Source organism: Massilia timonae (genome assembly GCF_001866515.1).
GTDB classification, from domain to species: domain Bacteria; phylum Pseudomonadota; class Gammaproteobacteria; order Burkholderiales; family Burkholderiaceae_D; genus Telluria; species Telluria timonae.
Map to the genome: position 1 here is coordinate 5,235,201 of NZ_JRYB01000001.1, position 56,682 is coordinate 5,291,882.

Annotated in this window: 46 protein-coding genes, 5 tRNA genes and 1 pseudogene (1 of these 52 cut by a window edge); 36 read left to right on the plus strand and 16 right to left on the minus strand. The window is 67.7% G+C overall.

What is annotated here, in order from left to right; translation table 11 throughout:
• Positions 1-72 precede the first annotated feature (72 nt).
• Positions 73-3,198 (minus strand): penicillin-binding transpeptidase domain-containing protein, encoded by a 3,126-nt coding sequence (locus LO55_RS22210; RefSeq protein WP_083415508.1) that lies wholly within the window; start codon positions 3,196-3,198, stop codon positions 73-75.
• A gap of 224 nt (positions 3,199-3,422) precedes the next feature.
• On the opposite strand from LO55_RS22210, the gene LO55_RS22215 reads away from it, so the two are divergent.
• Both LO55_RS22215 and LO55_RS22220 read left to right on the plus strand, forming a co-directional pair.
• A complete protein-coding gene (locus tag LO55_RS22215; RefSeq protein ID WP_071363148.1) occupies positions 3,423-3,659 on the plus strand; it encodes a hypothetical protein in 237 nt (78 codons plus the stop codon).
• Positions 3,660-3,832: 173 nt separating this feature from the next.
• Positions 3,833-4,345 (plus strand): YXWGXW repeat-containing protein, encoded by a 513-nt coding sequence (locus LO55_RS22220; protein WP_071363149.1) that lies wholly within the window; start codon positions 3,833-3,835, stop codon positions 4,343-4,345.
• Between the two features lie 24 nt (positions 4,346-4,369).
• On the opposite strand, the gene LO55_RS22225 is transcribed toward LO55_RS22220, so the two are convergent.
• Positions 4,370-6,289 carry a S9 family peptidase gene (locus LO55_RS22225; protein WP_071363150.1) on the minus strand — a complete coding sequence of 640 codons (1,920 nt, stop codon included), beginning with the start codon at positions 6,287-6,289 and terminating at the stop codon, positions 4,370-4,372.
• 87 nt (positions 6,290-6,376) lie between these two features.
• Between LO55_RS22225 and LO55_RS22230 the strand changes: the two genes are divergently transcribed.
• The 5 genes from LO55_RS22230 to asd all read left to right on the plus strand — a co-directional run bounded on the left by LO55_RS22230 (position 6,377) and on the right by asd (position 10,875).
• Positions 6,377-7,042: a ribonuclease HI family protein gene (locus tag LO55_RS22230; RefSeq protein WP_071363151.1), complete on the plus strand. Its 666-nt coding sequence runs from the start codon at positions 6,377-6,379 to the stop codon at positions 7,040-7,042.
• The gene (locus tag LO55_RS22235) at positions 7,039-7,710 is read left to right on the plus strand and encodes an HD domain-containing protein (protein ID WP_071363152.1); all 672 of its coding nucleotides are present in this window, start codon (positions 7,039-7,041) and stop codon (positions 7,708-7,710) included. The genes LO55_RS22230 and LO55_RS22235 overlap by 4 nt, the downstream gene beginning before the upstream one ends.
• Positions 7,711-7,760: 50 nt before the next feature.
• Entirely contained in the window at positions 7,761-9,005 is a 1,245-nt protein-coding gene (locus LO55_RS22240) for an MFS transporter (RefSeq protein WP_071363929.1), read from the plus strand.
• A 3-nt stretch (positions 9,006-9,008) separates the two neighbouring features.
• On the plus strand, positions 9,009-9,851 hold the full coding sequence (locus tag LO55_RS22245; RefSeq protein WP_071363153.1) for an EamA family transporter: 843 nt from the start codon (positions 9,009-9,011) through the stop codon (positions 9,849-9,851).
• Positions 9,852-10,038: 187 nt separating this feature from the next.
• On the plus strand, positions 10,039-10,875 hold the full coding sequence (gene asd / locus LO55_RS22250) for an archaetidylserine decarboxylase (protein ID WP_502554288.1): 837 nt from the start codon (positions 10,039-10,041) through the stop codon (positions 10,873-10,875).
• On the opposite strand, the gene LO55_RS22255 is transcribed toward asd, so the two are convergent.
• The gene (locus LO55_RS22255) at positions 10,872-11,825 is read right to left on the minus strand and encodes a LysR family transcriptional regulator (protein ID WP_071363154.1); all 954 of its coding nucleotides are present in this window, start codon (positions 11,823-11,825) and stop codon (positions 10,872-10,874) included. The genes asd and LO55_RS22255 overlap by 4 nt on opposite strands.
• Before the next feature lie 110 nt (positions 11,826-11,935).
• Here LO55_RS22255 and LO55_RS22260 point away from each other — a divergent pair, with 110 nt between their 5' ends.
• The 3 genes from LO55_RS22260 to LO55_RS22270 all read left to right on the plus strand — a co-directional run bounded on the left by LO55_RS22260 (position 11,936) and on the right by LO55_RS22270 (position 14,016).
• Positions 11,936-12,532 carry an FMN-dependent NADH-azoreductase gene (locus tag LO55_RS22260; RefSeq protein ID WP_071363155.1) on the plus strand — a complete coding sequence of 199 codons (597 nt, stop codon included), beginning with the start codon at positions 11,936-11,938 and terminating at the stop codon, positions 12,530-12,532.
• 40 nt (positions 12,533-12,572) lie between these two features.
• Positions 12,573-13,442, plus strand: coding sequence for a pirin family protein (locus LO55_RS22265; protein ID WP_071363156.1), 870 nt, complete (start codon positions 12,573-12,575; stop codon positions 13,440-13,442).
• Positions 13,443-13,545: 103 nt separating this feature from the next.
• Positions 13,546-14,016 carry a hypothetical protein gene (locus LO55_RS22270; protein ID WP_005670010.1) on the plus strand — a complete coding sequence of 157 codons (471 nt, stop codon included), beginning with the start codon at positions 13,546-13,548 and terminating at the stop codon, positions 14,014-14,016.
• Here the strand turns inward: LO55_RS22270 and LO55_RS22275 are convergent.
• Both LO55_RS22275 and LO55_RS22280 read right to left on the minus strand, forming a co-directional pair.
• On the minus strand, positions 13,997-14,422 hold the full coding sequence (locus LO55_RS22275; protein WP_071363157.1) for a hypothetical protein: 426 nt from the start codon (positions 14,420-14,422) through the stop codon (positions 13,997-13,999). The two genes, LO55_RS22270 and LO55_RS22275, sit on opposite strands and share 20 nt — an antisense overlap.
• Positions 14,423-14,629 carry a hypothetical protein gene (locus LO55_RS22280; RefSeq protein WP_071363158.1) on the minus strand — a complete coding sequence of 69 codons (207 nt, stop codon included), beginning with the start codon at positions 14,627-14,629 and terminating at the stop codon, positions 14,423-14,425.
• 116 nt (positions 14,630-14,745) lie between these two features.
• Between LO55_RS22280 and LO55_RS22285 the strand changes: the two genes are divergently transcribed.
• From LO55_RS22285 to LO55_RS22315, 7 genes are all read left to right on the plus strand, one after another.
• Positions 14,746-15,714 (plus strand): succinylglutamate desuccinylase/aspartoacylase family protein, encoded by a 969-nt coding sequence (locus LO55_RS22285; RefSeq protein ID WP_071363159.1) that lies wholly within the window; start codon positions 14,746-14,748, stop codon positions 15,712-15,714.
• Between the two features lie 110 nt (positions 15,715-15,824).
• Positions 15,825-16,121, plus strand: coding sequence for an ArsR/SmtB family transcription factor (locus LO55_RS22290; protein ID WP_005670005.1), 297 nt, complete (start codon positions 15,825-15,827; stop codon positions 16,119-16,121).
• A 10-nt stretch (positions 16,122-16,131) separates the two neighbouring features.
• Entirely contained in the window at positions 16,132-17,196 is a 1,065-nt protein-coding gene (locus LO55_RS22295) for an alkene reductase (RefSeq protein ID WP_071363160.1), read from the plus strand.
• 226 nt (positions 17,197-17,422) lie between these two features.
• Complete coding sequence (gene pepN / locus LO55_RS22300) at positions 17,423-20,077, plus strand: aminopeptidase N (RefSeq protein WP_083415509.1); 2,655 nt, start codon at positions 17,423-17,425, stop codon at positions 20,075-20,077.
• Positions 20,078-20,084: 7 nt separating this feature from the next.
• Positions 20,085-20,810 (plus strand): hypothetical protein, encoded by a 726-nt coding sequence (locus LO55_RS22305; protein WP_071363162.1) that lies wholly within the window; start codon positions 20,085-20,087, stop codon positions 20,808-20,810.
• Positions 20,811-21,190: 380 nt separating this feature from the next.
• Positions 21,191-21,634, plus strand: coding sequence for an acyl-CoA thioesterase (locus LO55_RS22310; protein ID WP_005669997.1), 444 nt, complete (start codon positions 21,191-21,193; stop codon positions 21,632-21,634).
• 123 nt (positions 21,635-21,757) lie between these two features.
• A complete protein-coding gene (locus LO55_RS22315) occupies positions 21,758-23,041 on the plus strand; it encodes a DUF1565 domain-containing protein (RefSeq protein WP_071363164.1) in 1,284 nt (427 codons plus the stop codon).
• Positions 23,042-23,047: 6 nt separating this feature from the next.
• On the opposite strand, the pseudogene arsC reads toward LO55_RS22315, so the two are convergent.
• Positions 23,048-23,392 (minus strand): annotated as a pseudogene (arsC, locus tag LO55_RS22320) (arsenate reductase (glutaredoxin)); the annotation flags it as partial.
• A gap of 192 nt (positions 23,393-23,584) precedes the next feature.
• On the opposite strand from arsC, the gene LO55_RS22325 reads away from it, so the two are divergent.
• Complete coding sequence (locus LO55_RS22325; protein ID WP_071363166.1) at positions 23,585-24,214, plus strand: 1-acyl-sn-glycerol-3-phosphate acyltransferase; 630 nt, start codon at positions 23,585-23,587, stop codon at positions 24,212-24,214.
• A 2-nt stretch (positions 24,215-24,216) separates the two neighbouring features.
• On the opposite strand, the gene LO55_RS22330 is transcribed toward LO55_RS22325, so the two are convergent.
• Positions 24,217-25,905, minus strand: a complete 1,689-nt coding sequence (locus tag LO55_RS22330) for a SulP family inorganic anion transporter (RefSeq protein WP_071363167.1) — start codon at positions 25,903-25,905, stop codon at positions 24,217-24,219.
• A 121-nt stretch (positions 25,906-26,026) separates the two neighbouring features.
• Entirely contained in the window at positions 26,027-27,505 is a 1,479-nt protein-coding gene (locus LO55_RS22335; RefSeq protein ID WP_071363168.1) for a GGDEF domain-containing protein, read from the minus strand.
• 155 nt (positions 27,506-27,660) lie between these two features.
• Between LO55_RS22335 and LO55_RS22340 the strand changes: the two genes are divergently transcribed.
• The 4 genes from LO55_RS22340 to LO55_RS22355 all read left to right on the plus strand — a co-directional run bounded on the left by LO55_RS22340 (position 27,661) and on the right by LO55_RS22355 (position 31,579).
• On the plus strand, positions 27,661-28,626 hold the full coding sequence (locus LO55_RS22340; protein WP_071363169.1) for an SDR family oxidoreductase: 966 nt from the start codon (positions 27,661-27,663) through the stop codon (positions 28,624-28,626).
• Between the two features lie 33 nt (positions 28,627-28,659).
• A complete protein-coding gene (gene ku / locus LO55_RS22345; protein WP_071363170.1) occupies positions 28,660-29,730 on the plus strand; it encodes a non-homologous end joining protein Ku in 1,071 nt (356 codons plus the stop codon).
• A 2-nt stretch (positions 29,731-29,732) separates the two neighbouring features.
• Complete coding sequence (locus LO55_RS22350) at positions 29,733-29,966, plus strand: hypothetical protein (RefSeq protein ID WP_071363171.1); 234 nt, start codon at positions 29,733-29,735, stop codon at positions 29,964-29,966.
• Positions 29,967-30,115: 149 nt separating this feature from the next.
• Entirely contained in the window at positions 30,116-31,579 is a 1,464-nt protein-coding gene (locus tag LO55_RS22355; RefSeq protein ID WP_071363172.1) for a catalase, read from the plus strand.
• Positions 31,580-31,663: 84 nt separating this feature from the next.
• Here LO55_RS22355 and ligD read toward each other — a convergent pair whose 3' ends face one another.
• Complete coding sequence (gene ligD / locus LO55_RS22360; RefSeq protein WP_083415510.1) at positions 31,664-34,237, minus strand: DNA ligase D; 2,574 nt, start codon at positions 34,235-34,237, stop codon at positions 31,664-31,666.
• A gap of 235 nt (positions 34,238-34,472) precedes the next feature.
• Here ligD and LO55_RS22365 point away from each other — a divergent pair, with 235 nt between their 5' ends.
• Positions 34,473-34,757, plus strand: coding sequence for a hypothetical protein (locus LO55_RS22365; RefSeq protein WP_071363174.1), 285 nt, complete (start codon positions 34,473-34,475; stop codon positions 34,755-34,757).
• 150 nt (positions 34,758-34,907) lie between these two features.
• The gene (locus LO55_RS22370; protein ID WP_071363175.1) at positions 34,908-35,849 is read left to right on the plus strand and encodes a D-2-hydroxyacid dehydrogenase; all 942 of its coding nucleotides are present in this window, start codon (positions 34,908-34,910) and stop codon (positions 35,847-35,849) included.
• A gap of 3 nt (positions 35,850-35,852) precedes the next feature.
• Here LO55_RS22370 and LO55_RS22375 read toward each other — a convergent pair whose 3' ends face one another.
• Positions 35,853-39,680, minus strand: a complete 3,828-nt coding sequence (locus tag LO55_RS22375) for a two-component regulator propeller domain-containing protein (RefSeq protein WP_229410214.1) — start codon at positions 39,678-39,680, stop codon at positions 35,853-35,855.
• Positions 39,681-39,831: 151 nt separating this feature from the next.
• Between LO55_RS22375 and LO55_RS22380 the strand changes: the two genes are divergently transcribed.
• The 4 genes from LO55_RS22380 (at position 39,832) to LO55_RS22395 (ending at position 40,992) form a co-directional block, all read left to right on the plus strand.
• Positions 39,832-39,908 (plus strand) — tRNA-Arg (locus tag LO55_RS22380).
• A 144-nt stretch (positions 39,909-40,052) separates the two neighbouring features.
• Positions 40,053-40,129: transfer RNA gene (locus LO55_RS22385), tRNA-Arg, on the plus strand.
• 40 nt (positions 40,130-40,169) lie between these two features.
• Positions 40,170-40,859: an NUDIX hydrolase gene (locus LO55_RS22390; protein WP_143054601.1), complete on the plus strand. Its 690-nt coding sequence runs from the start codon at positions 40,170-40,172 to the stop codon at positions 40,857-40,859.
• A 56-nt stretch (positions 40,860-40,915) separates the two neighbouring features.
• Positions 40,916-40,992: transfer RNA gene (locus tag LO55_RS22395), tRNA-Arg, on the plus strand.
• A gap of 20 nt (positions 40,993-41,012) precedes the next feature.
• On the opposite strand, the gene LO55_RS22400 is transcribed toward LO55_RS22395, so the two are convergent.
• A complete protein-coding gene (locus LO55_RS22400) occupies positions 41,013-41,507 on the minus strand; it encodes a hypothetical protein (RefSeq protein ID WP_071363178.1) in 495 nt (164 codons plus the stop codon).
• A 177-nt stretch (positions 41,508-41,684) separates the two neighbouring features.
• On the opposite strand from LO55_RS22400, the gene LO55_RS22405 reads away from it, so the two are divergent.
• The 3 genes from LO55_RS22405 to LO55_RS22415 all read left to right on the plus strand — a co-directional run bounded on the left by LO55_RS22405 (position 41,685) and on the right by LO55_RS22415 (position 42,975).
• Positions 41,685-41,761 (plus strand) — tRNA-Arg (locus LO55_RS22405).
• Positions 41,762-41,884: 123 nt separating this feature from the next.
• Positions 41,885-41,961, plus strand: a tRNA-Arg gene (locus LO55_RS22410).
• A 465-nt stretch (positions 41,962-42,426) separates the two neighbouring features.
• A complete protein-coding gene (locus LO55_RS22415) occupies positions 42,427-42,975 on the plus strand; it encodes an FxDxF family PEP-CTERM protein (protein WP_005669967.1) in 549 nt (182 codons plus the stop codon).
• A gap of 54 nt (positions 42,976-43,029) precedes the next feature.
• On the opposite strand, the gene LO55_RS22420 is transcribed toward LO55_RS22415, so the two are convergent.
• From LO55_RS22420 to LO55_RS22430, 3 genes are read right to left on the minus strand one after another with little or no spacing between them, the layout of a single operon-like run.
• Positions 43,030-44,922 carry a sensor histidine kinase, YfiR-like protein-associated gene (locus LO55_RS22420; protein WP_071363179.1) on the minus strand — a complete coding sequence of 631 codons (1,893 nt, stop codon included), beginning with the start codon at positions 44,920-44,922 and terminating at the stop codon, positions 43,030-43,032.
• Positions 44,922-45,509, minus strand: coding sequence for a TOL_0243 family YfiR-like periplasmic protein (locus LO55_RS22425; RefSeq protein WP_071363180.1), 588 nt, complete (start codon positions 45,507-45,509; stop codon positions 44,922-44,924). The genes LO55_RS22420 and LO55_RS22425 overlap by 1 nt, the downstream gene beginning before the upstream one ends.
• A gap of 16 nt (positions 45,510-45,525) precedes the next feature.
• Positions 45,526-47,466: a TOL_0244 family TonB-dependent receptor gene (locus LO55_RS22430; RefSeq protein WP_083415512.1), complete on the minus strand. Its 1,941-nt coding sequence runs from the start codon at positions 47,464-47,466 to the stop codon at positions 45,526-45,528.
• Positions 47,467-47,843: 377 nt separating this feature from the next.
• Between LO55_RS22430 and LO55_RS22435 the strand changes: the two genes are divergently transcribed.
• The 3 genes from LO55_RS22435 (at position 47,844) to LO55_RS22445 (ending at position 53,130) form a co-directional block, all read left to right on the plus strand.
• On the plus strand, positions 47,844-48,680 hold the full coding sequence (locus tag LO55_RS22435) for a response regulator (RefSeq protein ID WP_005669959.1): 837 nt from the start codon (positions 47,844-47,846) through the stop codon (positions 48,678-48,680).
• 154 nt (positions 48,681-48,834) lie between these two features.
• Positions 48,835-51,912 carry an ATP-binding protein gene (locus LO55_RS22440; protein ID WP_083415513.1) on the plus strand — a complete coding sequence of 1,026 codons (3,078 nt, stop codon included), beginning with the start codon at positions 48,835-48,837 and terminating at the stop codon, positions 51,910-51,912.
• Between the two features lie 198 nt (positions 51,913-52,110).
• Entirely contained in the window at positions 52,111-53,130 is a 1,020-nt protein-coding gene (locus LO55_RS22445; protein WP_005669952.1) for a GGDEF domain-containing response regulator, read from the plus strand.
• Between the two features lie 171 nt (positions 53,131-53,301).
• Here the strand turns inward: LO55_RS22445 and LO55_RS22450 are convergent, their stop codons facing one another.
• Positions 53,302-53,721: a hypothetical protein gene (locus tag LO55_RS22450; RefSeq protein WP_005669950.1), complete on the minus strand. Its 420-nt coding sequence runs from the start codon at positions 53,719-53,721 to the stop codon at positions 53,302-53,304.
• 244 nt (positions 53,722-53,965) lie between these two features.
• On the opposite strand from LO55_RS22450, the gene LO55_RS22455 reads away from it, so the two are divergent.
• Positions 53,966-55,603, plus strand: a complete 1,638-nt coding sequence (locus LO55_RS22455; RefSeq protein ID WP_143054602.1) for an ATP-binding response regulator — start codon at positions 53,966-53,968, stop codon at positions 55,601-55,603.
• 31 nt (positions 55,604-55,634) lie between these two features.
• Here the strand turns inward: LO55_RS22455 and LO55_RS22460 are convergent, their stop codons facing one another.
• Positions 55,635-56,099: a hemerythrin domain-containing protein gene (locus tag LO55_RS22460; RefSeq protein WP_005669947.1), complete on the minus strand. Its 465-nt coding sequence runs from the start codon at positions 56,097-56,099 to the stop codon at positions 55,635-55,637.
• 193 nt (positions 56,100-56,292) lie between these two features.
• Here LO55_RS22460 and LO55_RS22465 point away from each other — a divergent pair, with 193 nt between their 5' ends.
• A protein-coding gene (locus LO55_RS22465) for a sensor histidine kinase (RefSeq protein WP_005669945.1) crosses the window boundary here: on the plus strand, positions 56,293-56,682 show its 5' portion. It continues 333 nt past the right edge of the window; the window shows 390 of its 723 coding nt (coding positions 1-390); the start codon lies at positions 56,293-56,295; its stop codon lies off the right edge, out of view.

Below are 56,682 nucleotides of genomic sequence, written 5' to 3' on the forward strand. Positions count from 1 at the left end.
TCGCCCCGCATTTTTTGCGGATTGAAATAGATGATGCCATACAAACACGGCCTTGAGGCGCGCAGAAGAACCTTATTTGTGCCTCTTTTCCAACGACTGCCCTTCTGTTGCCGATTGCATCGATTGCAACAGGGCCGCCACGACCGGGGCCGCATGGCCGCCGCCGGTGGCCGCCGAATGGCTCACGAATGCGGCGAAGGCCAGCCGCCCGGTCTGGCCCGGCAGGCTGCCCGGCTCGAGCCAGCCCATGAACCAGACGGTCGCCAGCTCGTCCTGGCCGGCCGGCGCCGTGCCGGTCTTGCCGTACAGGCCGGGGCGGAGCAGGTCGAAACCGGCGCCGCGAAACGCCCCGGCCGCGGTGCCGCCGTCGATCACGCCCTTCATCCCGGCGCGCACGCGGTCCAGGCGCACGCCCAGGGCCTGGCCCGGCGTCGCCTGCGCCGCGCGGCCGTCGAGCGACAGCAGCAGGCGCGGCGCCACGGTGCGGCCCTCCCCGACCGCCGCCGCCACCAGCGCCATCTGCAGCGGCGTGGCCTGCATGCGCAGGCCGATCGCCATCTGGCGCAGTTCGTGGCGGCTGTGGACCGGGTCGAGGCGCGAGGCGCTGGCCTGCAACGCGTCCCACTCGCCCCAGCGGTAGTCGGGCGGCAGCAGGCCGCCGTCGAGCCGCAGCGGCTGGCCGAAGCCGAGCCGCGCCGCCATCGCCGCCACCGGCCGCACCGTGTCGAGCGCGCCCGGCTCCAGTTCGCGCGCGCCCGGCATGCCGCCGTCCGGCTGTCCCATCAGCGTGCGGTCGCTCAGTTCGGCGCTCCAGGCGAACCAGGTATTGACGCTGTGCGCCATCGCCTGCGCCAGGCCCAGGCGGCCATCCTGGGCACGGGTGCTGGTGATCTGGTCGCGGAAATTGGTGATGCGGGCCCGGTTGCCATCGAAAGGATAACTCGGCGCGCCGGTGCGGAAATCGTAGCCGCCCGCCTGCGCCAGCCGGTCCACCTCGTGCAGGGACAAGCCCTGCAGCAGGCCGTCCAGGGGGGCGTCGCCGCGCGCCGCCCCTTCCAGGCCGAGGGCGGTGATCACCTTGAAAGTCGAGCCAGGTGCGCGGTGTGCGCCGCCGTCGTGCTGGAAGGCAGCGCTGCGCAGTGGGCTGCGCGCCGGATCGGCGCGGTCGAAGTCGCGCAATTCTGCCCAGCGGCTTGGCTCGGCCTGACCGCCGCCGCTGGAGGCCGCGGCCAGGATGTCGCCGCTGCCCGCATCCAGCAGCACCAGGCCGGCGCGCCGCTCCGGCTGGGCATCGACACCGCCGACGCAGGCCTGGCCGTCCCAGCGTCCGCCACGCAGGCCGATGCAGTCCAGGAGCTGCTGGGCCCTGGCCTGCAGGTCCAGGTCGAGGCTCAGCTGCGCCTCGTGGCCGGCGCCGCCAAGCCGCGCCAGCATGCCGGCCACGCTGCCGTCGTGCTGGCGGTGCACGCCCAGCAGCGGCGCCAGGCCGGCGCCCAGCGCCGCTCCGGCCGGCGCGCCGTCGGCCCACAACGCTTCGCCATGACGGTCGCGCAGGCGCACCGGCACGGCGGCGGGCCGTGTTCCACCGCTGCCGCCGGCCGGCAGCGCCTGCCAGGCCAGGCGGCCATCGACCATGGCCAGGTGGCGGTAGGCGGCGTCGGCGCTGCCCGACATCGCCGCCAGGTCGAGCGGCTCGACCTGCACCGCGATCGCGGCCGCCCCGGCCAGCGGCGCCAGCACCAGCCGCTGCACCGCCTCGCGGTCCGGGCAGGCGCGGCCGTCGCAGGCGCCCTGGGCCAGCACGCGTGCGCCGATCACGCCGCGTACCCGGCCCGCCACCAGCAGCTCGACCGGCCGGCCGGTTGCCGGTGTATTCAAAGTCACCAGCGATCCCTGGCGGCCGCCTTCCCAGCCGCCGACCCGCTGCCACGGTTCCCAGCCTTCCGGCAGGCGTGCGAACAGGCGCATCGCGGCCACCGGCAAGCCGGCTTCGCGCGGGGCCGGCGCGCCGCCGACCAGCGCATGCCAGACCGCGTCGGCGCCCGGCCGGGTGCGCCAGGCCACCAGCCGGCGCTCGCTGTTAAAGATGCGCACCTGTTCGCGCACATAGGCGCCGTCGGCGCGGTGATGCAGGCGTTCGAGCAGGCGGCGGTCGCCGACGTCCAGCACGTGATCTTCCCAGCCCGGCAGCGGCGCGCGCGCCTCCTGGCCGGCCTGCTGCCAGGCCAGCAGGTCGCGCGGCGCCAGCTCGACCAGGCCGTCGCGCCCCTGGCGCAGCAGGCCGCGCGCGCGCAGCGCCTCGAACAGCGCCTGGTCTTCCATGCCGGGGCCAGGCCGCAGCGGCACCTGCCACGCGCCCGGCGCCAGGCGCAACTCCACGCTCGCGCCGTGGGCCGGAAAGGCCTGCACGAGGGCCGCGCCGCCAGCGGCGCCTGGCTGATAGTGATGCAGCACCAGCTCGCCCGCCTGCGGGCAGGCGGCGCTGGGCCGGCGCGTGAAACGCAGGGCCTCGCTGCCCCACAGCAGCCAGCCGCTGTTGCCCAGCACGGCCTGGCCCTGGCGCGCGCGCGTCACGTTGCCGCCGCTTGCATCGCCGATCCAGCCCGCCGTTGCGGCGCCGGCGTTCCAGGCGAGCGTCAAGCCAGTCGCGCCGGCGCCGGCATTGCCGGCGATGTCGATGCGTGGCATCGTCGAGCCGGATCGGGCCAGCAGCACGCTGCGCGGCGGTGCATTGGCCGCGCCCGCGATGCGCGCCGCCTCGTCGAAGGGATAGCCGATCCGCAGCGGCAGCATGCGCGGCCGCGCCGGGTCGAGCATCTGGGTGCACAGGTCGACCCGCAGCGCCGGGCCGGCGCGCATGCCGCTCGCCACCAGCAGGGCCAGCCCCCCGTGCTGGGTGAGCGAGACGCCGCTCTCGCGCGGGACCACGAAGTCGAGCCCCGGCGCAAGCGGCTGCAGGGCGCCCAGCGCGACCGCGCCGGGCGTCTCGGCTGCGCCGTCCGGCAGCGCGCGCGCATGCATCGCCAGCGCGACGGCGCCGCCCAGGACCACGACCAGCACGGCCCACAGCCAGGCAGGGCCGATGGACAGCGACCGGTCGGCCTCGGCGCACGCCGGACGGGCGCCTGCGCGCAGGTTGCGGGAGCGCCGGCGCGCCGTGCGCGAAGCGGCCAGTTGGTCGATCAGGGTGGCGAGCATGCCTGTCATCCGGTGGTTACGTGGCGCCCACGCGCCCTTCGCGCTCATCTAGCCGGGGGAGCGTGAAAGACAGCCTGTCCGGGGCTTTATCCGCCTCCCGATGCAGCTCATTCCGCGTTTTCTACGGCTCGTCGCATGTCGCTGGAGACGGGGCGGCGGCTGGCCTACAGTGGACACATCGACACACCGACCACCCCTCACTACTCACTAAACGGAGCCGCAAAATGAACGTCCTCAAGCACATGGAATCCATCTTCATCGCCGCCGCCCTGGTCGCCGTCCCGGCCGGTTACCTGGCCAAGATTCCCGACGCCCATGCAAGCAGCTACAACGTCAGCGATGCCGCCATCGCCAGCGGCGACAAGATGGCGGTCGTCAAGGTCAGCGCGAAGCGCCTGGACGCTGCCGAAAAATCGCAGCTGCTGGCGGCGGACACCGTCACCGTCGGGAGCCGCATGTGAACGCCGCAGGTCGGATCGCCTGCGCCGACGCGCCGCCAGGATGCGGCGCGCGGCGGCCCGAAGCTGCGCCGCCCGCTGATCTGTTTCAGTTGTAAGAACTTGCTTCAAACGCCACGTCTCGTTTCCCGGATTGCTATATTGCAGCGCATCCGCTCAAGGATCTGGAGACGAACATGAAATCCCCTATTTTGATTGCAGCCCTGGTCGCCATCGGCGCCGCTGCCTTCACCCCGCAAGCCTCGCACGCCCAGCCGCATATCTCGGTCGTGATCAACACCGCGCCGCCGGCGCCCATCTATGAAGTCGTACCAGCGCCGCGCCGCGGCTACGTCTGGGCGCCCGGTTACTGGGAGTGGCGCGCGCACCGCCACCACTGGGTGGGAGGCCACTATGTCGCCGCGCGTCCCGGCTATGTGTACGCCCCGCCGAGCTGGCACCATCGCGACGGACGCTGGGTGATGGAGCCGTCGCGCTGGAACCGCGGTCCGGCCCACCATTATGGCCCGCCGCCGGGCCACTACCGCGACCATCGCGACCGCCATCACTACAAGCACGACAAGCACGACCGCCACCATGGCCGCGACCGGGACCGCGACGGCATCCGCGACCGCCATGACCGCGACCGCGATGGCGACGGCGTGCGCAACCGCCACGACCGCCGCCCGGACAATCCTCACCGCTACTGAGCCACGGCGCGGCCGGGATGCGGCTCAGGGCTTCAGGTGCTTGTCGAGGAAGGCGAGGATCTTGGCGTTCGCCACGGCCGCGTTCTTTTTCTTGGAGAAGCCGTGGCCCTCGTCGTCGAACACGACGTACTCGACTTCCACCTTGTTCTTGCGCACCGCCTCGACGACCTCGTCGCTCTCGGCCTTGATCACGCGCGGGTCGTTGGCGCCCTGGATCACCATCAGCGGCTTGCGGATGTGATGGGCGTGAAATAGCGGCGAGGTCGCGACCAGGAAATCCTTGTCCTTGACCGGGTCGCCGATCTCGTCATACAGCGCCTTGCGCTGCGCTTCCCAGTACGGCGGGATGCTTTCCAGGGTGCGCACCCAGTTGCTGACGCCAAAGATGTCGATGCCGACCTTGAACGCCTCGGGCCGGAAGGCCAGCGCCGCCAGGGTCATGTAACCGCCGTAGCTGCCGCCCATGATGCCGATGCGCTCCGGATCGATATAGCCCTGGCTGGCCAGCCAGGTCTTGGCCTCGACGCAATCCCACAGCGGCTCCATGCCGTGCTTGCGGTCGTCGGCGCGGAAGAAGGTCTTGCCATAGCCCGAGCTGCCGCGGTTGTTGATGCCCAGGACCGCATAGCCGTGGTTGACCAGGTACTGGATCTGGGCGCTGTAGCCGCGCATGGTCTGGCCGCCCGGCCCGCCGTGCACGAACACCACCGCCGGCACTTTCGCGCTCGGCGACGCGCCCTTCGGCCGGTAGTAGATCGACGGGATCACCATGCCGTCGAAGGACTTGAAGCGCACCACCTCGGCCTCGACCAGGTCGTTCGGATCGATCTCCGGGTTCAGGCTGCGCGTCAGCTGGGTGGTCTTGCCGTTCCTGAAGTCGTGCACGTAGAGGTTGCTGGGCGAGCGGTCGCCGTTGAGGTAGAACGCCATCAGGTTGCCGCTCTCCGAGAACGTCACCTGGCGCATCTCGCCGCCCGGCAGCCTGGGCAAGGCCACCGGGTTGCCGGCATCGTCATACAGGCGCACTTCGATGCTGCCGTCGCGGTTGACCATGCTGACGCGGTGGCGGCCGTTGCGCGAATAGCCGGTGCCCAGCAGGTCCCAGTCGGCTTTCTCGACGTCGCTCGTCGCGCCGCTGGCCAGGTCATAGGCCTTGATGCGCGCGAACTCGCCTTCCGCATTGCTCGTGAACAGCAGGCGCTTCGACGCCGGGTCGAACGTCTCGGCCGAATGACTGGCCGGCTCCTTGTGCGGCGTGACGTGCTTCATCTCGCGCGCCTGCACGTCATACACATAGACGTCGCTGTCCGACGTGGTGGCGGGCTTGTTGAAGGCCAGCCAGTTGCCGTCGCGGCTGATGCTCGAGACGTTCATGCCGCTGTCGTTCTTGTACACCGTCGTGCGCGCATAGGTGGCGGCGTCGTACAGGTACAGATCGAAAAACTTCGGATCGCGCTCGTTGGTGACGACGTAGAAGCCGCTGCCGTCCGGCTTCCAGCCCGCGAACGAGGCTTTCAGCTTGTCGCCCGGCGTGAGATCACGTTCCTTTCCGTCGAGTTCACGCACATACAGGTGGTTCTGCTCGTTGCCGCCGCCATCGCGCGTGAACAGGATGCGGTCGTCGTTGTAGAAGTAGCCGACGGCGTAGGTGGTGTCGGTCTTCGACGCGGTCAGCGCGCGCGGCTTGCCGCCGCCGACGGGCAGCGTGTAGGCATTGAAGATGCCGGACTCGTTACTGCTGAACAGGATCTGCTTCTCGTCCTTGCTGAACGAGGCGCCGGTGAGCGAGGTCGTCGCCATGAACTGCTCGATGGTGTAGCGCTTGACGGCCCGGGCGCGCGGCCTGGCCGACGCGGCCTGGGCGAGGGCCTGCACCGGCGCCAGGCCGGCGCCGGCGAGCATGGCGAACAGGGACAGACTGACAGCTCGGCGATTCTGACGCATACCTTCTCCTGTGGTTGAGTTCAACGGGATGAGTGTTTCAAAAGTCTTAACACCTGTCAACAATCGCGAATCGGTTATGCTCTCGCCATGATCGATCTCGCCATCCTGCAAGCCGCCGCCTTCAAGACCGAGCTGTCCGCCGCCCGGCGCCTGACGGCGCGCACCGGCATGCCGGAGGCCGATGCCTTGGCACGCACCCTGACGCTCAGCGCCGGCAGCGCCGGACTGGCCAGCCTGCTGTCCGCGCGCCAGGCCCAGCGCCGGCACGCCGAACTGCAGGCCGCGCGGCGCCAGGCCAGCGTCGCCGCCGCGCGCACCCGCGGTGCGGGACCGGAGGCCAGCGCCTGGCGCGCCTGGTTCGACGGTTCGGCGCGGCCGAACCCGGGCCGCTGCGGACTGGGCGCCGTGCTCGAAGGGCCGGCCGGCCAGCGCTGCGAACTTTCCGTCGACGGCGGCCATGGCAACAGCAGCGAAGCGGAATACCGCGCCCTGAACGCCGTGCTGCGCGCCGCCATCGACCATGGCGCGACCGACTTGCTGGTGCTGGGCGACAGCCAGGTCGTGATCGACGACGTCAATGCCCCCGATGGCGCCAGCGCGCCGGCGCTGGGGCTGCTGCGCAGCGAGGCGCTGGCCCTGCTGGCCCGCCTGCCGCAGGCGCGGCTGCGCTGGATCCCGCGCCACAAGAATGCCCGGGCCGACGCGTTGTCGCAGCGCGCCGTGCCGCCCCTCACCCTGGAACAGGAAACATGACCGACACGAGCAATACCGATCTCGCCGGCTGGCGCACCAGGCTGGCCGCCATGGCCGCCGGCAGCGCCGATACCGACGGCGCCCACGACAGCGCCCACCTCGACCGCGTCTGGCGCACCGCGCAAGCCCTGCTCGTCCACCACCCCGAGGCCGACCGCCTGGTGGTGCTGGCCGCCTGCTACCTGCACGACCTGGTCAACCTGCCGAAGAACGACCCCGAACGCGACCAGGCCTCCCGCCGCTCGGCGCGGCTGGCGCGCCACCAGCTGGCGCATCTCGGCTTCCCGCGCGAGAAACTCGACGCCGTGGCGCATGCGATCGAGGCGCACAGCTTTTCGGCGGCGATCCCGCCCGAGACCATCGAAGCGAAGATCGTGCAGGACGCCGACCGCATGGACGGCCTGGGCCTGGTGGGGCTGGCGCGCATGTTCTATATCGCGGGGCGCATGGAAAGCAGCCTGGCCCATCCAAGCGACCCGCTGGGAAAGGAGCGCGACTTCGACGACCGCCGCTACGGCCTCGACCACATCATGGTCAAGCTGCAAAAGCTCCCGGACATGATGCAGACCGACGCCGCGCGTGAGCTGGGCCGCGAACGGCTGGCCAAGCTGCTGGCCTTCCGCGAGGAATTCGCGGCCGAATGGAGTGGAACCTGGACCCCAACCTAGACCACTTGTAGCAATGCTAAGATAGACGAACTGTATTGACCGAGGTGTCCATGACCAGTTCGACCGCAGCACCGCAAGCTGTCCCCGGCAAGCTCAATTTCGTCCTCGTCTGCGTCTTCATCGACATGCTCGGCATCGGCCTGATCGTTCCGGTGCTGCCGCTGCTGCTCGACCAGTTCGTCGACGGGCCGGACAAGCGGGCCTTGTGGTACGGGGTGCTGGCGGCGACCTTCGGGATCCTGCAATTCCTGTTCATGCCGGCGCTCGGCGCGCTCAGCGACCGCATCGGCCGCCGTCCGGTGCTGCTGTACTCGATGGCGGGCATGTGCCTGAACTTCCTGGTCACCGCCTGGGCGCCCAGCCTGGCCTGGCTGTTCGTGGGCCGCATCATCGGCGGCATGTCCTCGGCCAGCATGTCGGTCGCCTCGGCCTATGCCTCCGACATCTCGACCCGCGAGAACCGCGCCAAGAGCTTCGGCAAGATCGGCGCCGCCTTCGGCCTCGGTTTCATCTGCGGCCCGATGCTGGGCGGCGTGCTGGGCGACGCCGACCTCCATTTACCGTTCTACGTCGCGGCGGCGCTGTCGGCGGCGAACCTGGTGTATGGCTTCTTGTTCGTGCCGGAGTCGCTGGCAAAGGAAAGCCGCGGACCGTTCAGGCTGGCGCGCCTGAATCCCTTCTCCGCCCTGCTGCGACTGGTGAAACGCGAGGACATCCGCGGCCTGGTGGTCGTGATCACCCTGGCCACCTTCGCCCAGATGATGCTGCAATCGACCTGGGTCCTGTACACCACCTTCCGCTTCGACTGGACGCCGCGCGACAACGGCATCGCCCTGTTCTGCGTCGGCCTCGGCTCGGTGGTGGTCCAGGCCTGGCTGCTGGGCAAACTGATCCACCGTTTCGGCGAGGTGCGGCTGTCGCTGATGGCCCTGGCGTCCGGCATGCTGACCTTCCTCGCCTATGGCCTGGCGACCCGGGGCTGGATGATGTACGTCTTCATCCTGGCCAACGTGCTGGCCTACGCCACCGGCCCGGCGCTGCAGGGCATCGTGTCGAAATCGTCGCCGCCCGACCAGCAGGGCGAGCTGATGGGCTCCCTGCAGTCGATCGGCAGCCTGGGCGTGATCGTCACGCCGCTGCTCGGCACCGCCATCCTGAGCGCGGTCAGCCACCTGCCCCCCGGCGACTGGCGGGTCGGCAGCAGCTTCTTCGTGTGCGCGGCCATGCAGGCGGTGGCACTACTCGTCGCGTGGCGCTACTTCCACAGCCATCAATATGCCGACGTGAGGGCCTAGGCCATGCCAGTCTCCGTCCTCGCCGCCATCCTGTGCGCGGCTTTCCTGCATGCTGCGTGGAATGCCGCCCTCAAGTCGCAGCCCGACACCTTCATGGCGGCGCTCGCCGTGACCAGTGGCGCTGGCGTGCTGGCCGCCCTCGCGCTTCCCTTCCTGCCTGCGCCGGATGCGTCCAGTTGGCCCTTCATCGCTGCTTCCAGCATGCTGCAGATCGCTTACTATCTCCTTCTGGCGGCGGCTTATCGGGTGGCCGACATCGGCCATGCCTACCCGCTGATGCGTGGCGTCGCACCGGTGCTAGTGGCACTTGGCGGCGGCCTGCTGGCCGGCGAGTCACTGCATGGCGCCCAGTGGACCGCCATCGGCCTGATCTGCGCCGGCGGCGCCGCACTGACGCTCGGCGCGCGCGGCAATGCCTCGGGCGGATTGCGTCCAACCGCCCTGGTCCTGCTTACCGCAACCGTGATCGCGGCGTACACCCTTGTCGACGGCCTGGGCGTGCGGCGCTCGGGCGCGCCGGCCGCCTATACCGCGTGGATATTCCTGTTTACCGGGATCGGCATCGCGGCCCTGTCATGGCGCCGCAGCGCCGGCCAACTGCCGACCTACCTGATCCGCCATCCCGGACTGGCGCTGATGGGCGGCGCAGCCACCACCGGCTCGTACGGCATCGCCTTATGGGCGATGACCCAGGCACCCGTCGCGGTGGTCGCCGCCCTGCGCGAAACCTCGATCGTGTTCGCCACCGCGATCGCTGTCTTCGTGCTGCGCGAGCGCGCCACCCGCGCCCGGATCTGCGGCGCCGCCTTCGTGGCGCTGGGCGCGGCCGCGGTGCGACTGGCGTGAAGCGTACTTACCGTCCCGGGCGAGAAACGACCAGCGCCAGCGTCCGCCACTGCGGCGCCGCCTGGAGTACACTCGACCAAAGGCTTGCAATGGAAATGCCATTTCCATTTGGCAGTACTATAGTGTACGCCCGTTATAATGCGCACTTTTCGAAGAAAGGCGATCGTCCGTGTCCCGTATAAAAGTCTTGCCGCAATACGTCATGCCAAAGCAGGCGATGACCAACCTTGCCGGCCGCGTCGCCGGTCATAAGGGAGGGTCGATGACGACCAGCCTGATCCGTTGGTTCGTGGGCAAGTACGGCGTCGACATGAGCGAGGCGGCCAATCCGGACATCGCCAGCTACCCCAGCTTCAACGAGTTCTTCACCCGCCCGCTGCGCGACGGCGTGCGCCCGATCGCGGCCAGCGACTATGTGTGCCCGGTCGACGGCGCCATCAGCCAGTTCGGCGACATCGACGACCACCAGATCTTCCAGGCCAAGGGCCACAAGTTCACAACAAGCGAACTGGTCGGCGGCGACCAGACGCTGGCCGCGCACTTCCAGCACGGCCACTTCGCCAACGTCTACCTGAGCCCGAAGGACTACCACCGCATCCACATGCCGTGCGACGCGCGCCTGACGCGCATGATCTATGTGCCGGGCAAGCTGTTCTCGGTGAACCCGACCACGGCGCGCGGCGTGCCGGGCCTGTTCGCGCGCAACGAGCGCGTTGTGTGCGTGTTCGAGAACGATGAATTCGGGCCCTTCGTGATGACCCTGGTCGGCGCGACCATCGTCGGCAGCATGGCCACCGTCTGGCATGGCGTGGTCAATCCGCCGCGCATGCCGCGCATCTGCGAGTGGAACTACGAGCCGGGCCAGGTCACCCTGAAGAAGGGCGAGGAAATGGGCCGCTTCCTGCTCGGCTCGACCGTCGTGATGCTGTTCCAGCGCGGCGCCATCGCCTTCGATCCGGCCTGGGCGCCGGAAGGCAAGGTGCGCCTGGGCGAACCAATGGGCGAGCGGCCGCTCACCTCCTAGTCCTCCAGCGCCGCGCGCGCCCTGAAGGCGGCCACCGCGGCATGCGGGCTATGGCCCTTCTCGGTGCACGCCGATTCGATCATCTCCAGGAAGGCCCGGGTCTTGGCCGGCATCAGCTTACGGCTCGGGAAGACCGCCCAGCCGTTGGCGGTCGGCATGTCCCATTCGGGCAGCACCCGCACCAGTTCACCGGTCTGCATATAGGGCTGGGCAAACAGCGTCGAGCTGAGCGCGATGCCGGCGCCGCGCGAGGCGATGCGCGCCAGCAGGTCGGGCGAATTCGCCGTCAGCCGCGCGTTGAGCGCGCGCTCCCAGCGCAGCTTCCCGCGCACCAGCGTCCACGGCGCGGCGCCACCGGTGCGGCTCAGGATGCACAGCACGTCATGCGCGTCGAGATCGTCGGGATGCTCGGGAATGCCGCGCCGCGCCAGGTAGCTCGGCGCCGCGTACAGGCCGGGCTGCTCGAGCGTGATCGGGCGCGCGCTCAGGGTCGCGTCGTTCGGCAGGTCGCCCATGCGGATCGCGATGTCGAAATTTTCCGCCACCAGGTCGACCCGGCGCGGCGTCAGGTCCATCTCGAGCCTGACCGCCGGATAGCGCTCCAGGAAGCGCGCGATGACTTCGTTCAGGCCGCTGTTGGCGAAGTCGCCCGGCGCCGAGATGCGCAGCTTGCCGCTCGGTTCGCCCTGGCGGTGCTGGGCCAGCGCGCCGGCGGCGTCGACTTCGTCGGCCAGGCGGCGCGCGTGTTCGTACAGGCTGGCGCCGAATTCGGTGACCACCAGCTTGCGGGTCGTGCGCTGCAGCAGGCGTTCGCCCAGGGTCGTCTCGAGCAGCGCCAGGCGGCGCGAGACGGTCGACTTGGGCAGGTGGACGCGTTCGGCGGCGCGGGTAAAGCTGCCCGACTCGACGATCCGCGCGAACAGCAGCAAGTCATTCGGTTCCACGTCCATGATTGTCCCATCAGCAGAATAATGTTATCCATTCTACTGGCTTCCGGACTGATTTTGGAATTGCTAAAGTGTCCCCATCGAAACTCTCCACCAAAACGAAGGGGCTTACCATGAACATCCTGCACATCACCACCAGCGTTCGCGGCGACGCATCGGAATCGACCCGCGTCACCCAGCAGATCGTCGACAAGCTGACCGCCGCCAACCCGGGCGCGACCGTCGTGCGTCGCGACTTCGGCGCCCAGCCGCACCCGCTGCTGGACGGCGCCGCCGTCGGCGCCCTGTTCACCCCGGCCGAGCAACGCAGTCCGGAACAGGCGGCGCGCGTCGCCCTGGATGACGCGCTGATCCTTGAAGCGCAGGCGGCGGACGTGATCGTGCTGGGCGCCCCGATGTACAACTTCTCGATGCCGGTGCAACTGAAGAGCTGGTTCGACGCGGTCGCCCGCGCCGGCGTGACCTTCCGCTATACCGAGACCGGTCCGGAAGGCCTGCTGAAGAACAAGAAGGTGTACGTGGCCGCGGCCCGCGGCGGCGTCTACGACGAAGCGGCCGACCCGCAGGTGCCGCAGATGCGCGCCCTGCTGAACTTCCTCGGCCTGAACGACCACACCTTCATCTATTCGTCGGGCATGGCGATGGGTCCGGAGGCCGTGGCCAAGGGCCAGGCCGCGGCCAACGCGGCAATTGAGGCAGCACTGGCGTAATCTGCCGCCCGCCAGGCGGCGCAACCAACAGGAGAACAGCATGAACACCGCAGTTGCCACCACCCCCATCCAGAAAACGCGCGGCGTCGAGCGCATCATCAACGGCCAGTTCGTGATGGACGGCGCGGGCGTGAAGATCAACCGCGTGCTGACCGGTCCCCTGCAGCGCCGCCTGGATCCGTTCCTGATGCTCGACGCCTTCGGCAGCGACAAGCCGGGCGACTACATCGCCGGATTCCCGGAGCACCCGCACCGCGGCTTCGAGACCATCACCTATATGCTGGCCGGCCGCATGCGCCACCGCGACAGCGCCGGCAACGAAGGCATGATCACCGATGGCGGCGTGCAGTGGATGACGGCCGGCCGCGGCGTGATCCACTCCGAGATGCCGGAGCAGAACGAGGGCCTGATGGAAGGCTTCCAGCTGTGGCTGAACCTGCCCGCCAGCGACAAGATGATCGAACCCTGGTACCGCGACATCCCGCTCGAGGAAGTGCCGCGCTTTACGCTGGACGATGGCGTGACGGTGCAGGTGATCGCCGGCAGCACCCACGGCGTGACCGGGGCCGTGCAGCGCGCGCATACCGAGCCGCTCTACCTCGACCTGGAGATCCCGGCCGGCGTGACGTTCGAGCAGCCGATCCCGGCCGGCCACAATGCCTTCGTCTACGTGTTCCGCGGCGAGGCCGTCATCGAGGGCAAGGGCGTCGGCCAGGCGCGCATGGCGATCCTCGACAATGCGCCCGGCGCCGACGGCGTACGCATCAAGGCCCTGGCGCCGACCCGGCTGCTGGTGCTGGCCGGACGGCCGCTGAACGAGCCGATCGCGCAGTATGGTCCGTTCGTGATGAATACCCAGGCCGAGCTGCAGCAGGCGGTCGAGGATTTCCGCGCCGGCAGGTTTGCGTGAACGACCGGCAGCAGGGCGCCCCCAACCGCCCTGCTGCCCCCTATGCGAGGTTCCCGGCCATGCGCTACACTCGCGGGATGACACAAGCGCAAGACATCTCGTAATGGCACTGCTGGACACCCTCGGCGACCTGTGGTCGCGCGCAAGCCGGGCCATGGGCCTGGAAAACGCCGACCGCTTCCCGCCCGGCCACGCCTATCCGCACACCCGCTGGAACAAGGCGTATTTCGACATCCCGTCCGACTACAAGGCCGACCGGATGGAGAGCATCGTCTGCGCCGCGATCGCCAACACGCCCTATGTGTTCGGCGAGATCCGCAATCCCACCCCGCGCATGCAGCGCGCGCTGCTGTCCATCATCGAATCGCGCCTGCGCCGCGCCGATGCGCCGGCCGACCTGGTGCACCTGTTGATCAAGGCTTATCGTCAGCCGCATACGCCGGACATCGTGCCGGGATTGCGCGCCGCGATCGCGGCCAACGCCCAGTACGACGCCAATATCCAGGCGCATGCGGTGCTGGCCTATCTGGGCGACGCGCCGGCCGGGTTCGGCGTTATCGAGGCGCAGGGCTGAGCCGCTCCTCGACATAGGCCAGCCATTTGTCGTCGGGGTTTGCCCGGCCCTCGATGGTCGCGACGTGCTCGTAACTGCGCGCAGTGACCGGATGCCCGACGAATATGAGATACCGTTCGCCGACGACGAACCAGGGTTCGATGCTGCAGAGGTGCATCCGGGCGTAGCGGCCGCCTCCGGCCTCCCAGAATTCCTCGCGGCTCTGGTCGGCTTCGGGTCCCGGGTCATGGAAGGCGGTCGGCGGCGAGACACCCATGAGCGTGAAAGTCGCGCGGTCCGCGCCGCGCCAGCGCTTCTCGACCACGAATTCGTACTCGACCGGGTATTGCGCCAGGTATCGTTCGTCGTCCCGATTCGCGGGGCCGCTATGCCCGGTCGCCGGATTCCAGCCCAGATAGGGCATCATTTAGGCCGGCGTGTCGCGTGGGCGATCTGGCGCGGCCCCGGGCCTGGGCGTCGCGCGCACCGCCATGACGAGCGAGACGTCGTTGGCGCGCGCAACCTGCTCGTGTGCGCTTGACCGCTGCGGCAGGAAACGGCAGGCCAGCGCCGGCTGGGCCGCGCCGGCAAGCAGCAGCAACCCAAGCAGCGCCCCGGTCTTCCGTCGCTTCATATGGCTCCTTTCGGATCGGCAGCGACACCGCATGTCGGCCTCGCTCCAGGGGATAGTATCACTTGCACTTTTACCGATAGAATGTCGCCACCTTTTTTCTCCGGCCTACGCTACCCATGACTTCCCCCCGCCAGTACCAATTCAAATCCATCAACTACACCGGCCTTCAGGCCGGCCCGCGCGTCATCATCATGGGCGCGACCCATGGCAACGAGGTGTGCGGCACCAAGGCGATCCAGCGGGTCATGGAAGAAATCGACAGCGGCCTTCTTCACATCGCGGCAGGCAGCGTCACCTTCGTCCCGATCGTCAATCCGCTGGCCTACGCGCAGAACACCCGCAACGGCGACCGCAACCTGAACCGCGACCTGTTCCCGAAAGACAAGCCGCTGGACTTCGAGGACCAGGTCGCCAACTGGCTGTGCCCCCTGCTCGGCCAGCACGACGTGCTGCTCGACCTGCATTCCTTCGCCGCCACCGGCGAGCCGTTCGTGATGGTCGGGCCGCTCGACAACGACGGCGCCCTGCAGCCGTTCCGCCACGCCGCCAAGGAACGCGCCTGGGCGCGCCGCCTGGGCGTGCGCCGCTTCGTCGACGGCTGGCTGGCGACCTATGGCGACGGCGTGCAGCGCCGCAGCCGCAGCGCCGATGAACTGGAAACCGTGCTGCGCTACGGCGTCGGCACCACCGAGTACATGCGCAGCACCGGCGGCTACGCGCTGACCCTGGAATGCGGGCAGCACGACGATCCGGCCGCGCCGGACGTCGCCTACCGCGCCATCATGAACACGCTGGCCCACCTGGGCTTGATCGCCGCCGCGGATCCGGAACCGGTCGCCTTCGACGAGATGGAAGCGCTGTCGATGGTCGTGGTGCACGACAAACTGCATGCGGACGACGCTTTTGTCCGCCCGTGGAAGAGTTTCGACCCGGTGAGCGAAGGCGAGCTGCTCGGCCACCGCGCCGACGGCACGCCGGTGGTGGCTGAATTCGGCGGGCGCATCCTGTTCCCGGCCGCCAACGCCGCCGCCAACACCGAGTGGTACTACCTCACCCGCCCGAACACGACTTTCGGCCGCGAGTAAGGCGTCGTCGCCACCTTCGATCGGGGATTTCGCACCGTCGCCAGCAAACATTTCTTGAATATCGTAAGATGACGATATTCGGATCGAAAGAACCCGATATAAGGAAACCCATGGACATCGACGCGATCCACAAGGCCCTGGCCAACCCGGTGCGGCGCCAGATCCTGCAGTGGCTCAAGGAGCCGCAGCAGCACTTCATCGAGCAGGAACATCCGCTCGAGATGGGTGTGTGCTGCAAGCTGATCGACCAGAAAACCGGACTGTCGCAATCGACGGTGTCGGCGCACCTGGCCACCCTGCAGCGCGCCGGGCTCGTGAACACGCGCCGCGTCGGGCAATGGATTTTCATCCAACGGAACGAGGAGGCGATCCAGGCCTTTCTCGCACAACTGAACGACGGACTTTAGGAATAACCCGATGACTACAATGTTTGACCCGATCAAGGTGGGCGCCCTCGAATGGCCGAACCGCATCGTCATGGCGCCGTTGACCCGCTCGCGCGCCGATGGCGGCGCACGCGTGCCGAATGCGCTGATGGCCGAATACTATGTGCAGCGCGCGTCGGCCGGGCTGATCCTGTCCGAAGCGACGTCGGTGACCCCGATGGGCGTGGGCTACGCTGATACGCCGGGCATCTGGTCCGACGAACAGGTCGAGGGCTGGAAGATCGTCACCGAGGCCGTGCACAAGGCCGGTGGCCGCATCTTCCTGCAGCTGTGGCACGTGGGCCGCATCTCCGATCCGTCCTTCCTGGATGGCGAGCTGCCGGTCGCGCCGTCGGCGATCCAGCCGGAAGGCCACGTGAGCCTGCTTCGTCCGAAGCGTCCCTACGTCACCCCGCGCGCGCTCGAACCCGATGAAATCGCCGGCATCGTCGCCGCCTACCGCAAGGGCGCCGAGAACGCCAAGAAGGCGGGTTTCGACGGCGTCGAAGTCCATGGCGCCAACGGCTACCTGCTCGACCAGTTCCTGCAGGATTCCACCAACAAGCGCACCGACGCCTATGGCGGCCCGATCGAGAACCGCGCGCGCCTGATGCTGGAAGTGACCGACGCCTGCATCGAGGTCTGGGGCGCCGACCGCGTCGGCATGCACCTGGCGCCGGCGCGCGATTCGCACGATATGGGCGACTCGACCCCGGCCGAGACTTTCGGCTACGTGGCGCGCGAACTGGGCAAGCGCAAGATCGCCTTCATCTTCACCCGCGAAGGGCAAGGTCCGGACGCGCTGGGCCCGATGATCAAGAAGGAGTTCGGCGGCGTCTGGATCGCCAACCAGCAGCTGACCCGCGAACAGGCAGAGGAACTGATCGCCAGCGGCAGCGCCGACGCGGTGTCGTGGGGCCAGCTGTTCATCGCCAATCCGGACCTGCCGAAGCGCCTGCAACTGAAGGCGCCGCTCAACGAGCCGAACACCGACACCTTCTACCATCCGGGCGCGGTCGGCTATACCGACTACCCGACGCTGGAACAGGCCGCCTGATTTTTCGTTTTCGCCACCGCTTCGCTGCCCTGTCGCCGGCGAAGCGGCGGCGCCTCTTTCGACGGGACCTTCGCGGTCCCGTTTCTTCGTATTGACACCGGCATCGAATCCGCATGCCGAGAGTACGCAATCTCTCCAACAGGTGTCCAGCGTGGAACGTTAGTGCTATTCTTGCGCGATTGACATTTCGCGCACCCAGATGCGCCCACCCGAGAGAGGATATTCAGTGAACTTTCCCGCACACCGCGTGATGGCCGTCGCCATCGCTTCCGCCTTCGTCTTCGGCGGCGCCGTTCACGCCGCACCGGCACAACAAGCCCCGGCCCGCGCCGAAACCGCCTTCCTCTCGCAGGCCGATGCGTTCGCCCGTTCCGCGCGCATCGCGAACGTGGACTATGTGCTGGACTTTACCCTGACCGGCAAGGAAACCTTCGCCGGCACCACGACCGTCACCTTCGACCTCAAGGACACGCATTCCGCGGTCACCCTCGACCTCAACAAGGCCACCGTCAAGTCGGTCAGCGTCAACGGCAAGCCGGTCCAGGCGCGCTACAACAACTGGTTCATCACGATCGACCCGGCGCATCTGGCCAAGGGCCGCAACACCGTCACCGTCGCCTACGAGCGCCTGCACAGCACCAATGGCGAAGGCCTGCACCGCATGGTCGACCCGGCCGACGGCCGGGTGTACACGTATTCGCACTTCGAGCCGGTGGCGGCCCAGCAGATGTTCCCGCTGTTCGACCAGCCCGACCTGAAGGCCAGCTATACCGTCAGCGTCACCGCGCCGAAGGACTGGCACGTGGTCACCACCACCCGCGAGACCAGGATCGATGACGCCGGCGCCAACCGCCGCTGGACCTTCAAGCAGACGAAGCGCCTGAGCCCCTACAACTTCTCGCTGCACGCCGGTCCTTACCAGGTCTGGGAAGACAATAGCGGCAAGTACCCGATGCGCCTGTTCGCGCGCCAGTCGCTGGCCAAGCAGGTGGTTCCGGCCGACTGGTTCCGCCAGACCAAGGCCGGCATGACCTTCTTCGAAGAGTATTTCGGCATCCCCTACCCGTTCGAGAAGTATGACCAGCTGATCGTGCCCGACTTCCTGTACGGCGCGATGGAAAACGCCGGCGCCATCACCTTCGCCGAAGCGCGCTACGGCGTGGCCAACATGACGGCCGACCAGAAGCAGTCGATGACCGAAGTGATCATGCACGAGATGGCGCACCAGTGGTTCGGCAACCTGGTCACCATGAAGTGGTGGAACGGCCTGTGGCTGAACGAAAGCTTCGCTTCCTTCATGGGCATCCTGGCCACCGCCGAGTCGACCGAGTTCAAGGATTCGTGGCAGAAGTTCTACCAGACCGGCAAGCAGCGCGCCTACATCCAGGACCAGACCGCGAGCACCCACCCGATCGAGGTGCCGGTGCCGTCGTCCGCCAACGCCTTCGACAATATCGACGCCATCACCTATTCGAAAGGCGGCGCCGCCCTCAAGCAGCTGCGCCACCTGCTGGGCGAGGAAGTGTTCCGCAAGGGTGTGCACAACTACCTGGTCAAGTATTCGTGGCAGAACGCCACCCTCGATGACTTCATCAATACGCTGGCCAGGACCGCCGGACGCGACCTGTCGGGCTGGACGAAAGAGTGGCTGTACCACGCCGGCGTGAACACGATCGCGGCCAACTACAGCTGCAGCAACGGCAAGATCAAGGACTTCACCCTCACGCAAGCCGCGCCGAGCAAGGAGCTGCCGACCCTGCGCGAACAGCGGGTGCAGGTGGCCGCCTTCAAGATCGACGGCGGCAAGCTGTCCCTGGTCAAGAACGTGCCGGTGACCTACAAGGGCGCCAGCACCGCGGTCAAGGATCTGGACGGCGCGGCCTGCCCTGACCTCGTCTACCCGAACTACCAGGACTGGGGCTATGCGAAAGTCCAGCTGGACGCCCGCTCGTTCGATACCGCGCGCACGAAATTGTCGCAGGTCGACGATCCGCTGCTGCGCGCCATGCTGTGGCAAAGCCTGTGGGACAGCGTGCGCGACGCCCAGCTGCCGCTGAACGACTTCATCACCGTGGCCCTGAACAATGCGCCGCAAGAGAAGGACTACACCCTGCTCGGCGACGTACTGGGCAAGGTCGTCCAGTCGAAGGCCTACCTCGACGCCATGCGCCTCGACAGCGCGTATGCGAAGCAGACCTATGCAGCCCTGGAGAAGATGGCCTGGGACGGCGTGCTGGCGCACAAGGCCGACGCCGACGTCCAGCGCCGCTGGTTCAATCTCTACGTGAGCGTGGCGTCGAGCCCCGAGGCGCTGGCGCGCCTGGCCGGCATCCTCGACGGCAAGGTCGACGCCGCCGGCCTGCAGCTCACCCAGGAAATGCGCTGGTCGATCATCGCCCACCTCAACCGCTACAATCACCCCGGCGCCGACGCGCTGGTCGCGGCGGAAAGCGCGCGCGACAAATCCGACGCCGGCCAGGTGGCGGCGGTGGCGGCCACCGCATCGCGTCCGGATCCGAAGGTCAAGGCAGAATGGGTCGGGAAGATCGAAGACCTCAAGACGCCGCTGCCGTTCTCGCGCATCCGCACGGCGATGGGCAGCGTGTTCCCGGCCGAACAGGGCCAGCTGAGCGAGCTCGAGGCCGATGCGCGCCTGGCACGCCTGCCGGCGATCGACAAGGCGGCCGGCCCGGTCTATATGCGCGCCTACGCCACCACCATGATCCCGACCGCGTGCACGCCGCACAGCGTGCAGCGCCTGAGCCGCGCCGCCGACGGGATGAAGGACCTGTCGGCGTTCACCCGCCGCTCGTTGCTGGACACCCTGCAGGACGAACAGCGCTGCGTGGCGATCAAGGCGGCGATGACGGCGCCGAAGTAAGCGCTCGATGCGCGCGGACGCCGGCCTGATGCCGCGCCGCGCGCCGGGTTGGCCGCTGGCGGCCACGCTCGGCGCGCACCTGCTGCTCGCATGGTGGTGGTTTGACGCCACCAGCGTGCGGGCGTTACCGTCCATCGTGCCGGCGCTGCGTGAATTCCTCGTGGTGCCGGTGCTGGTGCCGCCGCCTGCCCCCGAATCCTCACCACCCGCTCCGATTCCCCGTTCCTCTGCTCGCTCGCCGGCACGCCCTCCGGTCGAAGCGCAGCCTGTCACGACCGCTCCTGCCATTGCCCCGTTAGCGGAGTCTGCCGCTGAAGCCTATCCCGACCCGCTGGCGCAGCCCGCGCCGCAAGACGATGCCGCATCCGAAGAAGCCACGCTGGCCGGCCGCGCCAGGCGTGCCGCCGGCAGCGCCGATCACGACCTACGCAAAGGCAAGCTGGCTCCACTCGAACCGACCGACACGCCATGGAAGCGCTTTGCCAGCGCCGTCGAGGGCGCCCGCAAGGACAGCTCACTCACGCAGACCTCGGAGAGCTACACATCCCCCGACGGCACCATCGTCTACCGCTTCCGCAAGAATGGTAAATATTACTGCCGCACGGGTGGCGGCGTGCGTCCGAGCATGTTCGGCGCCGAGGGCGGCGGCGCGGTCCTGTTCGACAAGCCCGGCGGCGGCGGTATCGCCGGCCTCGTGCCCTGTCCCTCCCAGGCCGAGTTCAAGCGCGACTGAACTCCGCTCGTCGGCGTCGGCGGTGGAACGCACAGTTCCGCCACCCTGCGCCAGGCACCGTCGGCCCCGCACTCTGCCGGCGGAAGTTCGCGCAGCAGCGCTCCCAGGTCGAGCGGCGCGCCCACACGCACCTTGACCCCGCGCGCGATCGGCACGCACAACGCGTCATGCCATGCGGCGGCGTAGCCTTGTGGCGTGGGCAGCGCGCCGCGCAAGCGGACGGCGGCTTCCTCGCATGCGGCGCTGCTGGCGAACTCGCCGCGCAGGCTGCTGCTCGCCAGCGTGACGTCGAGGTTCTGTTGCAGGTACAGCAGCAGGATCATCGTGAACATATAATGCCCAGGTTCGCGGCCCCGGCCGCGCTTGCAGAGGACACAACTTTGGACTGGGATTATCCGCAACCGTTCATCCTGCCGGTCATGCCGCAGGCCGGCGACATCGATGGCCTGAACCACACCAACAACGCCGTCTACGTGCGCTGGTGCGAACAGGCCGGCTGGGCCCATTCGGAAGGGCTGGGCCTGTCGCTGGACGACTACCGGCGCCTGGACCGCGCGATGGCGATCCGGCGCGGCGATTACGCGTACCTGCTGCCCACCGTGGAAGGCGAGGCGCTGAGCCTGGCCACCTGGCTGGTCGGCGGCGACGGCAAGCTGACGATGGAGCGCCGCTTCCAGCTAGTGCGCGACAGCGACGGCGCCACCGTGCTGCGCGGGCGCTGGGAACTGGTCTGCATCGAGATCGGCAGCGGCCGGCCGCGCCGCATGCCGGCCGCGTTCCTGGACACGTATATGCCGGTGGTGGTCGCTGCGCCGACCGCTTGATTTCGGCGTCCCGCGGCGTGCGCGCATTGCGCATGCTCAAGGACGAGTTTGATCGATCCGGCATCCCCCTCGCATGGGCAGGCTCAGACTGGTTCCGTCACCTGCTCTAATGACGAGGACGCAATGCGCCGGATTCTGCCCGAGGTCTTGACCGACGTTCGCCCCGACGTTCGCCCCGACGTTCGCCCCGACGTTCGCCCGATGCTGCACCCGTTCATGCGCCTGCCCGTGCGCCGGCGCATGCAGCTGGGCGTGTTCTGGCTGCTGGCCTGTCCGCTGTTGGCGGGGCAATTGCTGGCCGGCTGCCGGCTGCGCGATGGCGGGCACGAAGAGCTCGTGGTGCCCGAGCTGGTGCGCACCCACCTCCATGTCGCGCCCAACGGCTCTGACAGCAATCCCGGCACCCGCGCCGAACCCTTCCGCACCCTCGCGCGCGCGTCCCAGGTGGTCACGCCGGGCACGACCGTGCACGTCGCGCCCGGCATCTATTCGGGCGGCGTGCGCACCCCCACCAGCGGCACGCTCGAGGCGCGCATCATCTTCCAGAGCACCGAGCGCTGGGGCGCCAGGATCGTGCCGCCGCTCGACGCGCGCCAGAGCGCGGCCTGGGACAACCGCGGTAACTACGTCGACATCATCGGCTTCGAGATCGACGGCACCCAGTACCAGAGCGGCATGAAATGGCTGAGCGGCATCTACAACGGCGGCTCGCACAACGGGGTGCACGGCAACCGCATCCACCACATCGGCAACGACGTGCCGTGCGAGCCCAAGGGCGGCTCCGGCATCGGCATCGACAGCTATTACAAGGGCGTGGACGTGGTCGTGACCGGCAACCACGTGCACGACATCGGCCCGCCCGGCTGCCGCTACATGCACGGCATCTACGTCAGCACCACGGCCAGCGTGCGCGGCAACGTCGTCTACCGCGTGTCCGGCGCCGGCATCCATCTGTGGCACGACGCCAACCGCGTGACCGTGCGCGGCAATACCGTGGCGGCCTCCGGCACCGGCATCGTCGTCGGCGGCGGCGACTTTTATCACAGCAAGGGGCCGAACGACCACACCCACGTCAGCAACAACATCGTCTACGACAACCACCACGGCATCCTCGAACAAGGGGCGATCGGCCGCCACAACAGCTTCCATAACAACCTCGTGTACCAGAATGCGGGCGACGACTGGAAGCTGTCGCCCGGCCGCGAGCATGTGGGCAGCATCAGTGCGCCGCCCCAGTTCGTCGAGTACAGCGCCAGCGGCACGCCGGACTTCCGCCTGCGCCCCGGGTCGCCGGCGATCGGACAGGGCGTGCCATCCGAATCGGCGCCGCCCGGCAGCGGCAATACCGGGGCGCGGCCGATGCGCAAGGCGGACATCGGGGCGCTGCCGGCGGCGCCGCCATCCTGAGGCTTACAAGACTTCGCGCACCCGCTCGAACGGCCGGCACAGGCGCACGCCGTTCGGCGTGACCACGAAGGGCCGCTCGATCAGGATCGGATGCGCGGCCATCGCATCGAGCAGCGCCGCATCCGTCACCTCCGGCCGGTCGAGGCCCAGCTCGGCGTACAGGGCTTCCTTGCGGCGCACCGCGTCGCGCGGCTGCAGGCCGGCATCCGCGATCAGGCGCGCCAGTTGCTCGCGGCCCGGTGGATTGGCCAGGTACTCGATCACTTGCGGTTCGTGGCCGGCCTCGCGGATGGCAGCCAGGGTGTTGCGCGAGGTCCCGCAGCGCGGGTTGTGATAAATCGTGATATCCATTGTCATTACACGTCGTGGCGGATTGTCATTGGCTTGTCGTTCAGACAGCGGCATGATAACCACAGCGCATACCCGACACCAGCATTTTTGCTTGTCCCCCCTCTCCGCTCCGGCTAGAATCCCACGCTTCATTTTCTAGAGCGTAATCAGAATTCCCGTAGCAACATGCCATTACGCCCAACCGGAGACCCGATGAACGATTACCTGCAGCGTCCTGAGGCACTGCCCACCCTGCGCCAGCGCACCGCGCTGCGCGTGCTGCAGCTGTTCGGCTGGAAGCTGCATTTCAAGCCGCTGCCCGGTCCGCACGGCATCGTCGTGGTCTATCCGCACACCTCGAACTGGGACTTCCCGATCGGCCTGGTCGCCAAATGGGCGCTCGACCTGCCGTTTCGCTGGCTGGCCAAGGATTCGCTGTTCCGCGGCGCGATGGGTCGCCTGATGCGCTACTGGGGCGGCATCGCAGTGGACCGCAGTTCGCCGATGGGCGCCACGCGCCAGCTGGCCCAGCAGATGCTGAAGGAAGACTGGTGCTGGGTCGCCATCACCCCGGAGGGCACGCGCGGCTACGGTCCGCACTGGAAGAGCGGCTTCTATCACCTGGCGCGCACCGCCAACGTGCCGCTGCTGCTGGTCAGCTTCGATTACAAGAAGAAAGAGCTGCGCGTGACCGCCACGCTCGAGCTCAGCGGCGACGTCGACGCCGACATGGAAGCGATCCGCGGCGTCTACCGGGACGTCACCGCCCTCTATCCCGAGAACGCCGCGCCGATCCGGCTCGCACCGCGCGACGACAACGAAGTGCAGCGCAAGCGCGCCTGAAATCAGGCGGCCGGCTGCGGCCGGCCCGCCGCGCTCGACCCCGCCAGCCTGTCCCAGGCATTCGCCGCGCTCAGGAACACCTGCCCGCTGAGCTGGCCCAGCAGGTCGCTGTCGCGCAGCCGGTCCATCACCGGCCCCTTCACTTCGGCCAGGTGCAGGGTCACGCCGCGCTGGCGCAGCGACGCGTTCAATTCGCCCAGACCGAACAGGGCCGAGGTGTCGATCGCGTTCACCGCCGACAGCACCAGCACCAGATGACTTGTGCCGGTATGCTGCGCCAGTTCCTCGTCGATGCGCTCGTTCACCGCGTCCACGTTCCCGAAAAACAGGCCGGCGTCGATCCGCAGCATCAGCAGGCCGGGCGTGGTCTCGGTCGAATAACGGTCGACATTGCGGAAGTGTTCGGTGCCGTGGATGCGGCCCAGCACCGCGATGTGGGGCCGGCTGGCGCGCCAGATCAGCGCGCCCATCGACAGCGCCACGCCCACCAGCACGCCCGCCTCCACCCCCAGCGCCAGCACGCCGCCGGCGGTGGCCAGCAGCGCCAGCGCGTCGGCGCGGTCGTAGCGCCAGGCGGTGCGCAGGGTCGACCAGTCGAGCATGCCCAGCACCGCCACGATGATGGTCGCGGCCAGCGTCGGCAGCGGCAGCAGGGCCAGCCAGCCGGTGGGCGCCACCAGCGCCAGGGCCAGCAGGCCGGCCGTGATCATGCTCGCCAGCTGGGTATTGGCGCCGGCCGCGAAATTGACCGCCGAGCGCGAGATGCTGCCGGTGACCGGAAAGCCGCCGGAGAGGGCGCTGCCGACGTTGGCCGCGCCCAGGCCGACCAGCTCGCGGTTGCTGGCCAGCTTCTCGCCGCCGCGCTTGAGCGCCAGCGCCTGCGCGCCGGACATGCTGATCAAAAACACCATGAAGCCGATCAAGAGCGCCGGCTGCAGCAAGGCCTGCCAGTGGCCGCTCGAGGTGGCCAGGTTCAGGCCCGGCAAGCCAGCCGGCACCGCGCCAACGGTCGCCACGCCCAGCGCCTCCAGGCCCAGCAGCGGCACCAGCGCGGTCGCGCCCAGCACCACGAACATCGGCGCCAGCTTGGCCGCGATGTCGGCCACGACGGGCTTGACGCGCAGCCGGCGCAGCAGCGGCGCCAGCCACTCGCGCGCCATCACCAGCAAGGCCAGGGAGCCCAAGCCCAGCGCGATGCTGGGCCAGCGCGCATACCAATCCTGGGTCGGGTCCAGCGCGAGCGGGCCGCCGACCAAGGTGCGCAGCTGGCCCCAGGCGATGACGATCGCCGAGCCGATGGTGAAGCCGCTCATCACCGGGCGCGAAAAGAAATTGGCGAGAAAGCCGATGCGCAGCAGGCCGCAGGCCAGCAGGACCAGGCCCGACATCAGCGCCAGCTGGGCCGCAAGCACGCCATACAGGCCGGTGCCCGGCGTGGCCAGCGGCGCGAGCGTCGACGCCGTCATCAGCGACACGATGGCCATCGGCCCCACCGACTGGGTGCTGCTGGTCCCGAACAGCGCGTACAGCAGCGGCGGGAAGATGCTGGCGTAGATCCCGACCACCGGCGGCAGTCCGGCCACCAGCGCATAGGCCATGCCCTGCGGGATCATCATCATCGCCACCACGATGCCGGCGCTGATGTCGCCCGGCAGCGCGGCGCGCCGGTACTCGCGCAGCCACTGAAGCATGGATTACCCTGGGAGGTCTTGCCTGTTTGAAAGGCCGCTAGCGTAGCACAAATACCGCATATCGATATTCGGTTTGTGATCGTTCGGCCGCCGCGATGGGCGCGACACCGGCCGCAGGCCCTCAGGACATCGCCAGTTCCACGCAGTTGCGCCCGGCCCGCTTGGCGCGCGCCAGTGCGGCATTGGCGCGCACCGCGAGCGAGTCGCCGCTCTCGCTCTCGCCCAGCTGGGCCACGCCCAGGCTGATGGTCACGTGGTCGCAGCCCGGGATCTCGACCTGTTCGATGGCGGCGCGCAGCTTCTCGGCCATCCTGAGGCCGTCGATCGCGCTGGTATGCGGCGCGATCACCAGGAATTCTTCTCCGCCCGCGCGCACCAGCACGTCGCTGGCGCGCAGCAGCGCGCGCGCGGTGTCGGCCACGGTGCGCAGCACGATGTCGCCGACCGGATGCCCGAAGCTGTCGTTGACCTGGCTGAAGCGGTCGATATCGAAGCTCACCAGCGCCAGCGGCAGGCGGTAACGGCGGGCGCGCTTGATCTCCTGTTCGAGCAGGTGTTCGCCGTGGCGGCGGTTGGCGACCTCGGTCAATGCGTCGGTCGTGGCCAGGTGGGTCACGCGCGTCAGCAGGGCCTCGTTCTCGCGCGTGACCTCGGCCATGCGCAGGCCATGCGCGGCCAGCTGGGCCAGGTCGTCCAGCGCCTGCAGCTGCGCGCGCGAAAAGGCGCGCGCATGGTCGAACATCAGGCACAGCGAGCCGCGCGGGCCGCCCGGGCCCGGGCCCGGGATCGGCAGGCCGACCGCCATGCGGACGCCGAAGCCCTCCAGGCTGGCCGCCAGTTCGGGCTCGCCCGCCTTTTCCGGCGCGTCGAGCAGGGTGAACTCGCCGCTGGCGGCGGCCAGCAGGCCGGGAAAGGCGTGGCGCAGCGGCGACTGAAGCAGGCGGCCCTCGACCTCGAGCAGCGCCATCAGGTGCAGGCCGGCCACACCCTGTTCGGCTTCCAGGTGCAGGTCGCCGTCGCGATGCTGGAACAGCGCCGCATGGACCAGGCCCGGCCAGCCCGACAAGGCCGCGCACAGGCGCTCGGCGAAGCGCACGCTGTCGTCGGCGTCATCCAGCGCGCCCTGGCAGGCGCCGCGCAGCGCCAGCAGCGTTTGCAGCGCTTCCTCGGCCGGGCTCGGGGCCGGCGCGGGCGCGAAGCCGGCGCGCAGGCGCGCGTCCAGCAGCGCGCGCGTCTGCTGCGCGCGCAGCGGGCCGATCGCATAGTCGATCGGGCCGAAGGCCATCAGCGCCGGCAACCAGCGCGCATTGGTGAAGGGGCACAGCACCAGGATCGGCTTGCCGGCCCGTTCGGCCACCAGGGCGCCCAGGGCCGCCAGGTGGATGCCCAGCTCGCAGCGTTCGAGGTCCAGCACCACGAGGTCGGCCGGCTCGCGCTCCAGCAGGCCGCGCGCCTGGGCCGCGCCGGAGGCCACCCGCAACTGCGCGAAGACCCCGGCGCAGGCGCTCTGGAAATCGGCGCGGCGCTGGCCCACCGGATTCACGAACAGGCAGCTGTAGTCGATGTTCACTTCATCGGCGCGCGCGCCCTCTTCTCCCATCCTCATTCTCCAAAACGTTTCCTGGCATTACCGATTCGACATGTTTGCTTCGCGAGTTTGCCATAACCGCGGCGCTGTGTGTGGAACCGCACCGTCGCGCCGCGCCGCGCGTCCAATACTCTCCAGATCGAATGCATATTCATGGGAGAAGCACGATGGGACAGCAGGACGACGTGGCAAACAAGCAGAAGGCCATCCAGAACCGCCAGGACCAGATCGATGGCAGCATGCAGAAGGCCGAGAGCAAGGGCGAGGCGGTGCAGACCGGCGTGCGCCAGCCCGAGACGCCGATGCCCGCCCAGCACCTGGCCAAGCCCGGCATCGAGGCGCAGATGGAACTCAAGCCGAAGTTCATGGCCGAGGGCTACAAGGGCAGCGGCAAGCTGGAAGGCATGAGCGCCATCGTGACCGGCGCCGACTCCGGCATCGGCCGTGCGGTCGCGGTGCTGTTCGCGCGCGAAGGCGCCGACGTGGCCGTGATGTACCTGAACGAACACGAAGACGCCGAGGAAACCAGGCGCTGCGTCGAGGCCGAGGGCCGCCGCTGCGTGACCATCTCGGGCGACGTCAAGGACGCCGCCTTCTGCAACGAGGCGGTGGAAAAAGTCGTGGCCGAATTCGGCCGCCTGGACGTGCTGGTGAATAACGCCGCCTTCCAGGAACATGCGAACTCGCTGCTCGACATCACCGAAGAGCGGCTCGACGAGACCTTCCGCACCAATATCTACGGTTACTTCCACATGGCGCGCGCCGCCCTGCCCCACCTCAAGCAGGGCGCGTCCATCATCAACACCGGCTCGGTGACCGGCCTGCAGGGGTCGAAGAAGCTGCTCGACTATTCGGCCACCAAGGGCGCGATCCATGCCTTCACGATGTCGCTGGCCTCGAGCCTGATCGAACAGGGCATCCGCGTCAATGCGGTGGCGCCGGGCCCGGTCTGGACTCCGCTGAACCCGGCCGACCAGCCGCCCGAGCAGCTGAAGGAATTCGGCGCCCAGACCGACTACAAGCGCCCGGCCCAGCCGGAAGAACTGTCGCCCGCCTACGTGTTCCTGGCCTCGCCAGTGTGCTCGGGCTACATCACCGGCATCGTGCTGCCGATCACCGGTTCGGTCGGCTGACCGGCCGGCCTGCGAACGACAAGGAGGACATCCATGCGCAGCATGTGGAAGGGGGCGATCAGTTTCGGGCTGGTCCATATTCCGGTCGATATGTATACCGCGGTCGAAAGCAAGGGGCTGGACCTGACCATGCTCGACCGGCGCGACTTTTCGCCGGTCGGTTTCAAGCGCTACAACAAGGGCAACGGCAAGGAGGTGGCGTGGGACGACATCGTCAAGGGCTACGAATATGAAGACGGCGAGTACGTCGTCCTGTCCGACGAAGACCTGCGCCGCGCCAACCCCGAAGCGACGCAGACCATCGACATCCAGGCCTTCGTGGATGCCGAGGACGTGCCGCTGATCTACTACGACCAGCCGTATTACCTCGCGCCGGGCAAGGGCGGCGCCAAGGTGTATGCCCTGCTGCGCGAGACCCTGCGCGAGGCCGGCAAGATCGGCATCGCGCGCGTGGTCATCCGCGTCAAGCAGCACCTGGCGGCGCTGGTGTGTGTGGGCGACACCATCGTGCTCAACACGCTGCGCTATCCGGACGAGATGCGCGATGCGGGCGAACTCAAGATCCCGTCGCCCGACTCCAAGACCGCCGCCGTCACCGTCAAGGAACTCAAGATGGCGATGGCGCTGGTCGAGGGCATGAGCGAGGACTGGGCGCCGGAGCAGTACCACGACACCTACCGCGAGGACGTGCTGGCCCTGGTCAAGAAGAAGATCAAGGCCAAGCAGACCAAGACCATCACCCAGCCCGAGCCCGAGAAAGAAAAACGCACGAGCGGCAAGGTCATCGACCTGGTCGCCCTGCTCCAGGCCAGCCTGGGCAAGAAGCCGGCCAGGGCCGCGCTGGCGGCGGCGCTGGAAGATGACGACGACGATGACGACGATCCGCCGCCGCGCAAGTCGAAAAAGCCGGCGGCAGGCGACGACGACGACGAGGTCCACGTGCCGCGCGCGCGCAAGACGGCGGGCTCGGGCAGCCGTGCGGGCGCGAGCGCCGCCAAGTCGACGCGGGCCACGGCGAGCAAGACCGCGGCCAAGCCGGCGGCGAAGAAAGCGGTCGCCAGGAAAGCGTCCGCCAAGGCGCCGGCACGCAAGAAGGCGGCGTGAGGATGGAGGGACTGATCGACCTCCTTCAATGGCCGGCGATGCTGGTCAGCCTCTACGCCGCCTTCCTGATCGGCTCCAAGCGTGCCGAACGCCGGGTGTTCGGGTTCTGGATGTTCATCCTCAGTAACCTGCTGTGGATCGTGTGGGGCTGGCACGACGAAGCCTGGGCCCTCATTACCCTGCAGCTGGCGCTGATGGCGATGAACGTGCGCGGCATCTTCAAGAACGGCGATTGAAGAACTTGACAATAGGAAACGCCGTGCATATCATTTTTACTGAATTTATAAAATCTATCGCGGCAATAAATTCACAACACTTTCGGATTTGCTAGTTTCTTGATAGAATCTCTTCATTGATTTTTCATCAGTGATAAGGAGATTCTATAATGACGCAAGCACGCCTCACCACCGCCTCCGGCATCCCGGTCGCCGACAACCAGAACTCGCTGAGCGCCGGCCCGCGTGGCCCGCTGCTGCTGCAGGATTTCCACCTGATCGAAAAGCTGCAGCACTTCAACCGCGAGCGCATCCCTGAGCGCGTCGTCCACGCCAAGGGTTCGGGCGCCTACGGCAGCTTCACCGTCACCCACGACATCACCGGGCTGACGAAAGCGAACCTGTTCGCCCACGTCGGCAAGCAGACCCCGGTCTTCCTGCGCTTCTCGACCGTCGGCGGCGAAAAAGGCAGCGCCGACACCGAACGCGATCCGCGCGGCTTCGCGCTGCGCTTCTATACCGAGGAAGGCAACTGGGACCTGGTCGGCAACAACACGCCGGTGTTCTTCATCAAGGACCCGATCAACTTCCCGGACTTCATCCACACCCAGAAGCGCGATCCGCAAACGAACCTGAAGTCGGCCAATATGATGTTCGACTTCTGGAGCAATGCGCCGGAGAGCCTGCACCAGGTGACGATCCTGTTCTCGGACCGCGGCACGCCGGACGGCTACCGCCACATGGACGGCTTCGGCAGCCACACCTATAGCCTGATCAACGAACAGGGCGAGCGCGTCTACGTGAAGTGGCACTTCAAGACCCGCCAGGGCATCAAGAACCTGAGCGCCGCGGACGCCACCCGCATCGCCGGCAGCGATCCGGATCACGCCCAGCGCGACCTGTTCAATGCGATCGCCGCCAACGACTTCCCGCAGTGGGAAGTGCAGGTGCAGGTCGCGACCATCCAGGAGCTGGAAGCCTGGAGCGCGCGCACCGGCTGGAATCCGTTCGACCTGACCAAGGTATGGCCGCATGGCGACTTCCCGCTGCAGCCGGTCGGCGTGCTGGAACTGAACCGCAACCCGCAGAACTACCACGCCGAGGTCGAGCAGGCCGCCTTCTCGCCGGCCAACGTGGTGCCGGGCCTGGGCTACTCGCCCGACAAGATGCTGCAGGGCCGCCTGTTCGGCTACCACGACGCCCAGCTGTACCGCGTCGGCACGAACCACCAGCACCTGCCGGTGAACGCCCCGCGCTGCCCGGTCCACAACCACCAGCGTGACGGTTCGATGGCGATCGCCAACGGCGGCGCGGCGCGCAACTACTACACGCTGAACAGCGTGGGCGCCGGCGCCACCGGCATGGGCCACGGCGAGCGCGAACTGGCCCTGGAAGGCGATGCCGGCCGCTTCGACTTCCGCGGCCAGGAAGACGATTACACGCAGGCCGGCAACCTGTTCCGCCTGATGGACGCCCAGGCGCGCCAGAACCTGTGCGACAACCTGGCCGGCCCGCTGAGCCAGGTGGACGAGGACATCCTGCAGCGCCAGCTGGGCCACTTCGACCAGGCCGATCCGGCGTATGGCCGCGGCGTGCGCGCCTCGCTCAAGGCGCTGGGCAGGAACGTCGACTAAGCCTCGACCACGCGTCACCAGCCCTCAAGCTTCTCCCTCCTTGCCGCCACCCGGACCGCCAGTTCCGGTGTGGCGGTTTTTTATTCAGGGCTCGAAGCCGAGCGCCTTCATCGCTTTGGTCAGCGTCTTCGCCGCCCTGGCATAACCCTCCCACGGCGCATTGCCCTCGTCCAGCCGCGTGTGCACATTGGCCACCGTCCACTGCGTGCTCGATTTCAGGGCCGCCAGCTCTTCCCAGCGCAGCGGCACCGAGATCCCGAGTCCCGGCCGCACCCGGGCCGACCAGGCCGCGACCGTGGTCGCGCCCTGCCCGTTGCGCAGGTAGTCGATGAAGATCTTGCCGACCCGGTTCTTCGGGCCGCTCTTGAAGGCGAAGCGGTCGGGCAAGGTGTCGGCCATATGGCGCACGATCGCCTGCGAGAACGCCTTCACCGTATCCCAGTCGTGACCACCCTTGATCGGCACCACCACGTGCAGGCCCTTGCCGCCGCTGGTCTTGAGGAAGGCCGGCAAGCCCAGTTCGTCGAGGAAGGCATGCATCAGCTGGGCCGCCTCCTGCATCGCCGGCCACTCGACGCCCTCGCCCGGGTCGAGGTCGAACACCATGCGGTTCGGCTTCTGGTAGCTGCCCTTGAAGGCGTTTTGCGTGTGGATCTCGACCACGTTCCACTGCGCCGACGACAGGATGCCTTCCACGCTTGCCACTTCGAGCATCGACGGATGGTCGGGGTCGAGCGCCTGGTCCAGGTGGCGCAGGCCCGGCATCTTGCGCACGTCGGCGTGCTTCTGGAAGAACAGTTCGCCGCCCACGCCCTCGGGCGCGCGCACCAGCGATACCGGACGCCCCTTCAGGTGTTCCATCATCAGCTCGCCGACCAGCGCGTAGTAGCGAATCAGGTCGAGCTTGGTGGCGCCGCTCTCCTTGTCGATCACGCGGTCGCCATTCGTGATCTTCATCGTCGCCGGCAGCCTGCCCGGCGCCGAAACAGGGTCCGGAGCGTCTGTCGCGGATGCGTCGTCCATATGCTGTGCCTTTTCACGTGTGATGCCCTTGGCCGGCTTGTCTTCGCGCAAGCCCTGGAATACCGGGTGGCGCACCGCGCCGGCGCTGGTCCATTCGGAGAAGCTGACCTCGGCCACCAGCACCGGCTTGACCCAGTGGTGCTTGCGGCCGGGAACGGCGCGCGGCGGGAAAGGACTCTCGTCGCTGCGCAACTTTTCCAGCCGCTTGGCGATCGCGGCCAGCGAGGAATGGTTGAAGCCCGAGCCGACGTTGCCCGCGTAGCGCAGCACGCCTTCTTCGTCATACGTTCCGAGCAGCAGCGAGCCGATGCCGGTACGCGAACCCTTGGGGTCGGTGAAGCCGCCGATCACGAATTCCTGGCGCAGCCCGCACTTGAGCTTGATCCAGTCGGGCGAGCGCCGCGACACATAGCGCGCATCGCGCCGCTTGCCGATCACGCCTTCCAGCCCGATCTTGCAGGCGGCGACCACCAGCTCGTCCGGCTTGTTGCCGAACTCGGCCGAGAAACGGACCTTGTCCGACTTCTTCTTCGCGAGCAGCTGTTCGAGCAAGCCGCGCCGGTCGACCAGCGGCAGCTCGCGCAAGTCGTGGCCGTCGAAGTATGGCACGTCGAACAGGAAGAATTCGATGTGTTCGGCATGCTTGCCGTCGAAGGCCAGCTGCAGCTTGCCGAAATCGGGCTTGCCGTTCTCGTCGTGGACCACGATCTCGCCGTCATACCAGCCGTCGGGCAGCTTCATGCGCTCCAGCTCGGCCTTGAGCGGCAACAGCTTGTCGGTCCAATCATTGGCATTGCGCGTGATCAAGCGCACCGCGCCGTCCTCGATGCGCGCCAGCATGCGGTAGCCGTCGAACTTGACCTCGAATACCCAGTTCTCGGAGTCGGGCGGGGGCGCGTCCACCAGCGTGGCCAGCTCGGGCGAGAATTTTTCAGGCAAGGCGACCAGGTCGGAAGCCGGCGCCGCCCTGGGCTTGGCGGCGGCTTTTTTCTTCGCCGTCGTTCTTTTCTTCGGCGCCGGCGCCTGCTCCTCCTCCTCCTCTTCTTCGCGCAGCGCCTCGACCTTGCGCTGCACCCGCTCGGGCATCGGCAGATGCTTGACGCTGTCCGGCATCTCGTCGACCAGCGAGAATTCCTCGGATGAGCGCGCGTACTCGTCCTTCTCCTTGATCAGGAGCCACGGTTCCTGCTTCTCGTCGCCGCGGCCCTTCATGCGCACCAGGGTCCAGCGACCGCGCATCTTGTGGCCGTGCATCTCGAACTTGATGCTGCCCTTGGCGAATCCCTTGTGCGGGTCTTCCAGCGGCTCCCAGGTGCCCTTGTCCCAGATGATGACTTTGCCTGCGCCATATTGCTTAGCCGGAATCGTTCCTTCGAAATCGGCATACGAGATCGGGTGGTCCTCGACGTGCACCGCCATCCGCTTGTCGTGGGTGTCGTAACTGGGGCCTTTGGGCACTGCCCAGCTCTTCATCGTGCCGTCCAGCTCGAGCCGGAAATCGTAATGCAGGCGGCTGGCCCAATGCTTCTGGATAACGAAGGTCAAGGCGTCCACGCCGGGCGTGCCGCCTTCGGCAGGCTCTGACGTGATCGTGAAATTGCGCTTGGCTTTATAGACTTTCAGTGCGTCCGGCATGGCGATGCTCCAGGAACCTATTGATCACAGCCTATTCCTGCCTCGCGTCGGGGACTGTACGGCAGCGAACGCTGACCGGGGTCGTTGAGATAAATGTAAGTGGATGTAAATGCCGTCAACTGGACTGTAACGCGCCCCGTTATCAGCTCAGTAACACGATGCAGAAACACCTGGATTGCTCTGCGGAGCCCCACGAGATCAACCGAGTTTCAAACCACTATAAAGGAATGACACCATGAGCAAAATCGCCGCTACCCTGATCGCTGGTCTGTTCGCTACTTCCGTGTTCGCCCAGACCCCTGCCACCACGCACGACCAGGCGCACGCCACCAAGGACGCGGCCAAGGCCGACGCCAAGCATGCGAAAGAAGTGGCCAAGGCCGACGAGAAGGTAGAGAAGGCCACTGCCGAAGCGAAGGCCGACGTCGCCAAGGCCGAGGCGAAGGCAGCCGAGAAGAAGGCGGAAGCCAAGGCCGACCAGGCCGAAGCGAAGGCCGACAGCGTCGCCCGCTCGCAGTAATCCCCGGGCTCAGGGCCTTCACCAGAAGCCGGCTCGAGCCCCACCATATCGCGGCGTTCCCCACGCCGCCCCCGTGCAAAAGACAGGCCATCCTGTCTTTTGCCACGCCTGCTCTACAATAGGATTTTGCTCGCCACTCCAAAGGACACCATGGACCGTATCGTCTTCCTCGACCGCGACAGCCTGCAGGCCAATGTGCGCGTGCCCGGCTTTGCGCATACCTGGCAGGACTACGCGGGCACCAGCCCGGACGAGGTCGTGGAACGGCTGGCCGGCGCCACCGTCGCGATCACCAACAAGGTGCCGCTGCGCGCCGCGGCGATCGCGCAACTGCCCGACCTGAAACTGGTCGCCGTCGCGGCCACCGGCCTCGATAACGTCGACCTGGCTGCCTGCCGCGAGCGCGGCGTCGTGGTCTCGAACATCCGCGACTACTCGCTGGTCTCGGTGCCCGAACACTGCGTCACCCTGATGCTGGCGCTGCGCCGCAACCTGCGCGCCTACGCCCTCGACGTCGAGGCCGGCAAATGGGAAACCTCCAGCCGCTTCTGCCTGCTCGACCACCCGATCGGCGACCTGGCCGGCAGCCGCCTGGGCATCGTCGGCTACGGCGCGCTCGGCAAGCGCGTCGCCGGCATCGCGCGCGCCTTCGGCATGCGGGTGGCCGCCACCTCGCGTTCGCCGGTCCAGGATCCGGACGTCACCCAACTGGCGCTGGACGAGCTGCTGGCCACCTCGGATATCGTCAGCCTGCACCTGCCGCTCACCGAAGACACCCGCGACCTGATCGGCCGGCGCGAGCTGGGCCTGATGAAGCCGGGCGCGCTCCTGATCAACACGGCGCGCGGCGGCCTGGTCGACGAGGCGGCGCTGGCCGAGGTGCTGATGGAAGGCCGCATCGGCGCCGGCTTCGACGTCCTCTCCAAGGAGCCGCCGTCGTCCGGCAATCCCCTGCTCGGCCTGCGCCTGCCGAATTTCATCCTGACCCCGCACGTGGCCTGGGCCAGCGCCGGCGCCATGCAGACGCTGGCCGACATGCTGGTCGATAATATCGAGGCCTGGCAGGCCGGCGCGCCGCGCAACGTGGTCTGACGTCTAGTCCGGCGCCCGTAGCGGCAGGTCGAGCACGAACAGCGTGCCGGCGCCGGGCGTGCTCTCGACCCGGATCGTCCCGCCCAGCAGGCTGGTGACGATGTTGTAGACGATGTTCAGGCCCAGCCCGGTGCCGCCCTGCCCCATGCGGGTCGTGAAGAAGGGATCGAAGATGCGCCCGAGATGGGCCGCCTCGATGCCGCGTCCGTCGTCGCGGAAGGTGATGGTCACCCGGCCGTCGTGCGGCGCGGCGACGATCGTCATGGCGCCGCCCGGCCCCTCGAAGGCGTGCAGCATGGCATTGTTGACGAAGTTGATCAGGACCTGGCCCAGCGGGCCCGGGAATCCATCCATCGCGATGCCGGCCGGCACGTCGAGCAGCAGCCGGTGCTCGGCCAGGCGCACCGTGTTCATCAGCGTCGCGACGATCTCGTGGCAGGCCTGGGCCAGGTCGAAGCGGCGGCGCTGGGCGCTGGCCTGGTCGACCGAGACCTGGCGGAAGCTGCTCACCAGTTCGGCCGCATTGTGCAGGCTGCGCACGATCAGTTCCGATGCCTCCCTCGAGGCGGCCATGTAGTCTTCCAGGTCGGAGCGCTTGAGCGTGGCCTGCGCGAAGCGCGCCGCCACCGCATTGGTGCGCTCCTGCAGGGTGCTGGCCATCAGCAGGCTGTTGCCGATCGGGGTGTTGAGCTCGTGCGCCACGCCCGCCACCAGCGAACCGAGCGAGGCCAGTTTCTCCTGGGCCGCCAGCTGGGCCTGGGTTTCCTTGAGGCGGTGATAGGCTTCGGCATTGTCCATGGCCACGCCCACGTAGGCCGCCAGCGTGCCCAGCATGTCGAGGTGGACCTGGCCGTAGGCGCCGGGCTGGCGGCTCTGCACCGTCACCGCGCCCAGCACCCGCTCGCCCACCGTCACCGGGACGCACAGCAGCGAACGCGGCGCCTGGACGGCGGACTCCGACACCGCCACCGCATCGAGCGCGTCGACCGCCTGCGAAAGGCACGAAGGAAGCTCGGCCTGCACGTCGGCCAGCAGGAACTCGCGGCCCTCGGCCACGCAGCACGACAGCAGGTGGCGCGCCGGATCGAAGCGCAGCTCGCGCGGCGCCATGCGCCGTCCGACCACCATCGCATACGGCAGCTCGAGCGTCTCGTGCTCGGGGCGCCACAGCGCGACCGCGAACACCGGCGCGTCCATCAGCGCCACCACGTGCTGGTAGAGCGTGCTCATGATGGCCTCATTGTCCAGGTTCGCGGTCAGCACCCTGCCCATGTCGGACAGCAGCGCGATATTGCGGTGCGCGCGCTCGACCGATTCCTTCTGGCGCTCGACTTCGCGCTTGCCGCGTTCGGCCGCTTCCTTCTGCAGCAGCAGTTCGGCGGTGCGGGCATGGACTTCGCGCGCCAGCAGCCCTTTCTGCTCGACCAGCGCGCGCACCCGCAGCCGGTAGACCAGGTAGGACAGCGCCAGCACCACGCTGGCCGCCAGCGTGCGGAACCACCAGGTCTTCCAGTACGGCGGCGTGATCGTGATCGCCAGCGCGGCGGCGTCCTGGCTCCACAGGCCGTCCTTGTTGCTGGCCCGGACCCGGAACACATAGCGCCCCGGATCGAGGTTCGTATAGGTCGCGAAGCGCCGGCTGGCATTGGTGTCGACCCAGGCCTGGTCGAAGCCTTCGAGCTGGTAGGCATAGCGGTTGCCGTACGGGTCGGCATAGTGCAGGGCCGCGAATTCGAGGGTGAACACGGTGTCGCGGTGCGACAGCGTGATCTCGCGCCGCGTCGGCAGGTCGGGGATGGAGCGGGTCTTGTTCAATACCAGCAGGTCGGTGATCGCCACCGTCGGCGCAAACGGGTTGTCGCGCACCTCGGCCGGAAAGAACGAAGTCATGCCGCTGATGCCGCCGAAATGCAGCTGGCCGTTGGCGCCGCGCCAGCCCGATCCGACGAAGTAGGAACCGTCGATCAGGCCGTCCTTGGCGGTGTAGCTCTTGGCCTGGCCACCCACCGGATCGACCCGCGTGATGCCGGCCGTGGTGCTGACCCACAGGTTGCCGTCGTCGTCCTCAAGGATGGCGCCGACCGATGGCGCATCCTCGCCGTCGGCGAAGGGATAGAAGCGGAACCAGGTGCGCTCGCCGTCGCGCATCATGCGGTGCAGCCCGCCGGCGGTGCCGACCCACAGCTCGCCCTTGACCGATTCGTACAGGTAGTTGACGCGGCTGTGGCGCAGGCTGCCCGGATCGGCCGGATCGTTGCGAAAGCGGGTGAACGTGTCGGCGGCGCGGTCGTACCGTTCCAGGCCCGACTCGGTGCCGATCCACAGGATGCCGTCCCGGTCTTCCAGCAGCGCGCGGCCGTAGTTGTCGCCCAGGCTGGTCGGGTCGAGCGGGTCGTTGCGCCAGCTGCGCGTGGTTTCATGGCCGGGGGCCAGCGCCGACAGGCCATCCCGCGTCGTCACCCACAAGGTGCCGTCGCGGCCGGCGAGGATGGCCTGCACGTGGTTGGCGCTCGGGCCGCGCCCCAGTCCCACCCGCCCCATGCGTCCATCCGGCGTGCGCCACAGCAAGCCGGTCGGGGTGCCGATCCACAGCCGGCCGCGGGCCGGCGCCAACGCCGTGACGCGCTCGCCCAGCATGCCGGAGCGCAGGCGTGTGACCTGGCGGGTGGCCGGATCGAGCAGCATCAGGCCGTCGCTGACGGTGCCGACCCACAGGCGGCCGTCGGCTCCGTCGGCGATGGCGCGCACCCGCGCGCGGCCGATGCCCTCGGTCTCGCCATAGCGCGCGAAGCCGCCGCTGGCCAGGTCGGTGCGGTTGATGCCGCCGAAATAGGTGCCGACCCACAAGGTGCCGGTGCGGTCGACCAGCACCGCCGGCACCTGGTTGTCGGACAGGCTGTGCGGGTCGTGGGCCGCGTTGCGATAGCTGATGAACTTGCCGCTGGAAGGGTCGCGCCATTTGAGGCCCTGGTTCTCGGTGCCGACCCACAGCTGGGCGCCACTGTCGTGGTACAGGGTCCTGACGTGCACCTCGCCCATGCCGTCGGCCGCGCTCATGCGCTGGCGCCGCGGCGGCCCTTCGTCGAGGCGCCAGGCTTCGAGCCCGGAGCCGGTGCCGACCCACAGCGTGTCGCGCGGCCCCATCGACAGCGCGAGCACGGTATTGCGCCGGGCGTCCGCCGGTGGCGCGAGCGCAAAATGTGCAAAGCGACCGCCGCCCGGCTCCATCCGGTCCAGGCCGGCGGCCGTGCCCACCCACAGCGCGCCCGTGTTGTCGAAGGCGAGCGCATTGACCCGATCGTCGCGCAGGCTGGCGCGGTCCTCGGGGTCGTGCACATAACCGCGGTGCCGGCCGGTGGCCGGATCGAAGCGCACCACGCCGTCGGTGGTCGCCAGCCACAGCGCGCCATCCGGCCCTGGCACGATGGCCACCACCGAACGCATCACGCTGCGCCCTTCGTCCGCCAGCGCATGGCGCTGGAAGCGGCCGGTGGCGGGGTCGTGACGCGCGAGCCCGCCCTTGGTGCCGAACCACAGGTAGCCCTCGGGATCTTCGTAGGACGCGGACACGAAATTGTCGGGGATGCTGCCGGGATCGCTGGTGTCGTTGCGGTACACGGTCATCCGGTAGCCGTCGAAACGGTGCAGCCCGGCCTGGGTGCCGAACCAGATGAAGCCGCGCCGGTCCTGCAGGATGTTCATCACCGAATGCTGGGACAGGCCGTCGTCGACCGACAGCCGCTCGAAACGCAGGCTGCGCTGGGCGGCGCCGGCGTCCTTGGCCAGGCTCGCGGCGAGCATGCCCAGGACGCTCAGCAACAGGATGAACATGCAGCGGCACGATGTGGCGCGGACAGTGGCGAAACCCGACATGGCGATCCAATTAATTATCCTGCTATCAAATCTACCAGAGGAGTTTGCTTAGGTGAAATATTTTGAGTCTTCCAGAAACGACAACCCGCTGCTATAATGCGTGCTTCGGGCGGCTGTAGCTCAGCTGGATAGAGTACTTGGCTACGAACCAAGGGGTCGTGGGTTCGATTCCTGCCAGCCGCACCAGAAAATACGAAGGGCCAGATCGCGAGATCTGGCCCTTTTTCTTTGCTCCGGGCATTTGCCGCGGACGGTTTTCCCGACCCGTTACGCGGTTCGGCAATGAACCTTTGCCAAGACGCCCACCTCCCGCTATAATGCCTGCATTGGGCGGCTGTAGCTCAGCTGGATAGAGTACTTGGCTACGAACCAAGGGGTCGTGGGTTCGATTCCTGCCAGCCGCACCAACCTTCTTCAGATAAGGGCGCTTCGCAAGAAGTGCCCTTATTGCTTTTGGCCCGCACGATCACTTCAGCCGCCACCCTCCCTATGAACGACGCCGCCGTCCATCATCCCCAGCCTGACGAGCACGGCAAGCCGGTGCTGATTGCCCGGCCTTCGCAGCCGACCGCGCCCGACACCTGGCACGACCCCGGCCGGGTTGCCACCGTGATTCCCCTCGGCGCCCTGCCCCCGGCGCTCAATGGCCTGCCCTTCGCGCCATGGCTGGACGTGCCGACCACGCAGGCCGACTGGGCCGACGTTGCGGGCCAGGCCGACATCGCCGAACCGGCCTTCGAACGGGCGCCATCGAAATCCCCCGCGGCCGGCGTCGTCATCGTGGAAGACGATGGGCGCGTCTGGGCGGTGGCGCCGTCGAACCGCTTCGGCGGCTATGACGCGACCTTTCCCAAGGGCCGGGTCGATCCCGGCATCAACCTGCAAGCGACGGCGATTCGGGAAGCGTTCGAGGAATCGGGCCTGCGCGTGGAAATCCTGGCTCACCTGATCGACGCGGCGCGCACGCTGACCCATACCCGCTATTACCTGGCGCGCCGGATCGGCGGCAACCCGGCGCTGATGGGGTGGGAGAGCCAGGCCGTGCACCTGATTCCGCAGGCGGATCTTCCTTCCCTGTTGTGCAATCCGCATGATCGGGCGGTCATCGACGCACTGACCCGATCACTCGCGAAATAAATTTCTCGATAACCCTTTGCCAAGATGGACAAGCATCGCTATAATGCGTGCCTCGGGCGGCTGTAGCTCAGCTGGATAGAGTACTTGGCTACGAACCAAGGGGTCGTGGGTTCGATTCCTGCCAGCCGCACCAACCGTTTCACAGAAAATGGCTCAGAAGAAATTCTGAGCCATTTTTCTTTCCGGCTCGCCAAACGCCTGCGCAAAGCCGACCTCGAGATGACCACCGACCGGCACCGCCGCCCACCTTGCAGTCAGCTCGGCGATCGCGGAGCGCACCGCTTCGATGGCCGCCTCGTCGATATCGAGCATGGGGCACGATCTTGCATGGCATGTGACCCGGTACAGGTCGATGAGATCCGTTGCCGGAGCATCGCCGCCGGACCACCCGTCGCCCTGGAAGACTTCCACCAGACGCTCGACCGCGTCGCTGCATGGCTCGCCCTGCATCCCGAAGTTGGCCGCCTCTCCCTCGCCCACCCTGGCGAGAAATCCGCGCACGGCCAGGGTATGCTCCACGGCGTAATGCACCATATCGTGCGGAATGATTCCTTGCTTTGGGCAGTCGACCTGCTCTGGCGGGCGCCCCGGACGCACGATGGTCATCCGGTCGAACTTCCCGGCGCCCTTGGTAAAGACGAGTTGCATGTGAATGGCTCCAGACTGCGCGCATGGCGCATGATCGAACACTACCTGCCAGTGTATTCACATGCTGACAGGCAAGCAAGGCCTGGCGCCGGCCGATCCGGCGCGCAGCGCCCGGCTTGACCCGCGCCAATTGCCGCTTGGCGAAATTGCCACATGCCGCTATAATCCGTGCCCCGGGCGGCTGTAGCTCAGCTGGATAGAGTACTTGGCTACGAACCAAGGGGTCGTGGGTTCGATTCCTGCCAGCCGCACCAACCGTTTCACAGAAAATGGCTCAGAAGAGATTCTGAGCCATTTTTCTTTCCTGAACACGATTTTTGCAATGCAGAATCCTTGCTTGGCGTTCTGGCTGATTGCCGTTATAATGCGTGCCTCGGGCGGCTGTAGCTCAGCTGGATAGAGTACTTGGCTACGAACCAAGGGGTCGTGGGTTCGATTCCTGCCAGCCGCACCAACCCTTTCAAAGAGAATGGCTCAGAAGAAATTCTGAGCCATTTTTCTTTTCTGCCCGCATCTCATTCTCGCGCGCTCAGTCCTCTGAGCATAAGTTCACACGCGCCATTGTCACTCATCCCTTTCGCCCTGTTCAGAACCCTACGTCGGGTGTCAACGGCCTCTGCGCCGGATCACGACCGCAGTTCTTGTAGGACCTGCCCTACATAGGTTGAGCAAACCTTCGTGATTTTCTGCTCTACAACGCCAGATAGCGACGCTCTCCTATGACACGTCATCCGATAGCTATCTCTCCAGAAAATAGTTAGCCTCGAGCATACATTTCCTGTTCCATAAGCCACATAGCGCAGGGGGATGCTTTTCTTTGCTCTTTTGTTAGCATGAAGCTCCCCTTCTTGAAACCATGGCCGCGGGTTGCGGCTGATGTCGCGGCAGATTTCGCGGCTGACCTTTTGCGAGGAAAGACATGAAACGATCTCTCATTGCTGCAATGGTACTGGCTGGCGCGTCGTCGTTCGGCTCTTCCGCCGTGATGGCGCAGGACGTCATCGGAGACTCGCCGCAAGCCCTGGACCTGGTCGATCTGACCGCCTACTTCGGCGACACCTTCGGCGCCGACAATCAGGGCAACACCTTCGCCGACCAGTTCACCTTCACGATCGCGAGCACGATCGGCCACAATCTCGACGCCGTGGTCGCCTCGAGCAGCCGCAGCGGCGACGTCGGCCTGGACATCACCGGCCTGGCCCTGTACGGCGCCGATGACGTGCTCATCAGCGCGGGCGAAGAAGTGCAGGCTGGCGCGGTCGACCTGTGGACCCTCGCCAGCGACAACCTGGGGGCCGGCGACTATTACCTGCAGGTGAGCGGCGAACTGCTGTCGGCCGACGGCGCCAGCTTCGGCGGCGCGGTGGCGCTGGCGCCGGTGCCCGAGCCGGGCACCTACGGGATGATGCTGGGCGGCCTGGGCGTGCTGGGTTTCCTGGCCCACCGCCGCCGGGCGAAGCAGGGCTGACGCCCTGCCAATCTGCAGCAGCACGAACGGAAGCGTTGCACACGCTTCCGTTTTTTATGTGCGCAACTTCTTGACGACGCTGCGCGTGCCCAGGATTTCCTCGATCTGCTCGAAGCGCACCGGCTTGACCATGTGGTGGTCGAAGCCGGCCTCGAAGGCCAGCTGGCGGTCTTTTTCCTGGCCCCAGCCGGTCACCGCGATCAGCACCGTCAGGGCGCCGGTCGGCAGCTTGCGGATGCCGCGCGCCAGGTCGTAGCCCGACATGTGCGGCAGGCCGATGTCGAGGAAGGCGTAGTCAGGACAGAAACGCGCCGCCGCGGCCAGCGCGTCCGGGCCGTTGTGGGTGATCACCACGCTGTGGCCCATCGCGGTGAGCAAGGCGCCGATGCTGTTGACGAAGTCGACGTTGTCGTCGGCCAGCAGGATGCGGTAGCTCTCGGTGCTGATGAAGGCGGCCGGGGTCGGCTTGGTCGGCGGCTCGGGCTCGACCACGATCGGCAGGCGCACCAGGAAGCGGCTGCCCAGGCCCAGGCCTTCGCTGTGGGCGGTGATGGTGCCGCCGTGCAGCTCGACCAGCTTGCGCGCCAGCGACAGGCCCACGCCCAGGCCGGCATTGCTGCGCTCCAGGGTCGAATCGACCTGGACGAACATCTCGAACACCGAATCGAGCATGTCCGGCGCCAGGCCGATGCCGGTGTCGGCCACTTCGAGCACCAGGGTCTTGTCTTCCACCGCGCCCTTGAGCATCACCTTGCCGCCGCGGTTGGTGTACTTGGCGGCATTGTTCAGCAGGTTCGACAGGATCTGGGCCAGGCGCGTGGCGTCGCCGTGCAGGAACACCGGACGGTCCGGCAACTCCAGCACCAGCTCGTGCCCGTGCAGCTCGATATACGAACGCACCACTTCCAGCGCGTCGTTGACGACGGCCTTCAGTTCGACACGGCCCATCTTGATGGTGAACTTGCCGGTGTTGATGCGCGAGACGTCCAGCAGGTCGTCCACCAGGCGCACCATCTGGCGCAGCTGGCGTTCCATGATGTCGGTGGCGCGCTGGGTGGCCTGGGCGTCGCCGCTGCGGATGCGCAGGATGTCGAGGCCGGTGCGGATCGGGGCCAGCGGGTTGCGCAGCTCGTGCGCCAGGGTGGCCAGGAATTCGTCCTTGCGGCGGTCGGCCACGATCAGGGCGCCTTCGGCGCGCTGGCGCACTTCCATCTCGTGTTCGAGCGTGCGGTTGGCCGCCTGCAGCGCGTCCGAACGGCGCCCGATCTCGGCCAGCATGTCGTTGAAGGCCTCGACCAGCACGCCGATCTCGCCTTTCTCCTTGCCCGGCACGCGCAGCGAGAAGTCGCGGCGCAGCATCACCTGGCGCGCGACGTCGGTCACCGCCTCCAGCGGACGCGTGATCGAGGCCTGCAGGCGCGAAGCCACCAGGGCCGCGATCACCAGCGCGCCCAGCAGCACGCCGCCGAGGATGGCGCCATAGCTCAGGGCCCGGTCCAGCACGCCATAGCGCGAACGCAGGTAGACGGTGCCGATCCGCTCGCCGTTCTCGACGATGTCGCGGTACAGCACGACTTCGCCGCGTTCGATGCGGTAGCCGGCCGGCTCGGGCCGCTCCGGCAACTGGGCGCGCACGTCGGGCCGCACATAGGTGGCGAAGCGGGTGCCGTTGGCCGTGTAGACCGCGGCCGCCACGATCTGCGGGCGCACGCGCAGCAGGGTCAGGCTCTGGGTGACGTCGGCCGTATCGTTGAACGAGACCGCGGGCGCGGTCACGCTGGCGACGATGTCGGCCTGGGTGGTCAGGTCATCGATCCAGTAGCGCTGGAAGGTGCGCAGGTCGAGCAGCAGCATCGCCACGCCCGCGCTGAGCAGGGCCACCACGGTGGTCGCCACCGCCATCAGGATCAGTTTGCTCCGGACGGAGCCGGTATCGTGCATCGGCATCAGGAGGCTCCTTTCTGCACGCGGTTCGCGACCGTCAGCAGGCGCGAACTGAGCTTCACATTCTTCTTTTCCGCCGCATCGAGCGAGACGTCGAAACGGACGCGCTCATCGACGATCGTAAAATTGATCACGCTGCCGTGCTGCAGGCAGCCCTCGCATTCGCTCACGGTCAGCCAGGCCGGCGAGGCGCGCAGCAGGCGCGCCGTGCGCGCCCCGTCCTGGCCGGCCACGAACAGCAGGTGCACCGACTGGGCCAGGTCTTGCTCGCGCAGCACGCGCACGGCGATCGTGCGTCCCGCCACCATGCGCCCGGTGGCGATCCGCGTCAGCTCGGCCGCCATGTCGTCGGCGCCGAACACGCCCAGGGTGAGGGGCGTGGCGGCGTCGGAGAAAGCCTGCGGCGGAAATTCGGCGTAACCGAGGAATTTATACAGGAAAGCCGCCTTCACGCGCCGCTCGAGCGCCGGCGCCGCGGCCTGCGCGGCCAGCGGCAGCAGGGGCGCGCCGACGCCGGCCAGCAGCAGGGGCAGCGCCAGGGCCCGGCATGCCAGGCGGCGCTGCGGGCTTTCAGGTTGAGTGATTGTCATGGAATCCATTGGCCAGTCAAAAACGCAGCGCCGCGCTGGCGAACACCGATCGCTCGATCAGCTGGCGGCTGCCGGCCGCGCCGTATTCGGCGTGGCGTCGGTGCAGCAGGTTACGCCCGACAAGGGCGATCTCGAGATCGGGGCGCACCTGCCACGCCAACCGTGCGTCGAGCTCATGATAGCTTGGCAGCGCCGCCTGCGGCATGCTCGCCACGTAACGAAGCGCCAGATCGGCGCGCAGGTGCGGCCCCAGGTCGTGCGCGCTGCGCACAGTCCAGGTCATGCGCGGATCGTTGCCAGCAAGAAAACTCAGGCCGGTACTGTCGCGACTGGCAGGCTCGCGCCCGACGTCCACGTCCTGGACCACCGCTCCCGCATGCAGGCGCCAGCCGCGCGCGGCCTGCCAGTTGGCCCACAGCTCGACGCCGCGCAGCGCGCCCTTGCCCAGGCTTTGCAGGACGTAGGCAGCCGGCGGAATGGCGCCCACCGACGCCCGTTCCAGCGTGCGCAGGCGCTCGAAATCCGTATAGAAGACGGTGGCCGACCACGACAGCGCGGGGGTCGGCTGGGCGCGGTAGCCCAGCTCGGCCACGCGCGCCGTTTCCGCCACCACCTCCGCCCCGCCGCCGACCAGATAGGCGTTCGGGTCGAGCGGGTCGACGACGTAGAAATCGCGGTCGAGGCGCGATGGCGCGCGCACTGTGCGCGACAGCGCTGCCCACAGCATCGAGCGCGCATCGACGTCCCATGCCAGGCGCAGGCTGGGCAGCACCTCGCTGCCGGTATACACATTGTGTTCGATGCGCACGCCGGCGCTCGCGCGCAGGTCGCGCGCCAGCTTGACTTCGTCCTGGACGAACAGGTGCGACCAGCGCAGGCTGCGCCGCGCCGGCGTGAAGCGCAGCAAAGGACCGTTGTCGATCCGGTCGCGGCTGTAGCGATAGCCGCCGCCCCAGGCCAGGCTGTGGCCATCCAGGCGCAGCAGGTGCTGGGCCTCGACGTCGACCGTGTCCAGGCGCTGTGCGCCGACGCCCTGCTGGTCGCGCCGCGCATGGTCGATCCAGGCCTGCAGGCGCACGCTCTGGTTCTCGTCCAGTCGATGCTCGACCCGCCCCAGCAGGTTGGCGCCCGAGGTCTCGGTGCGCGCCTGATCGGCGCCGGCGCGCTGGCGGCCGTCGTGGACGTCGCCGCTGAAGGTCATATCAAGCGCCTCGGCTTCCCAGTCGAGACGAAAGCCCGCCTGCTGGCGCCGCATGCCGCCGCCGCCCGGCCCGCCCCCATCGAACGCCAGCCCCTCGACATCCATGCCGCGCGCATAGGCGCGCCAATGCGCGCCGCCGGCGAGTTGCCCGCCATAGCGCACGCTGGCGCCCTTTTCGCCGGCGCCGGCATGCGCCGTCGCCAGGCCGCCATGGGTCTCGGCGGCGCTGCGGGTAATGATGTTGATGACGCCGTTGACGGCATTCGTGCCCCAGGCGGTGCCGCCCGCGCCGCTGACCACCTCGATGCGGTCCACGTCTTCCAGCGCCACGTCCTGCATTTCCCAGAATACGCCAGAAAACAGCGGCGAATACACGCTGCGGCCATCGACCATCACCAGCAGCTTGTTGGCCAGCGGCGAGACGAAGCCGCGCGCGCTGATCGCATACGACCCGGCGCCGATGCGCGCCACCTGCAGGTTCGGCGCCAGGCGCAGCGCCTCGGGCAAGGTGGTGGCGCCGGAGCGGGCGATCTCGGCCCCCTGGATCACGTAGACCGAGGCCGGCGCGCGCCCCAACGCTTCGTCCTGGCGCGAGACCGAGGTCACCACGATATCGGAGAGCTGTTCAAGGGAATAGTCGGCGAGCGCCACGGCCTGGCCCGGCGGCGGGTCGACTGGCCGTGCATGTGCCTGCGCGGCGCAGGCGCAGGACAGCAGCGCGATACCGGCGCGAGCGAGCAACGAAGAAAATGACATAGTTGCCATCGTAGAACATTTTCTCGCACCCACCAAGTGCGCACACGCTACAGTGTGCACTTGACAATCCGCCCGGGATATTTATTGAGGCTATGACTGGTATTGGAAATATAAATTGGACTGATTTGACGCAATGCAGCATCATTCATCTGTCTCCTCTATTCTCCTCCTAGGAAATAGATTCAACCCGCTTCTGCCGAAGCGGGTTTTTTTTTGCCTGCTGCAGGGCCGCGATAGCGGCCTCACAGCCGCGCAATCGGCTCATTCGTTGGTTAGTTACAAATCGTGCTATGCCGCCGCGCACGCTTGTTGAAGCAAACGACAGGCTTTTGGTGTACGATGCCGGCCATATTTTCGTTTTTACAACTAGCTTGCCCATGCCCGACCTCGACACTTCCGCCCGGAGCACCGCATCCTACGACTGGTCGGCGACCGCGCTGGGCGACGCCGCCCGCTGGCCCCTGCCGCTGCGGCTTGCCAGCGACCTGCTGCTCAACGCTCCGCTGCCCACCCTGCTGGTCTGGGGCACCGAGACGATCACGGTGTTCAACGAGGCGTATGCGCTGCTGGCCGGCCCCGGCTACGGCCGGGTTCCCGGCGGTTCGGTGCCGCCGGTGCTGCCGCCCCCGCTGGCGGCGGCCGGCAAGGCGTTGGAGGCAGCCTGGCGCGGCGAAGCCGGCGTAGTGCAGGACGCCCCGCTCACCTTCCGCCGTCTCGACGGCAGCCAGGAGTCGCGCTTCGACCTGCGCCTGACCCCGCTGCGCGACGAGACCGGCGCGGTGCGCGGCGTGCAGGTGGCGCTGGCCCCGGCCACCGAGGCGCCGGCGCAGGAAGACGCCGGCGGCGGCGCCATGCGCATCCTGGTGGTCGAGGACAACGTCGATTCGCAGTACCTGGTGTGCGAGATGCTCAAGGCCTTCGGCCACGAGGCCGACGGCGTGGCCCATCCGGACGACGCCCTGGCCCTGCTCGCGCGCCAGCGCTACGACGTGTTGTTCTCCGACGTCAGCCTGCCCGGCATGTCGGGCGTCGACCTGGCCACCCGCGCGATCGCGGACGATCCGTCGCTGCGCGTGATCTTTGCCTCCGGCTACGGCGACACCCTGCTGCGCCACCTGTCCTTCCCTTACCAGTCGCTGCAGAAGCCCTACGAGATCGACCAGTTGCAGGACGCCCTGTCGAAGGTCGCGCGCCAGGCGGGCAAGTCCGGCTGAACAGCGCCGCAAGGAGCGCCGCACGGAAACGCCTTGAAGCGCGTTTGAAACGCGGACCGGCGCCAGGCGCGCATCAAGCGTGTGTGTCGGACCGGCTTGTCTGGTCTACAATGAAACACATCCTGCCCGGTCTCGGGCGTTCCGCACCCCCGGCATGAACACTCCCTCCGACCTATCCAGCAGCAGCACTCCCTGCCACGTGTCCGAGCAAGACCTGGCAGCCACCCGGCAAGAGCTGCAGCGCGCCAACGAGCGCATGGAAAACATGCTCGAAAGCCTCACCGACGGCTTTTGCGCGGTCGACCGCGACTGGAACATCACGTATATCAACGGCCGCGCGCTGCAGATGGTGGCGCCGCTCAACAAGAGCCGCGACAGCCTGGTCGGACGCCGGCTGTGGGACGAGTTCGAGGACCTGCACGGCACCTCGGTCGCCGCCGACTGCCGGCGCGCGATGGAGCAGCGCATCACCGTCAACAAGGAATTTTTCTACCGCCGCCTGCAATGCTGGCTCGACATGCGGGTGTACCCCTCGCCCGACGGCCTGACCCTGTACTTCCAGGACATCACGGCGCGCAAGCTCGACCAGCAAGCGCTGATCGACAACAACAACCGGCTGCAGCTCGCGATCGCGGCCGGCCGCCTGGGCGACTGGCGCTGGGACGCGGCCAGCGACCGCGTCACCTTTGGCGCGCGCGCGGCCGAGATCCTCGGCCTGCCCGCGGGCGTGGCGCTCGCGTGGCCGCTGCTGCGCGCGCGCCTGGTCCAGGAAGACCGGCCGCGGGTACGGCGCGCGGTGCTCGCGGCTTTTTCGCAAGGCAATGACCTCGACCTCGAATGCCGCCTGCTGCCGCTCGACGGCCACGCCGGCGGCGCCCTGGAGAACCAGGCCGCCGCGCGCTGCGTGGCCCTGGTCGGCCGCCCCGACCATGCCAGCGCGGCCCAGGGCGGCGCCGTGCTGGGCATGACCGGCATGGCCCAGGACATCAGCGCCCGGCGCGAAGCCGACGACCACCTGCGCCAGAGCGAAGAAGAACTGCGGGCGCTGGCCAACACCATCCCGCAACTGGCCTGGATGGCCGACCCCAGCGGCGCCATCGTCTGGTTCAACCAGCGCTGGTACGAATACACCGGCATCACCCCGAGCGAATCCACCGGCTGGGGCTGGAAAGCGGTGTACGATCCGGCGGTGCTGCCGGCCGTGCTCGAGCACTGGGACGAATCGGTGCGCACCGGCGCGCCGTTCGAGATGGAATTCCCGATCCGCGGCGCCGACGGCAACTTCCGCTGGTTCCTCACCCGGGTCGAGGCCGTCCACGACCGCGACGGCCGCGTGGTGCGCTGGTTCGGCACCAATACCGATGTCGACCAGGTCAAACGCGCCGAGCAGGCGCTGCGCGAAGAATCGCACGTGCTCGAACTGCTCAACAGCACCGGCGCCATCCTCGCTTCGACGCGCGACCTGCGCTCGCTGATGCAGGCCGCCACCGACGCCGCCGCCGGCGTCTGCGGGGCCCGTTTCGGCGCCTTCTTCCACTATGGCGAACAGGGCGCGGGCACGCTGTTCTCGCTGTACACGCTGTCGGGCGCCACTTCGGCCGAGTTCCAGGACTTCGCCGAACCGGGCGCCAGCGCGCTGTTCGGTCCGGGCTTGCGCGCCGACGGCATGGTGCGGATCGGCGACCTGGGCGACATCGGCAACGCACCACAGTACGCCGCCAAGGCGCCGCAGTTCGGCCTGCCCGCCGGCCATCCGCCGGTGCGCAGCTACCTGTCGGTGCCGGTCACGGCGCGCTCGGGCGAGCTGCTGGGCACGATGTTCTTCGGCCATCCCGAGCCCGGCGTGTTTACCGAACGCAGCGAGCGCATCGTCAGCGGCATCGCGGCCCAGGCCGCGATCGCGGTCGACAATATCCGCCTGGTGGAGGCCGCCAGCCGCGCCGCCGAAGAGCGCAAGGTGCTGCTCGAGAACGAGCGCGAGGCGCGCGCCGAGGCCGAGCGCACCAGCCAGATGAAGGACGAATTCCTGGCCACCCTGTCGCACGAGCTGAGGACGCCCTTGTCGGCCATTCTCGGCTGGTCGCAGGTGCTGCGCCGCGGCAGCCGCGACGGCGCCGACCTGCAGCGCGGCCTGTCGACCATCGAGCGCAATGCGCGCGCCCAGGCCCAGCTGATCGAAGACCTGCTCGACATGAGCCGCATCACCTCGGGCAAGGTGCTGCTCGACATGCAGACCGTGGCCCCGGCCGCCTTCATCGACGCCGCCATCGAAACCGTGCGCCCGGCGGCCGACGCCAAGGGCATCCGCATCGAGCGCCATTACGGCAGCGAGACGCCGGCGGTGGCGGGCGACCCGAGCCGGCTGCAGCAGGTGATCTGGAACCTGCTGTCGAACGCGATCAAGTTCACGCCGCGCGACGGCCTGGTCACGATCGAGGTCGGCCAGCGCGACGAACAGGTGGCGATCACGATCCGCGACAACGGCGCCGGCATCGGCCCCGAATTCATCACCCACGTGTTCGAGCGCTTCCGCCAGGCCGACGCCTCGATGACGCGCAGCCACGGCGGCCTCGGCCTGGGCCTGTCGATCGTCAAGCACCTGGTCGAGCAACACGGCGGCACGGTGCGCGCGGAGAGCGCCGGGGTCGGCCAGGGCGCCAGCTTCACCATCGAGCTGCCGCTGGCCAAGGCCGCTCCCGCCGCCAGCGCCGATGCCGCCCGCGCCGCGCCGCGCCAGCCGGCGCCGCCGCCGGCGACGTCGTCTGCCGTGGAGGCCGACGCACAGGCGGCCGAGGCCGCGGTGCGCGACCTGCGCGGCACCTCGGTGCTGGTGGTCGACGACGACCGCGATGCGCGCGAGCTGATCGCCCGCATCCTGGCCGATTGCCAGGCCAGCGTGCGCCTGGCCGCCAGCGCGCGCGAAGCGTTCGAGCTGCTGCGCGCCGCGCCGCCCGACCTCCTGATCAGCGACCTCGGCATGCCCGAGGTCGACGGCCTGGAACTGCTGTCCTGGGTGCGTGCGCTGCCGCGCGACGCCGGCGGGCTGGTGCCGGCCATCGCCCTGACCGCCTTCGCCCGCTCCGAAGACCGCCTCAAGGCGCTGGAGGCGGGTTTTTCGGCCCATGTCTCGAAACCGGTCGAGCAGACCGAGCTGATGGCCGCGATCGGCATGGTGATGGCGCCGCCCGCGGCGCCGCTGGTCAATGGAGGAAGACGCGTGGTCAGCCGTTGAGCGTTGGCCACTGATGGATGGCCAATGAAAGTGGGGCAATGAGGAGCAGCCGTTGTCCACCGGTCGTTCATGTTCCTACCCACGCACGCGGCGCTGTCCTACAAGAAATTTTGAGCTGTTTGCTAGACTAAGTAGTGATGGGTTCAAGCCCGATTCCACCCAGAAGGGAATCCGCTCCATACGAGAGAAGAGAAAAGCATGCCGAGCAGACAAGACATTTTGAACGCGAAAATCCTGGTAGTGGACGATTCGCCCGACAATATCGAACTGATGGAAGAGATATTGCGCGAAGAAGGCTACGCTTGCGTCAGCTCGACCATGCTGCCGGAACAGGTCTGCCCGCTCCACCGCGAGCACAACTACGACCTGATCCTGCTCGACCTGCAGATGCCGGGCCTGAATGGCTTCCAGGTGATGAAGGGGCTCAAGGAGATCGAGCAAGGCGGTTACCTGCCGGTGCTGGCCCTGACTGCCCAGCCGAGCTTCAAGATCGCCGCGCTCGAAGCCGGCGCCCGCGACTTTATCAGCAAGCCCTTCGACCTGCTCGAAGTGCACAAGCGCATCCACAACATGCTCGAGGTGCGGCTGCTGTACAAGGAATTGGCGCAATACTCCAAGGCGCAACAGGAGCTGGCCCTGCACGACGCCCTCACCGGCCTGCCCAACCGGCGCCTGCTCGAAGACCGCATCGAGACCGCGCTGCAGCACGCCAACCGCAGCCATGCCAAGGCGGCCGTCATGTACCTCGACCTGGATGGCTTCAAGGCGATCAACGACACCTACGGCCATGCCTACGGCGACGAGATCCTCAAGATGGTGTCCCAGCGCCTGCTGTCGAGCTCGCGCAAGGAAGACACCGTGGCGCGCCTCGGCGGCGACGAATTCATGGTCGTGCTGGGCGACATCCACAGCCTGGCCGACGCCCAGGGACCGGCCTCGAAACTGGTCGAGGCGCTGTCCGAGCCCTTCTTCATCAACGATCTCACGCTGCGGCTGTCGACCTCGATCGGCATCAGCATCTATCCGGACGATGCCGAGTCGGTCGATGCGCTGATCAATATCGCCGACTACGCGCTGTACGAAGCCAAGCGCGCCGGCAAGAACCGTTTCTGCTCGCCGGCGGCGAACCGCCAGGCGGCGGCCAAGACCTCGGCGGCGCCGAGCCAGGCCAGCGCCCCGGCCAGCCCGCCGGTCGAGCTGGCGACCCACCACCGCTGAAGCGGGCGCTGCTTCTTTCGTTTGCACGACGGGTCCGGCCTTCCATCTGATTGGGACGCCGGGCCCGCCTCATTTGGGAAAGCGCGCACAATGACCCTTGGCGAATCCATAAAGCGACAGGCCATGCGGCTTGCGCCGCATGGCCTGTCGTCTCCCGCCGTGAAGAAAATCTCAGCGCTTCTCTTCCACCGGGCACTCGCGAATCTTGCTCTTTTCTTCGATCGACTGCGCGTGCTGGTGGTCGTGGCCCGCGTCGACCATGTCCGGCGCCACCTCGATGCGGGTGATGCCGGCGTCGACCGAGATCGGGTCGCTGGCCGGGAAGGTCATCTCGACCGCGTCGTCGAGCAGCGTTTCCTCGGCCTTTTCCTTGTTGGACAGGCCTTCGCAGCCGGACAGCGCCTTGATGGCGATCGCATAGCGGATGACTTCCAGGTTGGCCAGGTCGCCGATCGTCTTCACGCCCAGCGTGTCGGCCAGCGCAGACGCCTGCTGCTCGCCGATGCCGCGCAGCGCGGATAGCGGCGCGTCGGCCAGCTCGCGGAAGGTTTTACCGTGAAATTGCTCATTTACAATGGTGTCGATATTCATATTATGTCCTTTCGTATAGGCGCCCCGTCCGCCAGCGAACCGGTTCGATTCCACTATGGCATAGCGCTGTACCGACGTATGTGCGGCAGCGAACACCCTCACCTGCCGCACGATTGATTTATTTGCCTAGTGGCACTTATGTCACATGATATGATGGCTTGTTTTGCAAGGTATTTACTCAGGCGTAATACAAGTTTAGACTCCATTTGGTCGGGCAAGCACGGCAATGTTGACGGAATCCATCGTGGCGAACAGCGATAAACCCAAGATCCTGGTGGTCAACGACGACCCCGCCAGCCTGCTGGCGCTGACCAGCCTGCTCGACGGGCGCGCCGACGAGGGCAACTACAGCGTGCTGTCGGCCCGCTCCGGCCAGGAAGCGCTGCGCCAGGTGCTGCTGCACGATTTCGCCGTGATCCTGCTCGACGTGAACATGCCCGGCATGGACGGCTTCGAGACCGCCGAGGCGATCCACCAGCGTCCGCGCTCGGCCGACATCCCGATCATCTTCGTCACCGCCTTCCTGGCCGACGAGATCGACCGCCTCAAGGCTTACCAGCGCGGCGCCGCCGATTTCCTGTTCACCCCGGTGATTCCGCAGATCCTGCACGCCAAGGTGTCGGTATTCGTCACCCTGGCCATGAAGAACGAGGAACTCAAGCGCCAGGCCGAGAAGCTGTCGCAGCATGCGTCGGAACTCACCGCCACCAACCGGCGCCTGGTGCGCGAGATGGAAGAGCGGCGCGCGGCCGAGCGAAAGAGCCATGCCAAGGACGAGTTCCTGGCCATGCTGGGCCACGAGCTGCGCAATCCGCTGTCGGCGATCACCAGCGCCTCGAGCCTGATCGGCCTGCCCGGCGCCGCGCCCGACACGGTGGTGCGCGCCCGCTCCATTATCCAGCGCCAGAGCCAGCACCTGTCGCGCATCGTCGACGACCTGCTCGACCTGTCGCGCGCGATGTCGGGCAAGATCCTGCTGGCGCGCCAGGCCACCGACCTGTCGACGCTGGTGGCCAGCTGCCTGGAAACCTTCCGCGCCACCGGCCGCACGGCGGGCTACCGCATCGCGGTCGACCTGGCGCCGGGCTGGGTCGACGGCGACCCGACCCGTCTCGAACAGATCGTGTCGAACCTGCTGGACAATGCGCTCAAATACACGCCCAGCGGCGGCGCCATCGACATCGCCCTGGCGCGCGCCGGCGACGAGGTCGTGCTCAGCGTGCGCGACTCGGGCGTCGGCATCCCGCCCGAACTGCTGCCGCAGGTGTTCGACGTGTTCGTGCAGGGCGCGATCTCGATCGACCGCTCGCAGGGCGGTCTGGGGATCGGCCTGTCGCTGGTGCGGCGCCTGGTCGAGCTGCACGGCGGCAGCGTGGCCGCCGACAGCCCCGGCGCCGGACTCGGCTCCAGCTTCACGATCCGTCTTCCCTACGCCAGCCAGGCCGAGCCGGCCGCGCGGGGCGCGCCGGCGCTGGCGCCGCTGGAAGCGGGCAAGCCGTCGGTGCTGCTGATCGAAGACAATGAAGACGGGCGCGAGATGATGGCGACCATGCTGGCCGCCTTCGGCTACCCGGTGTTCCAGGCCGCCGACGGCCTGCAGGGCGTGAGCCAGGCGCATGCGTGCCGGCCGGACGCCGCGCTGGTCGACATCGGCCTGCCGGGCATCGACGGCTACGAGGTGGCGCGGCGCCTGCGCGCCGACGCGGCCACGCGCGCGATCCGCCTGATCGCCGTGACCGGCTACGGCCTGCCGGACGACCAGCGGCGCGTGATGGAAGCCGGCTTCGACCAGCACCTGGTCAAGCCGGTGCAGATCGAGCGCCTGCTGGAAGCGCTGGCGCCGGTGACGGCCCCAGCCCCGGCCGGCACCACCGCCGCCTGACGCCGCGGCAGTTGCGGCAGCGGCGGCGCGGTCAGGCCGTGGCGAGCAGCTCGTCGCGGCGCGCCGCCATCTCGGCCCCCAGGGCGTCCAGGTCGAGCTTGAGCTTGCGCACTTTCGGGAACATGTCCTCTTCTTCCTCGTCGACGTGGTGTTCGATGTATTCGCCCAGCACCGTGACCTTGGCGTCGTACAGGTCGTCGCCCGGCTCCATCTCCTGGATCTGCGAGATCAGGTCCTTGGCCGAGGCGTGTTCGACCACGGCTTCGTCCAGCATGTCTTCCATTTCCTTCGACACCGAGCGCAGCGCCGGATAGAAAATCTCTTCCTCGATCTGCGTGTGCATGATCAGCTGCTCGCAGATCTCGTTCGCCAGCTTCTTCTTGCTGGTGGTGGCGCGCTCGCCCAGTTCGTCGAATTGCTTGAACAGCGCCTTGACTTCGTCGTGCTGGCTGATCAGGAGTTCGATGGCGTCTTGTGGCTTGTCGTTCTTGCTCATGGTAATACCCCCGTATTCTGTATGGTGTGAGTGGCTCGTTGACCACGTTTCCAGCATGCGCCGTGCGCGCCGCGCAGACTGTACGGGAGCGCACGCTGTGCAGGAACAACGCCGGGATGACTTGCCATGCGGGGCGCGCGCCGCCGAATTGCCAACTGTTGTATGATTTGGGAAACATTTAACAGAGCCTACGATGACCGCACCGGCACCATCGCCCCCCGACCCGGAACTCGAGCGCCAGGTCGCGGCGCGCACCGCTGAACTCACCGAGATGCTGGCCTGGCTGGCCAACTGCTGGGACCAGGAACGCCGCCAGCTGGCGCGCCAGCTGCACGACAGCCTGGGCTCGTCGATGACGGCCCTGACCATGCACCTGGCCCTGCTGACCCAGAACCTGCCGGCCGACAGCAAGGCGCGCGACCGCGCCGCCCAGATGAAAACGCTGCTGGCCGGCATCATCGAAACCAACCGCAAGATGCAGCTCGAGCTATGGAACGACAAGCTCGAGTTCCTGGGCCTGCGCGCCGCGCTGGCCGAGCTGGTGCCCGCCTTCGGCGCCGAACGCGGCCTGAAGGCGCGCGCC

What these genes read in the sequence shown, in the direction of transcription:
- LO55_RS22210 (WP_083415508.1), bottom strand. Translation starts at nt 3,198, where the DNA reads ATGCTCGCCACCCTGATCGACCAACTGGCCGCTTCGCGCACGGCGCGC.
- LO55_RS22215 (WP_071363148.1), top strand. Translation starts at nt 3,423, where the DNA reads ATGAACGTCCTCAAGCACATGGAATCCATCTTCATCGCCGCCGCCCTG.
- LO55_RS22220 (WP_071363149.1), top strand. Translation starts at nt 3,833, where the DNA reads ATGAAATCCCCTATTTTGATTGCAGCCCTGGTCGCCATCGGCGCCGCT.
- LO55_RS22225 (WP_071363150.1), bottom strand. Translation starts at nt 6,289, where the DNA reads ATGCGTCAGAATCGCCGAGCTGTCAGTCTGTCCCTGTTCGCCATGCTC.
- LO55_RS22230 (WP_071363151.1), top strand. Translation starts at nt 6,377, where the DNA reads ATGATCGATCTCGCCATCCTGCAAGCCGCCGCCTTCAAGACCGAGCTG.
- LO55_RS22235 (WP_071363152.1), top strand. Translation starts at nt 7,039, where the DNA reads ATGACCGACACGAGCAATACCGATCTCGCCGGCTGGCGCACCAGGCTG.
- LO55_RS22240 (WP_071363929.1), top strand. Translation starts at nt 7,761, where the DNA reads ATGACCAGTTCGACCGCAGCACCGCAAGCTGTCCCCGGCAAGCTCAAT.
- LO55_RS22245 (WP_071363153.1), top strand. Translation starts at nt 9,009, where the DNA reads ATGCCAGTCTCCGTCCTCGCCGCCATCCTGTGCGCGGCTTTCCTGCAT.
- LO55_RS22255 (WP_071363154.1), bottom strand. Translation starts at nt 11,825, where the DNA reads ATGGACGTGGAACCGAATGACTTGCTGCTGTTCGCGCGGATCGTCGAG.
- LO55_RS22260 (WP_071363155.1), top strand. Translation starts at nt 11,936, where the DNA reads ATGAACATCCTGCACATCACCACCAGCGTTCGCGGCGACGCATCGGAA.
- LO55_RS22265 (WP_071363156.1), top strand. Translation starts at nt 12,573, where the DNA reads ATGAACACCGCAGTTGCCACCACCCCCATCCAGAAAACGCGCGGCGTC.
- LO55_RS22270 (WP_005670010.1), top strand. Translation starts at nt 13,546, where the DNA reads ATGGCACTGCTGGACACCCTCGGCGACCTGTGGTCGCGCGCAAGCCGG.
- LO55_RS22275 (WP_071363157.1), bottom strand. Translation starts at nt 14,422, where the DNA reads ATGATGCCCTATCTGGGCTGGAATCCGGCGACCGGGCATAGCGGCCCC.
- LO55_RS22280 (WP_071363158.1), bottom strand. Translation starts at nt 14,629, where the DNA reads ATGAAGCGACGGAAGACCGGGGCGCTGCTTGGGTTGCTGCTGCTTGCC.
- LO55_RS22285 (WP_071363159.1), top strand. Translation starts at nt 14,746, where the DNA reads ATGACTTCCCCCCGCCAGTACCAATTCAAATCCATCAACTACACCGGC.
- LO55_RS22290 (WP_005670005.1), top strand. Translation starts at nt 15,825, where the DNA reads ATGGACATCGACGCGATCCACAAGGCCCTGGCCAACCCGGTGCGGCGC.
- LO55_RS22295 (WP_071363160.1), top strand. Translation starts at nt 16,132, where the DNA reads ATGACTACAATGTTTGACCCGATCAAGGTGGGCGCCCTCGAATGGCCG.
- LO55_RS22305 (WP_071363162.1), top strand. Translation starts at nt 20,085, where the DNA reads ATGCGCGCGGACGCCGGCCTGATGCCGCGCCGCGCGCCGGGTTGGCCG.
- LO55_RS22315 (WP_071363164.1), top strand. Translation starts at nt 21,758, where the DNA reads ATGCGCCGGATTCTGCCCGAGGTCTTGACCGACGTTCGCCCCGACGTT.
- LO55_RS22325 (WP_071363166.1), top strand. Translation starts at nt 23,585, where the DNA reads ATGAACGATTACCTGCAGCGTCCTGAGGCACTGCCCACCCTGCGCCAG.
- LO55_RS22330 (WP_071363167.1), bottom strand. Translation starts at nt 25,905, where the DNA reads ATGCTTCAGTGGCTGCGCGAGTACCGGCGCGCCGCGCTGCCGGGCGAC.
- LO55_RS22335 (WP_071363168.1), bottom strand. Translation starts at nt 27,505, where the DNA reads ATGGGAGAAGAGGGCGCGCGCGCCGATGAAGTGAACATCGACTACAGC.
- LO55_RS22340 (WP_071363169.1), top strand. Translation starts at nt 27,661, where the DNA reads ATGGGACAGCAGGACGACGTGGCAAACAAGCAGAAGGCCATCCAGAAC.
- ku (WP_071363170.1), top strand. Translation starts at nt 28,660, where the DNA reads ATGCGCAGCATGTGGAAGGGGGCGATCAGTTTCGGGCTGGTCCATATT.
- LO55_RS22350 (WP_071363171.1), top strand. Translation starts at nt 29,733, where the DNA reads ATGGAGGGACTGATCGACCTCCTTCAATGGCCGGCGATGCTGGTCAGC.
- LO55_RS22355 (WP_071363172.1), top strand. Translation starts at nt 30,116, where the DNA reads ATGACGCAAGCACGCCTCACCACCGCCTCCGGCATCCCGGTCGCCGAC.
- ligD (WP_083415510.1), bottom strand. Translation starts at nt 34,237, where the DNA reads ATGCCGGACGCACTGAAAGTCTATAAAGCCAAGCGCAATTTCACGATC.
- LO55_RS22365 (WP_071363174.1), top strand. Translation starts at nt 34,473, where the DNA reads ATGAGCAAAATCGCCGCTACCCTGATCGCTGGTCTGTTCGCTACTTCC.
- LO55_RS22370 (WP_071363175.1), top strand. Translation starts at nt 34,908, where the DNA reads ATGGACCGTATCGTCTTCCTCGACCGCGACAGCCTGCAGGCCAATGTG.
- LO55_RS22375 (WP_229410214.1), bottom strand. Translation starts at nt 39,680, where the DNA reads ATGTTCATCCTGTTGCTGAGCGTCCTGGGCATGCTCGCCGCGAGCCTG.
- LO55_RS22400 (WP_071363178.1), bottom strand. Translation starts at nt 41,507, where the DNA reads ATGCAACTCGTCTTTACCAAGGGCGCCGGGAAGTTCGACCGGATGACC.
- LO55_RS22415 (WP_005669967.1), top strand. Translation starts at nt 42,427, where the DNA reads ATGAAACGATCTCTCATTGCTGCAATGGTACTGGCTGGCGCGTCGTCG.
- LO55_RS22420 (WP_071363179.1), bottom strand. Translation starts at nt 44,922, where the DNA reads ATGCCGATGCACGATACCGGCTCCGTCCGGAGCAAACTGATCCTGATG.
- LO55_RS22425 (WP_071363180.1), bottom strand. Translation starts at nt 45,509, where the DNA reads ATGACAATCACTCAACCTGAAAGCCCGCAGCGCCGCCTGGCATGCCGG.
- LO55_RS22430 (WP_083415512.1), bottom strand. Translation starts at nt 47,466, where the DNA reads ATGTCATTTTCTTCGTTGCTCGCTCGCGCCGGTATCGCGCTGCTGTCC.
- LO55_RS22435 (WP_005669959.1), top strand. Translation starts at nt 47,844, where the DNA reads ATGCCCGACCTCGACACTTCCGCCCGGAGCACCGCATCCTACGACTGG.
- LO55_RS22440 (WP_083415513.1), top strand. Translation starts at nt 48,835, where the DNA reads ATGAACACTCCCTCCGACCTATCCAGCAGCAGCACTCCCTGCCACGTG.
- LO55_RS22445 (WP_005669952.1), top strand. Translation starts at nt 52,111, where the DNA reads ATGCCGAGCAGACAAGACATTTTGAACGCGAAAATCCTGGTAGTGGAC.
- LO55_RS22450 (WP_005669950.1), bottom strand. Translation starts at nt 53,721, where the DNA reads ATGAATATCGACACCATTGTAAATGAGCAATTTCACGGTAAAACCTTC.
- LO55_RS22460 (WP_005669947.1), bottom strand. Translation starts at nt 56,099, where the DNA reads ATGAGCAAGAACGACAAGCCACAAGACGCCATCGAACTCCTGATCAGC.